At 59.3% G+C, this 56,074-nt stretch carries 55 protein-coding genes, 2 tRNA genes and 2 pseudogenes; 33 read left to right on the top strand and 26 right to left on the bottom strand.

What is annotated here, in order from left to right:
- Positions 1-1,423: 1,423 nt before the first annotated feature.
- The 4 genes and pseudogenes from IGX34_RS20860 (at position 1,424) to IGX34_RS20845 (ending at position 5,422) form a co-directional block, all read left to right on the top strand.
- A pseudogene (locus tag IGX34_RS20860) lies at positions 1,424-1,827 on the top strand (GFA family protein).
- A gap of 255 nt (positions 1,828-2,082) precedes the next feature.
- Entirely contained in the window at positions 2,083-2,805 is a 723-nt protein-coding gene (locus IGX34_RS20855) for an autoinducer binding domain-containing protein (protein WP_192557685.1), read from the top strand.
- A gap of 49 nt (positions 2,806-2,854) precedes the next feature.
- Positions 2,855-3,469, top strand: a pseudogene (locus IGX34_RS22540) (transposase); the annotation flags it as partial.
- 735 nt (positions 3,470-4,204) lie between these two features.
- Positions 4,205-5,422: a radical SAM protein gene (locus tag IGX34_RS20845; RefSeq protein ID WP_192557683.1), complete on the top strand. Its 1,218-nt coding sequence runs from the start codon at positions 4,205-4,207 to the stop codon at positions 5,420-5,422.
- A gap of 122 nt (positions 5,423-5,544) precedes the next feature.
- Here the strand turns inward: IGX34_RS20845 and IGX34_RS20840 are convergent, their stop codons facing one another.
- The 3 genes from IGX34_RS20840 to IGX34_RS20830 all read right to left on the bottom strand — a co-directional run bounded on the left by IGX34_RS20840 (position 5,545) and on the right by IGX34_RS20830 (position 6,453).
- Positions 5,545-5,913 carry a hypothetical protein gene (locus IGX34_RS20840; protein ID WP_192557682.1) on the bottom strand — a complete coding sequence of 123 codons (369 nt, stop codon included), beginning with the start codon at positions 5,911-5,913 and terminating at the stop codon, positions 5,545-5,547.
- Positions 5,914-6,031: 118 nt separating this feature from the next.
- Positions 6,032-6,118 (bottom strand) — tRNA-Leu (locus IGX34_RS20835).
- 95 nt (positions 6,119-6,213) lie between these two features.
- Entirely contained in the window at positions 6,214-6,453 is a 240-nt protein-coding gene (locus IGX34_RS20830; RefSeq protein WP_192557681.1) for a hypothetical protein, read from the bottom strand.
- Between the two features lie 244 nt (positions 6,454-6,697).
- On the opposite strand from IGX34_RS20830, the gene IGX34_RS20825 reads away from it, so the two are divergent.
- On the top strand, positions 6,698-7,348 hold the full coding sequence (locus IGX34_RS20825) for a response regulator (protein ID WP_192557680.1): 651 nt from the start codon (positions 6,698-6,700) through the stop codon (positions 7,346-7,348).
- A gap of 78 nt (positions 7,349-7,426) precedes the next feature.
- On the opposite strand, the gene rne is transcribed toward IGX34_RS20825, so the two are convergent.
- Complete coding sequence (gene rne / locus IGX34_RS20820; RefSeq protein ID WP_192557679.1) at positions 7,427-10,585, bottom strand: ribonuclease E; 3,159 nt, start codon at positions 10,583-10,585, stop codon at positions 7,427-7,429.
- 336 nt (positions 10,586-10,921) lie between these two features.
- Here rne and IGX34_RS20815 point away from each other — a divergent pair, with 336 nt between their 5' ends.
- Positions 10,922-11,896, top strand: coding sequence for an RluA family pseudouridine synthase (locus tag IGX34_RS20815; RefSeq protein WP_192557678.1), 975 nt, complete (start codon positions 10,922-10,924; stop codon positions 11,894-11,896).
- On the opposite strand, the gene IGX34_RS20810 is transcribed toward IGX34_RS20815, so the two are convergent.
- The gene (locus IGX34_RS20810) at positions 11,874-13,373 is read right to left on the bottom strand and encodes a CPBP family glutamic-type intramembrane protease (protein ID WP_192557677.1); all 1,500 of its coding nucleotides are present in this window, start codon (positions 13,371-13,373) and stop codon (positions 11,874-11,876) included. The genes IGX34_RS20815 and IGX34_RS20810 overlap by 23 nt on opposite strands.
- Before the next feature lie 9 nt (positions 13,374-13,382).
- Entirely contained in the window at positions 13,383-13,724 is a 342-nt protein-coding gene (locus IGX34_RS20805; RefSeq protein ID WP_192557676.1) for a 4a-hydroxytetrahydrobiopterin dehydratase, read from the bottom strand.
- Between the two features lie 140 nt (positions 13,725-13,864).
- Between IGX34_RS20805 and IGX34_RS20800 the strand changes: the two genes are divergently transcribed.
- Positions 13,865-14,473, top strand: a complete 609-nt coding sequence (locus IGX34_RS20800) for an NfuA family Fe-S biogenesis protein (RefSeq protein WP_192557675.1) — start codon at positions 13,865-13,867, stop codon at positions 14,471-14,473.
- Positions 14,474-14,480: 7 nt separating this feature from the next.
- Here IGX34_RS20800 and IGX34_RS20795 read toward each other — a convergent pair whose 3' ends face one another.
- The 7 genes from IGX34_RS20795 to IGX34_RS20765 form a co-directional block, all read right to left on the bottom strand.
- Entirely contained in the window at positions 14,481-14,639 is a 159-nt protein-coding gene (locus IGX34_RS20795; RefSeq protein ID WP_192557674.1) for a hypothetical protein, read from the bottom strand.
- 116 nt (positions 14,640-14,755) lie between these two features.
- Positions 14,756-15,106 carry a c-type cytochrome gene (locus IGX34_RS20790; RefSeq protein WP_192557673.1) on the bottom strand — a complete coding sequence of 117 codons (351 nt, stop codon included), beginning with the start codon at positions 15,104-15,106 and terminating at the stop codon, positions 14,756-14,758.
- Between the two features lie 21 nt (positions 15,107-15,127).
- Positions 15,128-15,454 carry a c-type cytochrome gene (locus IGX34_RS20785; protein WP_192557672.1) on the bottom strand — a complete coding sequence of 109 codons (327 nt, stop codon included), beginning with the start codon at positions 15,452-15,454 and terminating at the stop codon, positions 15,128-15,130.
- Between the two features lie 287 nt (positions 15,455-15,741).
- Positions 15,742-16,974, bottom strand: a complete 1,233-nt coding sequence (locus IGX34_RS20780; RefSeq protein ID WP_192557671.1) for a TraB/GumN family protein — start codon at positions 16,972-16,974, stop codon at positions 15,742-15,744.
- Between the two features lie 104 nt (positions 16,975-17,078).
- A complete protein-coding gene (locus tag IGX34_RS20775; RefSeq protein ID WP_192557670.1) occupies positions 17,079-17,969 on the bottom strand; it encodes a carbon-nitrogen hydrolase in 891 nt (296 codons plus the stop codon).
- A 100-nt stretch (positions 17,970-18,069) separates the two neighbouring features.
- Positions 18,070-19,107, bottom strand: coding sequence for an agmatine deiminase family protein (locus IGX34_RS20770; RefSeq protein ID WP_192557669.1), 1,038 nt, complete (start codon positions 19,105-19,107; stop codon positions 18,070-18,072).
- 226 nt (positions 19,108-19,333) lie between these two features.
- Positions 19,334-19,678, bottom strand: coding sequence for a hypothetical protein (locus IGX34_RS20765; protein WP_192557668.1), 345 nt, complete (start codon positions 19,676-19,678; stop codon positions 19,334-19,336).
- Between the two features lie 156 nt (positions 19,679-19,834).
- Between IGX34_RS20765 and abc-f the strand changes: the two genes are divergently transcribed.
- The 6 genes from abc-f to asnB all read left to right on the top strand — a co-directional run bounded on the left by abc-f (position 19,835) and on the right by asnB (position 27,121).
- Positions 19,835-21,841 carry a ribosomal protection-like ABC-F family protein gene (gene abc-f / locus IGX34_RS20760; protein ID WP_192557667.1) on the top strand — a complete coding sequence of 669 codons (2,007 nt, stop codon included), beginning with the start codon at positions 19,835-19,837 and terminating at the stop codon, positions 21,839-21,841.
- A 3-nt stretch (positions 21,842-21,844) separates the two neighbouring features.
- Entirely contained in the window at positions 21,845-22,762 is a 918-nt protein-coding gene (locus IGX34_RS20755; protein ID WP_192557666.1) for a phosphoglycerate mutase, read from the top strand.
- The gene (gene recJ / locus IGX34_RS20750; RefSeq protein WP_192557665.1) at positions 22,759-24,483 is read left to right on the top strand and encodes a single-stranded-DNA-specific exonuclease RecJ; all 1,725 of its coding nucleotides are present in this window, start codon (positions 22,759-22,761) and stop codon (positions 24,481-24,483) included. The genes IGX34_RS20755 and recJ overlap by 4 nt, the downstream gene beginning before the upstream one ends.
- A 94-nt stretch (positions 24,484-24,577) precedes the next feature.
- On the top strand, positions 24,578-24,943 hold the full coding sequence (locus IGX34_RS20745) for a SpoIIAA family protein (RefSeq protein ID WP_192557664.1): 366 nt from the start codon (positions 24,578-24,580) through the stop codon (positions 24,941-24,943).
- Positions 24,944-25,037: 94 nt separating this feature from the next.
- The gene (locus IGX34_RS20740) at positions 25,038-25,346 is read left to right on the top strand and encodes a hypothetical protein (RefSeq protein ID WP_192557663.1); all 309 of its coding nucleotides are present in this window, start codon (positions 25,038-25,040) and stop codon (positions 25,344-25,346) included.
- Between the two features lie 98 nt (positions 25,347-25,444).
- Positions 25,445-27,121, top strand: a complete 1,677-nt coding sequence (gene asnB / locus IGX34_RS20735) for an asparagine synthase B (protein ID WP_192557662.1) — start codon at positions 25,445-25,447, stop codon at positions 27,119-27,121.
- 47 nt (positions 27,122-27,168) lie between these two features.
- Here asnB and IGX34_RS20730 read toward each other — a convergent pair whose 3' ends face one another.
- Positions 27,169-28,488 (bottom strand): retroviral-like aspartic protease family protein, encoded by a 1,320-nt coding sequence (locus IGX34_RS20730; protein WP_192557661.1) that lies wholly within the window; start codon positions 28,486-28,488, stop codon positions 27,169-27,171.
- 282 nt (positions 28,489-28,770) lie between these two features.
- Between IGX34_RS20730 and prfB the strand changes: the two genes are divergently transcribed.
- The 3 genes from prfB (at position 28,771) to lysS (ending at position 31,887) form a co-directional block, all read left to right on the top strand.
- A protein-coding gene (prfB, locus tag IGX34_RS20725; RefSeq protein WP_192557660.1) for a peptide chain release factor 2 occupies positions 28,771-29,896 on the top strand; the annotation gives its coding sequence in 2 pieces (ribosomal slippage) (positions 28,771-28,845 and positions 28,847-29,896; 1,125 coding nt in all).
- 37 nt (positions 29,897-29,933) lie between these two features.
- Positions 29,934-30,260 (top strand): hypothetical protein, encoded by a 327-nt coding sequence (locus IGX34_RS20720; RefSeq protein ID WP_192557659.1) that lies wholly within the window; start codon positions 29,934-29,936, stop codon positions 30,258-30,260.
- Between the two features lie 109 nt (positions 30,261-30,369).
- A complete protein-coding gene (gene lysS, locus IGX34_RS20715; protein WP_192557658.1) occupies positions 30,370-31,887 on the top strand; it encodes a lysine--tRNA ligase in 1,518 nt (505 codons plus the stop codon).
- Positions 31,888-32,659: 772 nt separating this feature from the next.
- Here lysS and IGX34_RS20710 read toward each other — a convergent pair.
- Entirely contained in the window at positions 32,660-33,346 is a 687-nt protein-coding gene (locus IGX34_RS20710; RefSeq protein ID WP_192557690.1) for a DUF2461 domain-containing protein, read from the bottom strand.
- Positions 33,347-33,365: 19 nt separating this feature from the next.
- Entirely contained in the window at positions 33,366-34,811 is a 1,446-nt protein-coding gene (gene sbcB / locus IGX34_RS20705; protein WP_192557657.1) for an exodeoxyribonuclease I, read from the bottom strand.
- A 92-nt stretch (positions 34,812-34,903) separates the two neighbouring features.
- Between sbcB and orn the strand changes: the two genes are divergently transcribed.
- The 5 genes from orn to IGX34_RS20680 all read left to right on the top strand — a co-directional run bounded on the left by orn (position 34,904) and on the right by IGX34_RS20680 (position 40,061).
- Positions 34,904-35,464: an oligoribonuclease gene (gene orn, locus IGX34_RS20700; protein ID WP_192557656.1), complete on the top strand. Its 561-nt coding sequence runs from the start codon at positions 34,904-34,906 to the stop codon at positions 35,462-35,464.
- A 6-nt stretch (positions 35,465-35,470) separates the two neighbouring features.
- Positions 35,471-36,376, top strand: a complete 906-nt coding sequence (gene folP / locus IGX34_RS20695) for a dihydropteroate synthase (protein WP_192557655.1) — start codon at positions 35,471-35,473, stop codon at positions 36,374-36,376.
- 159 nt (positions 36,377-36,535) lie between these two features.
- Entirely contained in the window at positions 36,536-37,894 is a 1,359-nt protein-coding gene (gene glmM, locus IGX34_RS20690; RefSeq protein ID WP_192557654.1) for a phosphoglucosamine mutase, read from the top strand.
- Between the two features lie 179 nt (positions 37,895-38,073).
- On the top strand, positions 38,074-39,009 hold the full coding sequence (locus tag IGX34_RS20685) for an isopenicillin N synthase family oxygenase (RefSeq protein ID WP_192557689.1): 936 nt from the start codon (positions 38,074-38,076) through the stop codon (positions 39,007-39,009).
- Between the two features lie 350 nt (positions 39,010-39,359).
- The gene (locus IGX34_RS20680) at positions 39,360-40,061 is read left to right on the top strand and encodes a VIT1/CCC1 transporter family protein (RefSeq protein ID WP_192557653.1); all 702 of its coding nucleotides are present in this window, start codon (positions 39,360-39,362) and stop codon (positions 40,059-40,061) included.
- Between the two features lie 296 nt (positions 40,062-40,357).
- On the opposite strand, the gene IGX34_RS20675 is transcribed toward IGX34_RS20680, so the two are convergent.
- Complete coding sequence (locus IGX34_RS20675) at positions 40,358-41,170, bottom strand: SDR family NAD(P)-dependent oxidoreductase (protein WP_192557652.1); 813 nt, start codon at positions 41,168-41,170, stop codon at positions 40,358-40,360.
- A 108-nt stretch (positions 41,171-41,278) separates the two neighbouring features.
- Here IGX34_RS20675 and tpiA point away from each other — a divergent pair, with 108 nt between their 5' ends.
- The 6 genes from tpiA to IGX34_RS20645 all read left to right on the top strand — a co-directional run bounded on the left by tpiA (position 41,279) and on the right by IGX34_RS20645 (position 45,331).
- The gene (gene tpiA, locus IGX34_RS20670) at positions 41,279-42,028 is read left to right on the top strand and encodes a triose-phosphate isomerase (RefSeq protein WP_192557651.1); all 750 of its coding nucleotides are present in this window, start codon (positions 41,279-41,281) and stop codon (positions 42,026-42,028) included.
- A 27-nt stretch (positions 42,029-42,055) separates the two neighbouring features.
- Positions 42,056-42,532 carry a preprotein translocase subunit SecG gene (secG, locus tag IGX34_RS20665; protein WP_192557650.1) on the top strand — a complete coding sequence of 159 codons (477 nt, stop codon included), beginning with the start codon at positions 42,056-42,058 and terminating at the stop codon, positions 42,530-42,532.
- A gap of 15 nt (positions 42,533-42,547) precedes the next feature.
- A tRNA-Leu gene (locus IGX34_RS20660) sits at positions 42,548-42,632 on the top strand.
- A gap of 162 nt (positions 42,633-42,794) precedes the next feature.
- On the top strand, positions 42,795-44,096 hold the full coding sequence (locus tag IGX34_RS20655; protein WP_192557649.1) for a tyrosine-type recombinase/integrase: 1,302 nt from the start codon (positions 42,795-42,797) through the stop codon (positions 44,094-44,096).
- 142 nt (positions 44,097-44,238) lie between these two features.
- A complete protein-coding gene (locus IGX34_RS20650; RefSeq protein ID WP_192557648.1) occupies positions 44,239-44,493 on the top strand; it encodes a helix-turn-helix transcriptional regulator in 255 nt (84 codons plus the stop codon).
- Positions 44,494-44,710: 217 nt separating this feature from the next.
- Positions 44,711-45,331 (top strand): hypothetical protein, encoded by a 621-nt coding sequence (locus tag IGX34_RS20645; RefSeq protein ID WP_192557647.1) that lies wholly within the window; start codon positions 44,711-44,713, stop codon positions 45,329-45,331.
- A gap of 175 nt (positions 45,332-45,506) precedes the next feature.
- Here the strand turns inward: IGX34_RS20645 and IGX34_RS20640 are convergent, their stop codons facing one another.
- On the bottom strand, positions 45,507-45,794 hold the full coding sequence (locus IGX34_RS20640; RefSeq protein ID WP_225737664.1) for a helix-turn-helix domain-containing protein: 288 nt from the start codon (positions 45,792-45,794) through the stop codon (positions 45,507-45,509).
- A gap of 159 nt (positions 45,795-45,953) precedes the next feature.
- Here IGX34_RS20640 and IGX34_RS20635 point away from each other — a divergent pair, with 159 nt between their 5' ends.
- The 3 genes from IGX34_RS20635 to IGX34_RS20625 are packed head-to-tail and all read left to right on the top strand — an operon-like array spanning position 45,954 to position 47,260.
- The gene (locus tag IGX34_RS20635) at positions 45,954-46,196 is read left to right on the top strand and encodes a hypothetical protein (protein WP_192557646.1); all 243 of its coding nucleotides are present in this window, start codon (positions 45,954-45,956) and stop codon (positions 46,194-46,196) included.
- Between the two features lie 39 nt (positions 46,197-46,235).
- The gene (locus IGX34_RS20630; RefSeq protein WP_192557645.1) at positions 46,236-46,775 is read left to right on the top strand and encodes a hypothetical protein; all 540 of its coding nucleotides are present in this window, start codon (positions 46,236-46,238) and stop codon (positions 46,773-46,775) included.
- Positions 46,776-46,828: 53 nt separating this feature from the next.
- Positions 46,829-47,260 carry a hypothetical protein gene (locus IGX34_RS20625; RefSeq protein ID WP_192557644.1) on the top strand — a complete coding sequence of 144 codons (432 nt, stop codon included), beginning with the start codon at positions 46,829-46,831 and terminating at the stop codon, positions 47,258-47,260.
- A 213-nt stretch (positions 47,261-47,473) separates the two neighbouring features.
- On the opposite strand, the gene IGX34_RS20620 is transcribed toward IGX34_RS20625, so the two are convergent.
- From IGX34_RS20620 to IGX34_RS20610, 3 genes are all read right to left on the bottom strand, one after another.
- Entirely contained in the window at positions 47,474-47,977 is a 504-nt protein-coding gene (locus IGX34_RS20620) for a hypothetical protein (RefSeq protein ID WP_192557643.1), read from the bottom strand.
- 172 nt (positions 47,978-48,149) lie between these two features.
- Positions 48,150-48,881, bottom strand: coding sequence for an FRG domain-containing protein (locus tag IGX34_RS20615; protein ID WP_192557642.1), 732 nt, complete (start codon positions 48,879-48,881; stop codon positions 48,150-48,152).
- A 180-nt stretch (positions 48,882-49,061) separates the two neighbouring features.
- On the bottom strand, positions 49,062-49,628 hold the full coding sequence (locus IGX34_RS20610; RefSeq protein ID WP_192557641.1) for a recombinase family protein: 567 nt from the start codon (positions 49,626-49,628) through the stop codon (positions 49,062-49,064).
- Between the two features lie 143 nt (positions 49,629-49,771).
- On the opposite strand from IGX34_RS20610, the gene IGX34_RS20605 reads away from it, so the two are divergent.
- From IGX34_RS20605 to IGX34_RS20595, 3 genes are read left to right on the top strand one after another with little or no spacing between them, the layout of a single operon-like run.
- A complete protein-coding gene (locus IGX34_RS20605; RefSeq protein WP_192557640.1) occupies positions 49,772-50,458 on the top strand; it encodes a dual OB domain-containing protein in 687 nt (228 codons plus the stop codon).
- Positions 50,458-51,075: a DUF488 domain-containing protein gene (locus IGX34_RS20600; protein WP_192557639.1), complete on the top strand. Its 618-nt coding sequence runs from the start codon at positions 50,458-50,460 to the stop codon at positions 51,073-51,075. The genes IGX34_RS20605 and IGX34_RS20600 overlap by 1 nt, the downstream gene beginning before the upstream one ends.
- Positions 51,072-51,509, top strand: a complete 438-nt coding sequence (locus IGX34_RS20595; RefSeq protein WP_225737663.1) for a DUF488 domain-containing protein — start codon at positions 51,072-51,074, stop codon at positions 51,507-51,509. The genes IGX34_RS20600 and IGX34_RS20595 overlap by 4 nt, the downstream gene beginning before the upstream one ends.
- 108 nt (positions 51,510-51,617) lie before the next feature.
- Here IGX34_RS20595 and IGX34_RS22565 read toward each other — a convergent pair whose 3' ends face one another.
- From IGX34_RS22565 to IGX34_RS22220, 5 genes are all read right to left on the bottom strand, one after another.
- Positions 51,618-52,160, bottom strand: a complete 543-nt coding sequence (locus IGX34_RS22565) for a PIN domain-containing protein (protein WP_486599028.1) — start codon at positions 52,158-52,160, stop codon at positions 51,618-51,620.
- Positions 52,157-53,383 (bottom strand): helix-turn-helix domain-containing protein, encoded by a 1,227-nt coding sequence (locus IGX34_RS20590; RefSeq protein WP_192557638.1) that lies wholly within the window; start codon positions 53,381-53,383, stop codon positions 52,157-52,159. Before IGX34_RS20590 ends, IGX34_RS22565 begins: the two co-directional genes overlap by 4 nt.
- Complete coding sequence (locus tag IGX34_RS20585; RefSeq protein WP_192557637.1) at positions 53,380-54,729, bottom strand: 7-cyano-7-deazaguanine synthase; 1,350 nt, start codon at positions 54,727-54,729, stop codon at positions 53,380-53,382. Before IGX34_RS20585 ends, IGX34_RS20590 begins: the two co-directional genes overlap by 4 nt.
- Complete coding sequence (locus IGX34_RS20580) at positions 54,719-55,312, bottom strand: hypothetical protein (protein ID WP_192557636.1); 594 nt, start codon at positions 55,310-55,312, stop codon at positions 54,719-54,721. The genes IGX34_RS20585 and IGX34_RS20580 overlap by 11 nt, the downstream gene beginning before the upstream one ends.
- A 547-nt stretch (positions 55,313-55,859) precedes the next feature.
- On the bottom strand, positions 55,860-56,074 hold a 215-nt coding region (locus IGX34_RS22220), incomplete at its 5' end, for a hypothetical protein (RefSeq protein ID WP_225737662.1).

Below are 56,074 nucleotides of genomic sequence, written 5' to 3'. Positions count from 1 at the left end.
CGCTACATCCTGAAGCGAAGGAATGCGTTTCGCAGGAGAACGACTTGGCTACTTGCTGTTCCGCTTCTTTTCTTGTTTTGCCGCCTTCTTCTCTTTCATGGTCTTGGCCGGCTTTTTCTTATCGTTTTTCTTTGAATCCATGCCCTTGCTCATGTTGCACCCTCAATCGTGATTAGAAATCCATGAAACCCGCGGACGTTGCGCTCGAACGCCGTGCATACCGGCTCGATTGTCTCTCACTCATGGCTCCTTGTCTCGTTTGGCAGCGTTGCGGGCCCCGGCTGTCAGGGCAGCAGGCAGCGATGAGAGGGGGGTAGAGGGCGACACTGAGCCGCAGGTCATCGCCACCATGGGTCAGCCGTCCGATGATGAGCGGGCAGGGGGACGAAGTTTTCCTCAATACGGTGCTCCCGACTGCACGTCGCCGTGTGTGCGACGGCTTTGGTGTCTCAATCGCCTCAGCATCGTTGGTGAGGCGTGGATGATCGAGTTGGATGGGCAGGGGCGGGTGGTGCGGACTTCATACATCGAATCACCATGAGGGTGGATGCGCTCGTGTCGTGACGCTAAGGCCGCGAGGTTGTTTGCCCTGGATCGCACATCATCCTCAAAAAGTCACTACCGGATTGTCTGTCAAGCACAAACTTGCCCAAATACTTCCCGTTGAAGCCAGGGTTACGAGCAGAAACCGAGTGACTCGTGACGCCACACTGATCGTGCTTTCACAACAGCCGATCTGGTACCGGCATTTTTACAACGAGGAACAACATGGCTAACAATAGGAAAGCTCGCTCTGATCATCACCGGCCATCCTTAAAGCAGCGAGTGAAATGCCTGGAAGCGGCGGTAAGGGATGATCCGATGGGCACGGGACTCAGGGCAGCCCTGAGTTCTGCCATCACGACGATGGTTGTTCAACCCACTACCGCGCATTGGTGGGCCGCTGCTGTAGTTGCCGCACTGGCTTTGGCCTATAACGCAGGGCGCAAGGCCGATTGATGCTTGGTTGTGTCTTACCAATAAGGCTTGGCGCATGTCCTGGGTTTGACAGCTACATTCGCCGGCAAGACCCTCGTGGGAGCGAAGGCCATAGGAACTTCGCGTAGTAGCTCACATATGTAGCGCGTCGGCTACTGGATTTGATTTGATCGGGTTCCGGAAGTGCCGCCAGAGTAGTTACGTCATCAGGTAGCGGTCCAACTTAAATACAGGCCTGCCGCCCTGGGTCAGTGTCTGGGTGGCGTTCGGCTCTGCCTAGAATCAAACGTGCTCTGGCTGGAGTCCAGATTCTGGATGGAGGGGAGGGGATTTGCCTGTTCCCATTGCCCGTAGCGTACCGTAGGTTTGATCGAGTCTGCTCAAGGCTGGGCGATGGATTATATTCAACTGAATTGCACTTCATGGGTGGGTTGGGGTTGATGCGATGATCAAGATGGTTGGAGACACTGCGATACTGCCGAAGCACAAGGCAACCTGCCATTGTGGAGGAGTTGTTCTCGAGCTCGATCTGCCGGATGGGATCATGGATGCACGCTGATGCAATTGCGCCATGTGTCGACGAAAAGGAACGGCGATGGGCGCGGTGCCGCTTAAAGGGCTGCGAGTGCTGCAGGGGCAAGAGTTACTGTCAGTCTATCGTTTCAATACCAAGACTTGCGAGCACTACTTCTGTTCTTACTGCGGCATCTACACCCACCATCGTCGACGGTCGAAGACGGACCAGTACGGTTACAATATTGGATGTCTGGAGGGGGCGATCCGCATTTGCTCATCGATGTCCTCATCAAAGACGGTGTGAATCACCAGGCGGACAGATCGGCAACGTAGCCACAGCTTGCCTCAGATTTATTTTTATTGCGCGTTGCTCAGCTGCATGATTCTGGACGAGAAGTCGCACGAACAAAACCCATCTTTACATCAGCGGCGGATGGCTACCGGTAGACTATTACCCGGGAAAGTCTGCCTTTACCGATTTCTCAAATAGCCTAAGTTGAGATTTTCGGTATACTTTTTGACATATGCTGATGTAAGTTTTCTTTACTTAATCGGCGTAAAAGTCCGTTTTTCCGACCAACGGATGCGATGACTTATATGGCATGGCGTGAAGACTCTCTCCACCGACTTGCTGCTGCGGCAGCATCAATGGACGATGTCGTTATCGAGCTCGCTGGTATCGTCCATGACCTTGGGTTCGAATATTGCTCTTATGTTTTAAGGACCGGCACGCCTATCTGCCATCCGTCGGTCATCTGGTCTAGTACCTATCCTCAAAAATGGCTTGACCGATATTTCAGCAATCAGTATTTGGAGATTGACCCAGTCTTGCAGGGTGTCTCCCGAAGCGATGCTCCGCTGACTTGGTCAAATGCAACCACCGATGGCAATGAGCGATTTTGGGAAGAAGCTAAATCGCACGGCATAAAGCATGGCTGGGCGGTGGCGAGTTACGGGCGGTATACGACTATGGGGATTTTGTCTTTGGCAAGATCTACTTCGTTAATCACCAAATCAGAATTATCGAAGAATGAAATGAAAATGGTGTGGCTATCGCAAGTGGTTCATGGCTTGATAGCTGCTGCTGAACTTCCAAAAACGGCTTTTGCTTTTGTAGGAACATTGTCACATCGAGAGCGTGAAATTTTAAGATGGAGTGCGGCTGGAAAGACTGCCGATGAAATAGCCTCAATCTTGTCGATCACGGAGAGAACCGTCACGTTTCATATAACAAGTATCCTGGCAAAACTTAATGTCGTAAACAAAACTCAGGCAGTTGCAACGGCGCTCCTTTTAGGCATCCTCGGCTAACTAAGGGTTCTTCACCTCGTTTTCACGCCTGTCGATTTACTGGCATTGTTACGAGCGATCTGCGGATCGGGTGGATGGCAGAGCCGGCCAGTATGAACGCGAGCTCGAGAGCAAGGCCGGCGAGGTGAAGCTGCGGGTTCCGAAGCTGCGACGGCTGCCGTTTGAGACGGCCATTATCGAGCGGTATAAACGGCGTGAGGCCTCCGTCGAGGAGGCGTTGGTCGAGATGTATCTGGCGGGAGTATCGGTGCGCAGAGTCGAAGGCATCACCGAAGTATTGTGGGCACCCGAGTGAGCCCCGGCAGGGTCTCGCGGCTGAACCAGAAGATTTACCGGCATCTGGAAGCCTGGCGTAATCGGGAGATCAGCGGGCACTTCTATCGCAATGTGTTCAGCCACGTGCCCAACGGGAAGGTGGCCGAGGTCGCACGGATGCTCAAGGCGATCCGCTCTCAGGTGGCCCGATTAAAGGAAATGAGGCTGCGCGCACCCCTCAACCCACTGACGACGGTTGCGGACGAATAATCCGCTCGACCGGATTATTCGTGAGATCAGAATACGCACGAGAGTCGTTGGAACCTTCCCGGAAGGACACTCGGCATTGATGTTGGTTGCGGCGAGACTCGGACACATCGCCTTGACCAAATGGGGTAAGCGGCCCTATAACCTTGAGAAAATTCGCTCCAGAAACTTCTTGGATAACAACTGTAACTTTTTACAGTGTGCTCTTTTGAGAGCTACTCAGACAATGGGGTCGATGGGTGGCAATTTGGTGTCGAGAAATTCTATGGACGGTGACTAACACTATCCTCGCCATTTTTACGAAATACCATGAACGAATATAAGGCTCTCAGAAGTCTTGCGCCCCCACGGTCTTGGTTTAGAAATTTTTGAGTCCAAGAAATTGTTTTGTACGAGGCAACAAAAGGTCGCTCTAAAGCAGCATCCGCAGTGAATGAGCTGCGAACAGCGCGATGGCGCGACTGGTACCCCCCCCCCAGGTATTCTGGGCGCAGGGCTTAAGCTTCGCGCACTGAGTGTGCTGGGAATTTCGATGCAAGTAAGGCAATTCAATACTTCATGAGGATAAATGAAATGGACTATACCGTGAGTTCGACTGAAGCTTTTGAAGAAAACGTATCCAATAAGATTGGTTGCGGTGCCCACGAAACCAGGAAAGAGGAAATGAGCAGGCTCGTCATCGCTCACTCCAATGAGACCGCGGGTGATCTCGCTGCGTACAGTACTTGGTTCAGTATTTTCTAGGTGATGGTTTCTCTATAGAGCCTACTGAGATGGCCGCGCACGATTTCGCTTGGGCGACGCATCTCACTGAGGGAGTCGACGATGTTGTCGACTCCCGTTTTGAGCCTGGCGTTGGCCTGACTTGGAGATAGTTATGCGCTTGATGACCACGCGAATGGAAAGTAGAAAGCTATTTGTAAGCTTCAAGATGTCAGAAGTGTGTAACCTTGAATGTCCTTATTGCTACTTCTTCTTCAATGGTGACGAAAGCCACAAGAGCAATCCAGCTAGCATGTCCGTGGCCACCGCAGAGCGCGCTGGAAAATTTCTAGCGGAAGGCGCGCGCGCACTTGAAATACCCACCGTTTCCGTTGCGCTCCATGGTGGAGAGCCACTCATGGTTGGCAAGAAAAGGTTCAGGGAAATTGCTGAAACACTGATTCGTACTATTACCCCTCATGCGACTCTTCAAATGGGTGTGCAAACAAACGGGGTATTACTTGATGAAGAGTGGATCAAGTTGTTTTCTGAGTTGAACATCAGTGTCGGGATAAGCATTGATGGGCCGAAACATGTCAATGATTCGGTAAGAATCGACAAGAAGAAGCGCGGCAGTTACGACCGCATCGTTAAAGCCATAGCGCTTCTTCAAAAAAGTCATAAAGAAGGGCTTATTGGCGAGCCGGGTGCGTTGGCGGTTATTTTGCCAGGGACATCAGCCAAGGAAATTTACAATCACATTGTGCATGATCTTGGCCTATGGAAGTTTGATTTCATGCTTCCAAAAGACAGCTGGGAAAACTATTCTCCCGATATGACTGATTTCATTGAGGGCTTTTCATTGGAATTATTGGAGTGCTGGCTAGAGGACGACAATCCTCAAATCAACATCCGCACAATGAAGAATTTCTTTGCGCCATTTTTGACGGACTTTGGTGTAGACATGCGAATTAACTACATCGTTGACTTGATTGAGACAATCACCATTCGGAGTAACGGGGACGTATCCCCTGATGATTCACTGCCATCCATCAGTGAAGAATATCGCCACACGGGATGCAACGTCGCAACGTCTACTTTGAAAGAATTCTATTCAAATCCGCTATGGACGGATCTACGCCGCACCGTTTCAACGCCACCCGAAGCATGCGCCAAATGCGAATGGGTTGGATATTGCGGAGGTGGCGAGCTGATAACCCGGTACTCAAAAAGTAAAAAATTTAACAATCCGACCATCTATTGCAGTAGGAATAAGGCGCTTTACAGTCGTATCAGACAATACCTCTCGACCTACATTGATTTGAAGGAAGTCGACGAACGGACACGTCGTAGCAACGAACTAGCCTTAAATGAACTGGTGTTAGATTCCTAATTGGTGCTACTTGCGACGTCCCTCTGGTTCTGAGTGGTGCGGCGATTTGAAATCTAATCCAGCGATTGACCTGGATGTCTCCGGTGATTCGGTTCGACAGCTCACACAGGGCGACACGCTACTCAAAATCGGTGGGACGTCGGGCCGACCAAGGTGATGGGCCACAGCTCATCGGGTGTTCCGGTGTTGATCCATGCCGAGAACGATCGGTGCTTCATGGCGATCGCGCGATCTATCTCGGCGGTCTCGGCGCGCTCGCGCAAAAACCGTCTGATTTCACCGAGGGAATACCAGATGGCGGTGTGCGCCTTCTCTCGTGGCATTGGGTGAGGGGGCTGAGGTGGCCGCGTACGCATGCGTTCTTTCAGCATGCCCAACGACAGGCCGGTCAGGATGAAAACCTGCTGAGGTAACAGCAACACGCTGTCGTCGAGGTGGCCCACCTCGCGCATCAGGAACTCTGTTGAGACCGCAGCGACGCGTTTTGGCATGCCCACATCATGCGGGGCAAGCGCAAAACTTTTCAATCGAGGGGAGCCTTGGGGGAGCCTCAGCGATTCGGAGAGGCAGGGGCTTAAATATGAGCGGAGTGCAAGTATTTGATTAACTTGGTGCCCGGAGCCGGGATCGAACCGGCATGACCTTGCGGTCGAGAGATTTTAAGTCTCTTGCGTCTACCTGTTTCGCCATCCGGGCAGGAGGCAGCTAACGGGGTGACGAGAGCTGCAGGCGCGCGGATCGTAACATGCGCCTACCTTGGGACGGAGCGGGCGCTCCGTTTGTCGATAACGTCAGGCTACTGCGCTTTCGATAGGAACATCGGGGCGGGCATACTGTGCCAGCCGGATGGTGGAAGCGGGACCGGGCATTTCCACGCAGGTGCTGCGACCGGAACGGTTGTGTTCGTCGCGGGCGGCTTCGCGTGCAAGCTGGATGGCGGGGCCCAGCCGTAATTGGCTGAACAGGGTCGCCGTCTCCCGGCGAATGCTCCAATCCCCGTCGAGGGATTGCCTGAGCGAGTAGATCACCATCGGTACCTCCATCGGTTAGTGGAAACTAGCCTTGCTGGGGACTGCGACATGCGTGACTTACGACTTCCTATACGGCAAATAATGACATTTAAACTGCGGTACGTATGTAGGCAAATTCCTACGCGTTACGTGAGGGTTGGCGCAATGTGGAAAGTCCTTGCCCGGCCGGAAGTTACGGGCTTGCAATGTCCCCACCAGCCACCTACTTTGCCGAAGCACATGACCTAACCAGGGAGGGCGCCTGATGATTGATGTGGTACTCGTGGATGACCACGAGCTGGTTCGAACCGGCTTCAGAATGATCCTGCAGCAGCCGGATATTCGCATTTGCGGCGAAGCAGGAACCGCCGAAGAGGGGCTGCGGCTGATCCGCTCGAATCGACCTCATATTGCCCTGGTCGACGTGCATATGCCGGGAATGAGCGGCATTGAGCTGACCGAGCGCGTGGCGCGCGCCAATCTTCCCACCCACGTGATCGTGGTTACCGTGGTGGACGACGCACGCTTCCCCAAGCGGCTGCTGGATGCCGGTGCCTACGGCTACCTGACCAAGAGCTGCGCCGCCGAGGAGTTGCTCAACGCGGTGCGCCAGGTGGCGGACGGTCGGCGTTATCTGGCGCCCTCCGTGGCGCAGCAGCTGGCGCTGGCTACGTTGGACGGCGAAGCCTCTCCGTTCGATGCGCTTTCCAGCCGCGAGCTGGAGGTGGCGATGATGCTGGTGCGTGGCAAGCCGCTGACGGCCATCGGCGAACAGCTCAATTTGAGCCCCAAGACGGTCTCCACCTACAAACAGCGGCTGATGGAAAAGCTGCAGGTGGAACATCTCATCAGCCTGGCGCACCTGATGACCGTCCACGGCCTGTTGGATACGCACAACAACCAGGTCGGCAATTAGGCACGCACCGTCTGGCGGACAAAAAGAAAGGGCCGGAGTGATCCGGCCCTTTCTTTTTTGGAACGATGCGCTGGCCGATCAGGAAAGTCGGTGATCGTGCTGCTCGTGCTGCACCGGGTTTGTTTCCTCGTCAGCAGGTTCTTCCTTGGCCGGCTCGTGATCGTGCTGCGGCTCGGCCGCGGCGTGCTGGCGCAGCGGCTGCGACAGCAGGTCACCCTGCTCGGGCTGATGGAACAGCGGGGCGGGCGTGGCCGGTGCCGGCACCACGATTTCCTCGGCAGGCGCCTGGGCTTCCGGGGCGGCTACGGCGACGGGCTCGACCACGGAGGCGATCTCGCTGGTCACGATCGGGGCGGCAGGCGAAGCCACGTTTGCTTCGTTGGCAGCCGGCACGGCGTCATGCGGAATGCTCACAGTTACGACTTCGGCCGCAACGATGGCGGGTTCCGCCTTGGTCTCGGCAACGACTTCGTCGGCGACCGGAGGCTCAGCCGCTTCGCGCACCGGAATCGGCGGCAGGGCGGGCAGGTTGAACGATGCCGCCACCGGCGCAGAGGCGACGATCAGCGGCACCGCCGCGTGCTCATCGCTCACCGGGGTGTGCACAGCCTCGGCTTCCACCGTGTGCGCTTCCGGCGTTGCCGGAGCAGGGGTGTGGACGACGGCCGCAGGCGTTTCCGCAACGGTGGCTTCCGTGGCCGGAGCCTGCACCGAGGCCTCGGCCGGAACATGCTCCGGCTTGGGCGAGATCACCGGCTGCTCGGATCTGGTTTCCTGCGCATGGGCGATTTCCGGCGCATCGGTGTCCATCTCGGCATCGTCGCGATCTTCGTCATCCAGTGCTTCGTCGCCTTGCTCGTTCGGCGCGGTTCCGGTGGCACCGTCGTGACGACGGCGGCGGCGGCCACCGCGGCGACCGCGGCGGCGGCGCGACTGGCCGCCCTCGGCGGTATCGGCCGCAACGGCCGGTACGCCTTCGGTTACGGCCACGGCCGTGATCTCGGCTTCGGTTGCCGGCTTCGGCGCTTCCTCGGCCAGCTGGGTCTGGACTGCCGGCGGATTGGCCGGCTGCTGCACGCGTTCGGCCTGCGGCGGACGCTCCGCCTGAGCCGGGCGCTCGGCCTGCGGCTGGCGCGGCTGACGTTCCTGCTGCGCCTGCTTGTTGGCCTGCTGCGCGGCTTGCTGTTTGTTGCGCTGCTCGGCGGCGGCCTCGCCACTGGCTTGCGCCGGCTTGGGCTGACGCGGCTCCTGCTTGTTGCCGCCTTGCTGCTGCGATTGCTGGCGACCCTGTGCCTGCTGTTCGCCGCGCTGGCGCTGGCCCTTGCCCTGCTGCTGGGCACTGCGGCTGCCGCTCTGGGCGTCGCGCTGCTGGTTCTGGCGTTGCTGGCCACCGTCGCGACCGCGCTGCTCGTTGCGACGCTGATCCTGCTGCTTGCCGCGCGAGGTTTCCTGGCGCGCTGCGGGGGCAGGGGCCGGTGCCGGTGCGGCGGTTTCGTTGCCGCTACGCAGGAAGCCGAACAGGCGCGAGAAGAAGCCGCCGCTGCTGGCCGGTGCCGGGGCGGGCGCCGCTGCCGGCTGGCGCTTTGCGACCGGGGCCGGGGCGGCAGCCTGCACGGAGGGTTCTTCTTCGCGCAGCGGGGCCGGGCTGGCCGGCACGATGCCGCTGACGGCGGGCTGCTCGCTGCTGCCCAGCATCTGGCCCATCTTGCGCACGGTATCGGGTTCTACGGCGGTGAGGCGCTCGTAGCTGGGCTTGCTGTGCTCGCCCATGTCCGCTTCGCGGATGCGCTGGATCTCGATATGCGGCGTCTCGAGCTTGTCGTCGGCCACGATTACCACGTGCACCTTGTTGCGCAGCTCGATCTCGACCACGCTGGCGCGCTTCTCGTTGAGCATGAAGTTGGCCACGGTCGGCGGGGCCTGCACCAGCACCTGGCCGGTGTTGTCCTTCATGGCGTGCTCTTCGATCAGGCGCAGGGTCGACAGCGAGAGCGATTCCACGCTGCGGATATGGCCGTGGCCTTCGCAGCGCGGACAGACGATCTGGGTGGCCTCGCCCAGCGACGGGCGCAGGCGCTGGCGCGACATCTCCATCAGGCCGAAGCGCGAGATGCGGCCGATCTGGATGCGGGCGCGATCCAGCTTGAAGGCGTCCTTCAGGCGCTCCTCGACTTCCCGCTGGTGCTTGGGGCTGTCCATGTCGATGAAGTCGATCACGATCAGGCCGCCGGCATCGCGGATGCGCAGCTGGCGGGCGATCTCGGTGGCCGCTTCCAGGTTGGTGTTGAAGGCGGTTTCCTCGATATCGCCGCCCTTGGTGGCCTTGGACGAGTTGATATCGATGGCGGTGAGCGCTTCGGTCTGGTCGATCACGATCGAGCCGCCGGAGGGCAGGCGCACGCTGCGGTCGAAGGCGCTCTCGATCTGGGTTTCGATCTGGTAGCGCGAGAACAGCGGGGTGTCGTCTTTATAGAGCTTGAGCTTGCGCAGGGCGTTGGGCATCACCTGCTGCATGAACTCGCGCGCGTCGTGATAGAGCGATTCCTCGTCGATCAGGATCTCGCCGATGTCGCTGCGCAGGTAGTCGCGCAGAGCGCGGATGAACAGCTTCGATTCCTGGTAGATCAGGAACGGTGCCTTCTGCTGGGCGGCGCCGGAGATCGCCTTCCACAGCTGGATCAGGTAGTCGAGGTCCCACTGCAGCTCTTCGGCGTCGCGGCCCATGCCGGCGGTACGCACGATCAGGCCCATGTCGTCCGGTACGGTGAGGTGTTCCAGCGCTTCCTTCAGCGCCTGCCGGTCTTCGCCCTCGATGCGACGGGACACGCCGCCGGCCTTCGGGTTGTTCGGCATCAGCACCATGTAGCGGCCGGCCAAACTAATGAAGGTGGTGAGGGCGGCGCCCTTGTTGCCGCGCTCTTCCTTCTCGACCTGGACAACGACTTCCTGGCCTTCCTTGAGCAGTTCGCGGATGTTGGACTTGTAAGGATCCAGGCCCTGCGTGAAGTACTCGCGGGCGATTTCCTTCAGCGGGAGGAAGCCATGGCGCTCGGCGCCGTAGTCGACAAAGCAGGCTTCGAGGGATTGTTCAACGCGAGTGATGCGGCCTTTGTAAATATTGGCCTTTTTCTGTTCGCGGGAGGGGATTTCGATATCAAGGTCGTAAAGGGTCTGGCCATCGACGATGGCCACACGCAACTCTTCACGCTGAGTTGCGTTGATCAACATTCTCTTCATTGTGATTCCTCGGCTTGGCCGCGCGTCGCGCGCCGCGGTGGCGCCTGGTGTGGCGGCCTGTCCGGGGATCGCGCCGCTGCGGTAAAGCGGCAAATAAACGGTAACGTTCCCGATACCGGGCGATTCTTGGGCACGCATGCCGCGTTGTCTGCCTGCAGATGAGACCGGACAAGCGGCTGCCCGAACCGTTACGATTACAGGGTGTTTGCAACGGACTGCCGTGATGGCGACCGAGCCAAACTTCACCAGCGTTACGGGCGGGCACCCGGCCTTCACAAACGTCGGCCGACCGGGTTAAGCGCCGGACGAGTATCCTCTCTACCCAGGTTTTTTTCAATGCAGACGGCAACTTCCCCTGATGCACCTCAAGGGGTGCGTCAACTCGAAATCGGTCCTGAGCGGGACGGCCAGCGCATCGACAATGCGCTGATGACCGTGCTTAAGGGGGTGCCCAAGAGCATGATTTACCGCCTGCTGCGCACCGGCCAGGTGCGGGTGAACGGCAAGCGCGCCAAGCCCGATACCCGTCTCGCCCTGGGTGACATGCTGCGTATTCCGCCTGTGCGGGTGGCCGAGCGGCCGCCTGAACAGGTGGCCGCCCAGGGGGCGATCGAAGCCGCCGCCAATGCGGTGATCTTCGAGGACAAGCACTTCTTGGTGATCGACAAGCCCTCCGGCATGGCCAGCCATGGCGGCAGCGGGGTCAGCCACGGCGCGATCGAGTTGCTGCGCCAGGCCCGGCCCAAGGAGCACCTGGAGCTGGTCCATCGCCTGGACCGGGATACCAGCGGCGTACTGGTGTTCGCCCGTACCCGCGCCGGCCTCACCGGCCTGCAGGCGGCGATCCGTGCCGGTGAGGTCACCAAGCAATATCTATGTCTGATGGTGGGGCACCCTTCCAAGGCCCGCTTCGACGTCAATGCGCCGCTGCAGAAGTCGATCCTGCAGGGCGGCGAGCGGATGGTGAAGGTATCGGAAGGCGGCAAGCCCTCACTGACTTTCTTCCGCGAGATGGAGCAATACCCCGGCGCGCGCCTGATGCAGGCCACCCTGGGCACCGGCCGCACGCACCAGATCCGCGTGCATGCCGCGCATATCGGCCATCCGCTGGCCGGGGACGCCAAGTACGGCGATCGCGAGGCCAACAAGCGTTTCAAGAACAAGGGCCTGGATCGACTGTTCCTGCACGCCTCGAATATGTCCTTCGAGCTGGACGGGCGCTCCTACGGTTTCTCGGCGCCGCTGCCGGATGACCTGAAGACCTTCCTCGACAAGCTGCTGCCGAGAGTTAGAGGAAGAAGCGGGCGCTGACTTCCAGCGAACGCACCAGGCTGCCGACCAGCCCGGATTCCACCAGCAGGGCGCAGGCGGCGTGGGCCACGGCGATCGGCAGCACGCTGCGTGCGCGCAGGAAGCACCAGGCCCACCACAGCTCGGCCACGAAGCACAGCTGCATCAGCATGCCGTTGGGGGTGTGCAGCAGGGCGAAGATCAGGGCGATCGCGATAATCGACGGCGCGGCACGGTGCTGGGCGATCTGCTCCAACCGGCGCAGCAGCACCACCAGCATCAGCCACTGCTGCAGCCAGGCCCAGGCGAAGTACGCCAGCACGTGCGCCAGCGGCAGCCGGTGCAAGCCATGGCCATCGGCCAGGATCAGTAGCAAGGCCACCGGCACCGTGGCCAGCGGCCACAGCCAGTTCCGTCCGTAGCCGGGCCAGCGCCACAGGCGCGGCAGATGGCGGCGTTCGATATAGAGCGCGAACAACAGCCCACTGGCGAACGCCACCACACCCAAGGCCGTCGGCCGCAACCCCCAATGCAGGCCAGCAACCAGCCATAGCGGCCCCAGCAGGCAGCCGCCGATTTCCAGCCAGGGGCGCAGCGGGCCGTGCACCGGCTTCAGCGCCAGCCAGAGCAGTGCGACCAGATACAGCGCGCAGACCGCCCATGCGAGCACGGCATGCGCTGCCGGCTGCACGGCCTGGGGCCGGGCGCCGGGCGGCAGGATCAAGGCGCCCGGCCAACGGCCGAGCAACTGATCGCGTAGCGACAACAAGGCTTCCGCACTGAGCCCGCCGGGCAACTGGAACCACGGCATCGCCTGATCGCCGGCGCGCGTGATGGCCGAGGCGAGCTCGTTGTCGCTGAGCGCGACGACGGCGCCTTGCGCATGCGTCACCGGTTCGGTCGTGAGCAGCGCCAGCGATGACAGCCGCAAGCTGGCATGCGCCGGCAGCTGGATACGCAAGCGCAGCATTCGCACCGATTGTGGCGATGGGCAGCCCTGTGCACCGACCGCCTGCCAGCGCACACCGCGCAGATCGATCCGCAGGCTGCGTACCGCGGGCGCAAGGGTCGCCGCCACGTTGGCCTGGCATGCCGGCGTCAGGCCCGCACCCCATGCAAGGCCGAGCGTGCCCTGCGCATCGCTTTGCATGCGCAGCTGCAGGATCGGCCAATGCACCAGATCGAGCGCGTCATCCACCGGCAGGCCGAGTTCGAACGGCGTGCCGTCGTCGCTGGTGACGCTCAGCGCATCGTCGTCGTGCGCAAGTGTGGCGTTGCCGAAGGCGCGCGCGGCGATGACGTCATGCGCTTGGCGCAGATGCCATTGCCACAGCGGTTGCCCTGCTTCGACCAGCGCCAGCCGCTGATTGGCGGCATCGAGCAAGTGCCGCGCGGTGATGCGTGCCGCCAGCCAGCTCAGCGCCAGGCACAGCACCACCGCCGCCAGCGCGTAGCCGCTGAAGATACCTAAGTTGCGCAGGCGCTGCGGCGAGGCCAACGGCGCTGCTCAGCGGGTGAGCAGGGCGTCGACGCGCGCAGCGCAGATGAAATCGTTCAACGACAGGCCGCCTACATCGTGCGTGGACCAGTGCAGCTTGCAATGTCCGTAGCCGGCCTCGATATCCGGATGATGGTCCTCGTGATTGGCCATGAAGCCCACCGCATTGATAAAGCCCAGCGTGTGGTGGAAGTTCTCGAAGCGGTAATCCTTCACCAGCGCATCACCTTGCTGGTTGAGCTTCCAGCCCGGCACCATCGGCAGCAAGGCGGCGATCGCCGCTTCGTCCAACGCAAATTCCTTGCCCTTGCGGGGCTGGCAGTGTTGAGTGGCGAGCGGAAGATTGGTCATGGCGAGCTCCATAGTCATTCGCTAAAGCGCCGAAACTGTACGCGAAAACGCCACGTTCGGACATTCACGGCGAAACAGGACTAAAATGGTGCGGTATACGCCCGGCCAGGATCGGGCATGGCAGTGATTCCGGAGCAGGCATGATCGAGATTTCCGAACGCGCGCAGCAGCACTTTCTGCGCCTACTCTCGCTACAAGGCATCGATGGCTTGGGCATACGCCTGCGCGTGACCTCGCCGGGTACGGCGGCCGCCGATTGCGAGCTGGAGTTCTGCGAGCCGCACGAACTGAGCGGCGGCGAGTGGACGGTGGAATGCCGCGGCTTCAACTTCCATATCGACGGCGACAGCGCACCCTGGCTGGAAGGCGCCACCATCGACTTCGAACCGAACCAGACCGGCGGCCAGTTGAATATTCGCGCGCCGCGCATCAAGGGCGAATTGCCGAGCATGGAAGCGGGCCTGGTCGAGCGCGTGCGCTATGTGCTGGAGGCCGAAGTGAATCCGCGCATCGCCGCGCACGGCGGCCGCGTGAGTCTGCTGGAGATCGATGCCAACGGCGTGGTGCTGCTGCAGTTTGGCGGCGGCTGCCACGGTTGCGGCATGGTCGATGTGACGCTCAAGCATGGCGTGGAGAAAACTCTGCGCGAACGCGTGCCGGAAATTACCGAAGTACGCGATGCCACCGATCACAAGGGCGGCAGCAATCCGTACTACCGCAAGCAGGAAGGCCAGTCGGCGATGGGCTGAGCGGCGGCTATTTGCCGTTGCGCAACAGCCACACAAACACGGCGGTGGACAGCAGGCCCAGCAACAGCCCGATGCCGCTGCCCCACAACATGCCGGTATCGCCCCAGAAGATGCGGCCCACAAAAGTGCCTAGAAGGAACAGCAGCAGCAAGGGCAGGCAGCCCACGGCGTCTCTCCAAAGAATCCGACCTGGCCCGATCTTCATGCAGAAACGCAAAAGCCCGCAACCGAAGTTGCGGGCTTTTTGATGTTTACGATACGCAATGCCGCGATGGCATCCGCTCAATCGCCCTGGACGTGGCCCTTCAGCGTATCGAGCTTGGTCGGCATGGAAGAGAAGAACGCCGCCACATCTTCGATGTCCTGATCGGACAACTGGCTGGCGAAGCCCTTCATGATGGCGTTGTTGCGACGGCCATCCTTGTATTCGTGCAGAGCCTGCTGGATGTATTCGTTGTACTGGCCGGCCAGGCGCGGATATTGCGGATCCACCGAGTTGCCGTCCTTGCCGTGGCAGGCCACGCAGGCCGCGGCACGGGCCTGGCCGTTCTGGATGTTGCCGCCGGCAAGCAGCGGGGCCGAGGTCAGCGCAAGGGCAATACCGAACGAGAGCAGTGTAAGCGCGCGTTTCATGCAGGTGGAGTCCTTGGCCGATTACTTCGGAGAGATGCTGGAAAGATAGGCGGCGATGTCCTCGATCTCCTGGTCGGAGAGGCTCTGCGCCTGCGCCATCATGGTCGGATGGGTGCGCTCGCCCGACTTGTACGCATGCAAGGCATTGATGAGGTATTGCTGGTTCTGCCCGGCGATCTTGGGCACGGGATACTGGGGATAGGCATTGGTGGTGCCCGGCACGCCGTGGCAGCCATTGCAGGTGTAGACCAAGGTACGGCCGTTGGCCTTGTCGCCGGTGGCGTGGGCACTGCTTGCGGCAAGAACGGCAACACCAGCGGCCAGGGCGAACAGTTGCATTCGAAGCATCGAGAGAATCCCCAGGGTTCCAACGGATACAAGCAACGTATCGGTCGAGTATAGGGGCAGGTCCGGAGCGGTCACAACATTGCGACATGAGGTCGCAGGTACGTTGCCAAATCGCGGGCGCTGTGGATGCGTTGCAGTGCAAAACAAAGGGGATTGGGTGCTGCGTTGCATCGCGCGCCAGGCGGCGCGCCGAGCGGAACAATGGATTGAAGTCCGATCAGCACAAGCTGATCAGCGCTGCGCGATCAGATCACTCCGATCAGAACGCCCTGATCAGAACACCCTGATTAGAACAGGCTCTTCAGAATATGGATGCCGGCGGCGTACTCGCCGACCATGGTGCCCAGGCACACCAGGAAGAAATTCAGCAGCGTGCGCGCTACGCGGTTGGTCCACCAGCCGCTCCAGTGCACGATATCGTCGCGCAGCGTTTCGAAATCGGCCACGCGCGGACGGCGCACCCACGCCTCCACCATCGCGCTGATGCCGCCGGCCGGAATACCGGGGCGAAACGGCTTGATCGGTGCGGCGATGAATGCCGACACGATGCTCAGCGGATGCGCACGTGCAATCAGCGCACCGAGCGCGGCAAAGCCGCCGGTGAACAGCACCCAGTCGCGCAGCGCTTGCGCACCCAGGGCGGTGTTGCGATGGAAGGCCCAGCCGATCGCCGCAAACACCAGCAGCACCAGGCCGATCGCCAGCCATTTCGGCCAGCGCGCCTTCGGCGGCGACTGCGCCAGCTCGGCGGCGGTGGTGGCCGGATCGCCCTGTTGCAGGCGCAGGTGTTCGCACATGCCCTTGAGGTGTCCCGCGCCGATTACCACCAGCACCTTGCACGGATTGGCGGTGACCGAACGGCCCGCCTCTTCGCGCAGGCGTGCAGACATATAGGCATCGCGCTCGGCGATCAGGCTGCGATACAGCGGCGCCGATTCGCTGGCGAATTCGCTGAAAGCGCTTTCCAGCATGTCGCCTTGCTTGAGCTTTTCGATTTCTTTCTCGTCGATGGTCTCGCGCTCGAACACGCTGGCGAGCAGGCCGCCGAGCAGGCCGAAGCGCTGCCAGAAGCCCACGCTATGCCAGGCGCGCTTGAGCGTGGTGCCCACTTCGCGATCGATCAGCCACAACGGCAGCTTGCGTTCCTCGGCGCCGTCCATCGCTGCCTTCATTTCCGCGCCGGGCTGGATGCCGTACTGGTCGGCCAGGCGTTTCTGGAACGTGGACAGCACCAGGCTGGCGGCCACCATGCCGGCCTTGCCCTGGCGGATTACCCGGAACAGGTCCATCTGCTTGAACGTTTCCGGATCGCGCATGCCCTGGGCGCGGCTGTCGCACAGCTCCACCGCGATGGCATCGAAGGATTCGCTGGCCAGCAGAGCCTGCACTGCCTCCACGCTACTGCGCGAGACGTGCGCCGTGCCGAGCACGACATATTCCACGCCGTCGCGCTGCACACGCTCGATCGGCTGGCCGTGCAGGGCGGAGGCGGAAAGCGCGTCGGTCTCGGTGGCACTCATGCGGTCGATACAGCCTATAGGGGAGGGCCAAGGATGGAGAGGCGGGAAAGGGTGTGCAAGTCAGCAATGTCCGGACTTGCCCAGCCTAGCCGCAGCAAACGTAATTAATCGCGAAAACGGCGCAACAGGTCGCTGTAGGCGTCGATGCGGCGATCGCGCAGGAACGGCCAGATGCGGCGCACGTGCTCGCTGCGCGCCATGTCGACCTCGGCGAGCAGCAGCTGGCGCTGGTCGGTGCCGGCCTGGGCCAGGAATTCCCCCTGCGGGCCGGCCACGAAGCTGTTGCCCCAGAACTGGATGCCGGCGCCGACCTTGGCCGGATCGGCTTCATAGCCGGTGCGGTTGCAGGCCAGCAGGGGCAGGCCATTGGCCACGGCGTGGCCGCGCTGCACGGTGATCCAGGCCTCGCGCTGGCGATCCTTCTCGGCCTGCTCGTCGTTCGGATCCCAACCGATGGCGGTGGGGTAGAGCAGCAGTTCCGCGCCGGCCAGCGCCATCAGGCGCGCGGCTTCCGGATACCACTGATCCCAGCACACCAGCACGCCCAGGCGGCCCACCGAGGTGTCGATCGGCTCGAAGCCCAGGTCGCCCGGCGTGAAGTAGAACTTCTCGTAGAACGCCGGATCGTCCGGAATGTGCATCTTGCGGTACTTGCCGGCGATCGCCGCGGAGCGATCAAAGACCACCGCAGTGTTGTGATACAGCCCGGCCGCGCGCTTCTCGAACAGCGACGCCACCACCACCAGCTTCAACTCCTCCGCCAGCTTGCCGATGCGCGCGGTGCTGTGGCCGGGAATGCTTTCGGCCTGGTCGAACTCGTCCACCGACTCGTGCTGGCAGAAATACGGGCCGTTGTGCAGTTCCTGCAGCAGCACCAGTTCGGCGCCGGCCGCGGCGGCTTCGCGCAGGCCGGATTCGATGGCGTCGAGATTGGCGTCGCGGCTGCCGCGGTGGGTTTCCTGCAGCAGGGCGACCTTGAGCGTCTTGCGGGTCATGCCGGGCATTCCTGTCTGTCGCTGGTAAGGGCGGACCTATATGGGGCCGCTTAGTGTAAGGGGAAGCGCGTGGCAGGCGATTGACCGCCGCCGGCCGCGCTCAGGCGTCGATCAACCCTGCTGGCAGCTGCATGGTGATGCAGTGCAGGCTGCCGTTTTGCCAGATCAGCGGGCGGCAGGGCACCTGCACCACGCTGCGGCCGGGGTGGGCCTGGCCGATGATGCGCGCGGCTTCGTCGTCGGCGGCGTCGCCATAGGCCGGCACCAGCACGGCGCCGTTGACGATCAGGTAATTGGCGTAAGAGGCGGCCAGGCGGCGCCCTTGGTCGAGAATCGGCTTGGCCCAGGGCAGCGGATACAGCTTGTAGGGCTTGCCGTCGACGGTGCGCAGCGAGGCCAGTTCCTCGCCCATGCGCTGCAGTTCGTCATGATGCACGTCGCCGGCATCGTCGCAGGCCTGGTACACGATGCGCTCGCCCGGCGCGAAGCGCGCCAGCGTATCGATATGCGCGTCGGTGTCGTCGCCTTCCAGATAGCCGTAGTCCAGCCACAGTACGCGCTGGGCATGCAGGCCTTCGCGCAGGATCGCGGTCATTTCCTCGCGCGATTGCTCCGGATGGCGCTGCACCAGGCAGCGCCAGGTAGTGAGAATGGTGCCGGCGCCGTCGCTCTCGATGCCGCCGCCTTCCAGCGCCCAGTCGATGCGCTTGTGCGCGGCATAGCCGAACACGCCGGCTTCGACCAGGCCGGCGATCAGCGCATCGTCCTGCTCGGCGCCGAACTTGCCGCCCCAGCCGGTGAAACGGAAATCGGTGAGCTGGAAGCGGGCGCCGTCGCGCAAGGTGATCGGGCCGGAATCGCGCAGCCAGGTGTCGTCATACGGCACTTCCACCAGACGCACACGCGCCATGTCGGCCTGCGCAGCTTGCAGTTTCGCCGTGACATGCGCGCGCAGCGCGGCATCGGCCACCACGATGATCAGCGGCTGGAAGCGGGTGACGGCTGCGGCCAGCGCCACATACGTGGACTCGACGGCCTCGAGCCGTTCGGCCCAGTCGGTGCCGGCATGTGGCCAGGCAATCAGGACGGCGGCCTGCGGCTCCCATTCGGCCGGCAGGCGCAAGGTGGAATCGGTCATGGGGACAACACTCGCGCGAAAATGAAGGCCGGCATGGAGCCGGACGGCAAGTGTGCAAGTTTAGCGTGAGCGGATGACGCTTTGCCCTCTCCGTACCGGGCACGGAGCAGGATGAGCAAGCATTCTCGCGAAAGAACAGCGATCGAAGCGTCGCTTGGATGAGGCTCGAGGCAAGCCTTGGCCCCTCACCCCAACCCTCTCCCCGCTGGGGAGAGGGCGCAGGACGTCAGTTGACCGCCGTCGGATTCTGGTTATTGCCCGCCGGCGTATTGAGCACGGAATGAATCACGTGGCTCTGTTCGAAATACACGATGAAGCTGGTGTATTCCCAGCGGTTGATGGTCGGATGCTTGGACGAATCGCCGCCGCGCGGCGACAGCTTGCGCAAGGGCTCGCCATACTGCTTCTCGACCTGGCCCATGCTCATGCCGCGGGTCGGCAGGTTCATGCCTTTTTCGTCCTGCACGCGCTGGGTCAGCGTCTCCTGCGCGTGCGCCGCCTGCATGCTGGCCAGGCCGGTGCCGAAGGCGATCGCTGCCAGCAAGGGCAGGTGGTAACGGTGCTTGAACATGGTCCCCTCTCCGCGTGAAGCGTTATCCGCGTCGTTTTAGCAGAAGTGTCGAAACGGTGCCACGAGCAAAACGGGCAGATGTGACCTAGGCATGATCTGCACCCGTTATCATGGTCGGCCACGGGCACCGATGCCCGGCCCCTGAGCCCGTTCCAGATGATTGCTTTTCGCCACTTCGCCCTGCGCCGCGGCAGCCGCCTGCTGCTTTCCGATATCGACCTGGTGATCCAGAGCGGCTGGCGCCTGGGCGTGGTCGGCCGCAATGGCTGCGGCAAGTCGAGCCTGTTCGCCGCCCTGCAGGGACAACTGGAAGCCGACCACGGTGAACTGGACATGCCGGCCCGGCTGCGGCTGGCCTCGGTGGCGCAGGAAACGCCCGCCTTGCCCGATCCGGCGATCGAATATGTGATGGGCGGCGACGTGGAACTGGCCGCCGCTCTGCGCGATGAGTTCGATGCTCAGGCGCGTGGCGATACCGAAGCGATGGCGCGTGCGCATCACCGCATCGAAGAGCTGCACGGCTACGACGCCCGCGCCCGCGCCGGGCGCCTGCTGCACGGACTCGGCTTCAGTCCCGAAACACACGAACGCGCGGTATGCGAATTCTCCGGTGGCTGGCGCGTGCGCCTGAACCTGGCGCGCGCGCTGATGGCGCCGTCCGATCTGCTGCTGCTCGACGAGCCCACCAACCACTTGGACCTCGACGCCGTGCTGTGGCTGGAAGAATGGCTGCGCCGCTACCAGGGCACCTTGCTGGTGATCTCGCACGACCGCGAATTCCTCGACGGCGTGATCACCCACACGCTGCATCTCAACGAGGGCCGGGGCAAGCTCTACACCGGCAACTACAGCTCGTTCGAACTGCAGCGCGCCGAGCAATTGCGCCTGCAGCAGATTGCGCACGAGCGCGAACAGGTCGAGCGCGCGCACCTGCAGTCCTTTATCGATCGCTTCAAGGCCAAGGCCAGCAAGGCCAAGCAGGCGCAGTCGCGCATGAAGCGGCTGGAGAAAATGGCCGGTACCGAAGCGGTGCGCGCAGAGCGTGCATTCCGCTTTCAGTTCGCGGTGCCCGATCGCGTGCCCGATTCCATGCTGCAGTTGGAAGAAATTGCCGCAGGCTACGACGCTCCTCTCCCTCTCACCTCCGGGGAGAGGGAGCACGCTGGCGATGGATCAGTATCGGAGCGACGCACTGATACGCATCACCGCGAGGTTGCCCCCTCATCCCAACCTTCTGCCCGGCGGGGAGAAGGGGCGATCGTCATCCTGGCGGATGTGCGTTTTCGTTTGGAAGCGGGGGAGCGCATCGGCCTGCTCGGCCCCAACGGCGCCGGTAAATCGACCATGGTGAAAACCCTGGTCGGCGAACTGCCTCCGCTGGCGGGCGAGCGCAAGGCGCACAAGGATCTGAAAATCGGCTACTTCGCCCAGCACACGGTGGAAAGCCTGCGCGAAGGCGCCAGCCCGTTCGATCATCTGCAGGACAAGGCGCCCGGCGTATCGGCGCAGGTACTGCGCGATTTTCTCGGCAACTGGAATTTCGCCGGCGATCGCGCCTTCGAATCGGTGGATGGCTTCTCCGGCGGCGAGCGCGCACGCCTGGCGCTGGCTCTGATCGCCTGGGACAAACCCAATCTGCTGCTGCTCGACGAACCCACCAACCATCTCGACCTGGATATGCGCGAAGCCCTGGCCGACGCCCTGGCCGACTTCGATGGTGCGCTGGTGCTGGTGTCGCACGATCGTCATCTGCTCGGCATGGTCTGCGACAGTTTCTGGCGCGTGGCCGATGGCAAGGTCGAACCCTTCGATGGCGATCTGGACGATTACGCGCGCTGGTTGCGCGCACGCAGCGGAGCGCCGAAGAAAACCGCCGAGACCGATGCAAAGCCGCTGGAATCGGCGGCCGATCGCCGCCGTGCGGCCGCCGCGCAGCGCGAGAACGAAAAAGCCACGCGCCAGCGCGTAAAGAAAATCGAGACCCGCGTGGCCGCCATCGAAGTCGACCTGACTGCGCTGGAGCAGAAGCTCGCCGATCCGCAGACCTACAACGGTCCCACCGCCGAGCTGATGAAACTGGGCCAGCGCCAGTCCGAGCTGCGCAAGGAAAAAGAAACGCTCGAAGCCGAATGGCTGGAGCTGTACGAACTGCTCGAAGCCTGAGCCATGCCTGCCACGTCGAACGCTCCGCTGAAATGCTGGCTGCCGGATCTGCCGCGCTTCGGTTCCGCCCATCCACTGCGCCGACTGCTGCTGCGCGCCGATCGCCTGGACGACGGCGCCAAGGGTTATCTCAGCGGCCTGGCCGGCTATTTTCCGTGCGGCGAACGCATGCCGGCGGCGGCGCTGACGCGCGAACACCTGGCCCATGATGCCGGCGATGCGCTGTGGCTGAGTGCCGATCCCGCCTGGGTGCAGCCCGATCTCACCGGTGCGCGGCTGCTGGCCTGCGGGCAATTGCAGTTGAGCATGGGCGAGGCGCAGGCCCTGGCCGAACCCTTGCAGCCGGTGTTCGCCGAAGCCGGCATCACGCTGGAAGTCACCGCGCCCGATCGCTGGCATCTGCGCTTGCCGCCGCAGACCGCGCTGCCGGATTTTGCCGCACCGGAACAGGCGCTGGGCGAAGATCTCTACCAACATCTGCCGCAGGGTGAGGAAGGCCGCCGCTGGCGCCTGCTGTTGAACGAAGTGCAGGTGCTGCTGCATCAGCATGCGGTGAATGCCGAGCGGCGCGCGCGCGGTTTGCCGCCGGTGAACAGTGTGTGGCTATGGGGCGGCGGCAGCTTGCCGGCGCAACTGCGCGCCGCACTGGCCGGCGTGATCAGTGAAGACTTGTTGTTGCAGGCACTGGCCGCGCGCGCAGGCATAGCGCTGCAAGCGCGCAGCGATGAATCCTTGCATGCCGCACGCGCCGGCTGGCTGATCGATCTGCAGGACCTGAGCGCGGATGACATTGCCGGCCGCTGCTGGCCGGCGCTGCAAAGCCTGGCCCGGCGTCAGCCGCTGGTGTTCGCCTTTGCCAGCGGCGAGCGCTGGCTGCATCGGCCCTGGCATCGCCTGCGCTTCTGGCGCCGCACCGCATGACCGGCAAGCTGCAATTGCGCCGCCGTCCGCTGCTGGGCGAGCCGGCGGGGTGGGGCGATCAACTGCATCCGGTGCTGCAACGTATCTATGCCGCGCGTGGCGTGCTCGGTCCCGATCAGGCCGAGCATCGCCTGAATCGCCTGCTGTCGCCGCAGCAACTGGGCGGCATGCCGCAGGCCGTGGCGTTGCTGGCGCAGGCGATCCGCGACGATGCCTCGATCATGATCGCCGGCGATTACGACTGCGATGGCGCCACCGGCACTGCCGTCGCGGTGCGCGGCCTGCGCCTGCTGGGTGCGCGGCGCGTGGATTACGCGGTGCCCAATCGCTTCGTGCACGGCTACGGTCTTACGCCGGAACTGGTCGCCTCGCTGCCGGACCACGTGCAGTTGGTGGTAACGGTGGACAACGGCGTGGCCAGCGTGCCCGGCGTGGCGGCCGCCAAATCGCGCGGCATGCGCGTGATCGTCACCGATCACCATCTGCCGGGCGAATACCTGCCGGCGGCCGATGCCATCGTCAATCCGAACCTGCACGGCGACGACTTCCCCAGCAAGGCCCTGGCGGGCGTCGGCGTGATGTTCTACGTACTGCTGGCCTTGCGCGCGCAGCTGCGTGAGCAAGGTCATTTCAGCGCGCATGCCGAGCCGGATCTGTCGGTGCTGCTGGATCTGGTCGCGCTGGGCACGGTGGCCGACCTGGTGCCGCTGGATTTCAACAATCGCGTGCTGGTCGAAGCCGGCATGAAGCGCCTGCGCAGCCGCCGCGGTTGCGCCGGCATCACCGCCCTGGTCGAAGCCAGCAAGCGCGACGTTGCCAGCCTGTGCACCAGTGATCTGGGTTATGCCGTCGGCCCGCGCTTGAACGCTGCCGGCCGCCTGGAAGACATGCGCCTGGGCGTGGAATGCCTGCTTACCGACGATGCGCGCCAGGCACGCCACTACGCCGAACTGCTCAGCTCGATCAACCAGGAGCGCCGCGACTTGCAGGCGGCGATGGTGGCGGAGGCGGAGTTGATGGTGGCCCATGCCGGCACCGTCGACGACGGCACCGTTGGCGTCAGCCTGTTCGAGCCGAGCTGGCATGCCGGCGTGGTTGGCCTGGTCGCTTCCAAGTTGAAAGAACGGCTGCATCGTCCGGTGATCGCCTTTGCGCCGGCCGGTGAAGACAGTCCCGATCATCTGCGCGGTTCGGCGCGTTCGATTGCCGGCTTCCATATCCGCGACGCACTGGCGGCCGTCGATGCACGCCATCCCGGCCTGATCGAACGCTTCGGCGGCCATGCCATGGCCGCCGGCCTGAGTTTGCATGCGCGCGACTATCCGCGCTTCGCCGCCGCCTTCGACGCCGTGGCACGCGAATGGCTGAGCGAGGAACAACTGCAGGCGGTGCTGTTGACCGACGGCGAAATGCCCGTCGGCTTCTGCACACTGGAGATGGCGCGCTTGCTGCGCTACGCAGGCCCATGGGGGCAGGCGTTCCCGGAGCCGGTGTTCGAAAACCGCTTCGAATGCTTCAGCTGGCGCAGCATGGGCGAAAAACATCTGCGTATGAGCCTGCGCGATCCGCGCGACGATGCGCTCTACGATGCCGTGATGTTCAACGTCTACGACGGTACGCCGCCGCCCACCGTGCTGCGCGCCGCGTATGAACTCACCATCAACGACTGGCAGGGACGCGAATCCGCACGCGTGCTGCTGCGGCATATCGAGCCGGCCTGACACTGCTGTGCACGCATTTTTTACACGGCGCCACTTGTAATACGGGTGCGAATCGCGTTTGGATAAACGCACCCTGCATCAAGGAGTGCTCGTCATGATCGAACAGCTCCCCAATCTGCCGGCCGGCATCCTGGGTTTCCGCATGCGCGGCACCGTCACCGCCGACGACTACGAAAGCGTGATGGTGCCGGATATCGAAGCGGCCTTTGCGCTCAATCGCAAAGTGCGCTCGATCATCATCGTCGGCGAGGACTTCGTCGGCTTCGCGCCGGGTGCGATGTGGGATGACATGAAACTCGGCTTCCGCCACATCAGCGGTTGGGAACGTACTGCGCTGGTCACCGACGTGGGCTGGATGCGCGTGATGTCCAATGTGTTCGGCTTTGCCATGCCCAGCCACTTCAAGCTGTTCAGCAACGCCCAGATGGACGAAGCCGTGCGCTGGATCACGGAGCCTTGAATGGCGTTGGGCACGAAGCGTCTGCTTGCCGGGCTGGCATTTCATTGAGGCCCCATTGCCGAGCCGTCATTTCCGCTTTTGCGGGAATGACGGCATGACGGTATCTGTGTATTTGCACGAAAAATGTGGGGCCATCGGCACGATAGTTCATGGCATGACCACAAGCAGTGTTTCCCAATCGGTAACACATGCAACAAATTCAGGGGAAAGAGATCCGATTATTCCGATCGCTGGCCGCTTGCGCATCGATGCGGGCTGTGGTCTATTCGACCTTATGAACCTGTCCCGCGCCAGCCATCTGCTCAACAACGCCGCCATTCCGGCGCGTGTGTGCGTGGCTGCGGTCGGCCTGAATAACAACGCCAATAATAATACCCGTCATCACGGGTGGGCCGGCGTGTAGAACAGGGTAACAACCATACACACGCAAAAGGGCCCGCCAAGTGCGGGCCCTTTTGTTTTTATCGCTTCAACCCACCACTCGAGCAAAAGGAACCTGTCATGTGTGCCATCTTCGGAATGTTCGACCTGCAACCGGGCGATGACCTGGCTGCGTTACGCCTGCTGGCGCTGGAGCTGTCGCAGCGCCAGCGCCACCGCGGGCCGGATTGGAGCGGCGTGTACGTGGATGCGGGGGTAATCCTGGTGCACGAGCGCCTGGCCATCGTCGATCCGGCCAGCGGCGCGCAGCCGCTGCGTTCGCGTGATGGAAAGCTGGCGCTGGCGGTGAATGGCGAGATCTACAACCACCGCGAATTGCGCGCGCGCAGCGGCTACGACTTCACCACCGGCTCCGATTGCGAAGTGATCAACGCGCTGTACCAGGAACATGGCGCGGACTTCCTCGGCCAACTCAACGGCATCTTCGCCTTCGCACTGTGGGATGGCGAGGCCAAGCGTTACCTGATCGCACGCGATCCGATCGGCGTCTGCCCGCTGTATTGGGGTCACGATGCGCAGGGACGCCTGTGCGTCGCTTCCGAAATGAAGGCGTTGGCCGGCGTCTGCGCCGACGTGGCGCCGTTTCCGCCCGGCCATGTCTACGACAGCGCCAGCGGCCAATTGCAGCGTTATTACCAGCGCCCCTGGCGCGATTACGCGGCCACCAAAGGCCACGCGCCGGGCGAGGGCGAATTGCGCCAGGCATTCGAGCAGGCTGTGCATCGCCAGCTGATGACCGACGTGCCCTATGGCGTATTGCTTTCTGGCGGCCTGGATTCCTCGCTGGTCGCCGCCTGCGCCGCGCGCTTCGCCCGCGAACGCATCGAAGACGAAGACCGCAGCGAAGCCTGGTGGCCGCGCCTGCATTCCTTCGCCATCGGCCTGGAAGGTTCACCCGACCTGGCCGCGGCAAAAGTAGTGGCCGATGCGCTGGGCACCGTGCATCACGGCTTTATCTATTCGTTCTGGGAAGGCCTGGATGCATTGCCGGAAGTGATCCGCCATATCGAAACCTACGATGTCACCACCATCCGTGCTTCCACCCCGATGTACCTGCTGGCTCGCCGCATCAAGGCGATGGGCGTGAAGATGGTGCTGTCCGGCGAAGGTGCGGACGAAATCTTCGGCGGCTATCTGTATTTCCATAAGGCGCCCTCGGCCGAAGCCTTCCACGAAGAAACCGTGCGCAAGCTCGATGCCTTGCACAGCTACGACTGCCTGCGCGCCAACAAGTCGATGATGGCCTGGGGCGTGGAAGCGCGCGTGCCCTTCCTCGATCTGGACTTCATGGAAGTGGCGATGAGCATGGATGCCACGCACAAGATGGCGGGCAAGGGCAGGATCGAGAAAGCGGTGCTGCGCGAAGCCTTCGACGGCGCCTTGCCGGAAGCGATTCTGTGGCGCCAGAAAGAGCAGTTCAGCGATGGCGTGGGCTACGGCTGGATCGATGGCCTGAAGGCGCACGCCGAACAAGCAATCAGCGATCGCGAATTCGCCGCTGCCGCCGCGCGCTATCCGTTCAACACGCCGGCCACCAAGGAGGCGTATCTGTATCGGCGTATCTTCGAAAAGCATTTTCCGGGCGAGGCCTGTGCGGCGACGGTGCCGGGCGGCAAATCCATTGCCTGCTCCTCGCCAGCCGCGCTGGCCTGGGATCCGTCGTTTGCTGCGGCAGCCGATCCGTCCGGCCGCGCGGTGCGCGGCGTGCATGCGCATGCGCTGGAAGCTACTGCCTGAGTCAAGCCGGGCGCACGATGCGAGTGGTCATCGCGCGCCCGGTTCGCTTACTTGATATCCGCCTTGGGAATCAGTGCCAGCTGGCGGTTGGCAAAGTCGACGTAGATATCCATGTCCTGCAGCGCACTGAGCCCGAGCTGGTATTTCCAGTTCATCTCGGCCTCGGCGTACACCCCAAACTTCAGCTTCATCGGCTGCCCGCCGATCACCACGTCGGCGATGGTGCGGTTGAACACAGTCCGATGCACCATCGGGCCGGCGTCGCGCATCCGGGTCTGGCCGGCGAAGCGGGTATCGAGTTCGGCCAGCGCATCCTTGTCGCCGGTCAGATAGAACGGGTTGCCGGTATTGAGCACCGCCAGTTCCGTGCTGCCATTGATGCTCAGCGGCGCCACCAGCCGCAGGCTGCGGCCGTCGACCGCGGTGCCGACCAGCATCGGCTGCGCCGCGGCCGGCGGCGTATTGCCGTTGGTGGCATATACCTGGATCGCGTCCTTGGTCATGCGGAACGCGCCCAGGTATTTGAGGATGCCCATGCCGAGCACCGTGCGGTCATTGCCCGGATCGACCATCACCGGCGCGTTGCTTACGGTCACACCGGCAAAGCTGAGCTTGTCGATGATGCCGAACTGCACCGGCACATGCTTCGACAGCGGCCCATTGGCGATGGCGTTGGCATCGGTGATGCGCACGCCCAGCTCCCGCGCCGTGCTCGGATCGAGGATCACGTAAGCGGCGGCGGTATTCACATCCAGCACCGCCTCATGGCCATTGACGGTGACAGCGATGTCCCGATTGTTGCTCTGATGCAGGTCGCCGTTCTGCTTGCGGAAATTATGCGGCTGCAGCGGGATAGTGAATGCGCCTGCCGGCCGCTGCACGTCCAGCGCCGGCTGCTTGTCATACAGCGCGGCGTGCGCCTGCATGCCCTGCAGCGCATCGGGCGACAGCTTGCTGGCGTAGCGCTGCACCATGTCCAGGTCGGCCTGCTCGGCCTGCGCTTCCTGTCCGGCCAGGCGCAGGTCGCCGATGCCGAAGCGGGCGCAGAAAATCGCCACCCCGGGATTGCTGCTGAGGAACTGCTGCTCGCAGGCTTTGGCCTGCTGGCCCGATTGCTGGAAATCGGCGTGGATGCGCGAACGGGCCATGGCAGTGAGTGCATGGGTGGCCGGATCCGTCGACTGCGTATCGAGCTGATCCAGCGCAGGCAGGTCCGCCTTGCGCACCGCTTCGATCACCGCGCGGATCAGCGTGGCCGAGGGATTTTCTTGAATGGTCGAGGCGGTGCTGGCGGGTGTCTGTGCCAGCAGCGGGAAGGACAGGGCGAGAGCAAGCGAGAGGGCAGCCAGGGGCAGGGGCAAGCGCATAACCAACTCCTATGGTTCACAACGTGGGGCGGGGACGTCCAGGCCGCGGCTATTGAATCCTTATTCACATATGACAGCAACGAGCAAATTGTTGCGGTTTTGGCGCTGTTTCTTGTGTGCTGCGTTGGTTGGAAAAAAAAGCTGCAATCTCACCCGCCCGTCATTCCGGCGCAGGCAGGCCTCCCCACAGCCCGGCCCGCTAGGCGCCTCAACAGCCGATTTGCTAGCATTACCGTTTGATTCGCGCCCGCCCGGGCGCCGCCACATCAGGTTCATCCCACCATGATCGAAACCAATCCGATCCTCGCGCAGATCGCGGACCTCACCGGCCGCATCGAGTCGCTTAGGGGGTATCTTTGACTACGCCACCAAGCGTGAGCGTCTGGAAGAAGTAAGCCGCGAACTGGAAAACCCCAACGTCTGGGACGATCCGCCCCGCGCACAGGAACTGGGCCGCGAACGCGCCCGCCTCGACACCATCGTCAGCGGCATCGACCGCATCAGCTCAGGCCTGGCCGACGCCGGCGAACTGCTGGAAATGGCCGCCGCCGACGGCGACGGGGACACCGTGCAATCGGTGGTCGTGGACGTCAACAAGATCGACGGCGAAGTCGGCAAGCTGGAATTCCAGCGCATGTTCTCCGGCAAGATGGATTCGTCCAACGCCTTCGTGGACATCCAGGCTGGCGCCGGCGGCACCGAGGCGCAGGACTGGGCCGAAATACTGCTGCGCATGTACCTGCGCTGGTGCGAAGCGCGCGGCTGGAAGGTCGAGCTGATGGAAGCCAGCGCGGGCGAAGTGGCCGGCATCAAGTCCGCTACCTTCCGCGTGGAAGGCGACTACGCCTACGGCTGGCTGAAAACCGAAATCGGCGTGCACCGCCTGGTGCGCAAGAGCCCGTTCGATTCCGACAACCGCCGCCACACCAGCTTCACCTCGGTGTTCGTGTCGCCGGAAGTGGATGACGACATCGACATCGAGATCAACCCGGCGGACCTCAAAACCGACGTGTACCGTTCTTCCGGTGCCGGCGGCCAGCACGTCAACAAGACCGAATCGGCCGTGCGTATCACCCACGTGCCCAGCGGCGTAGTGGTGGCCTGCCAGACCGAGCGCAGCCAGCACGCCAACCGCGACCGCGCCATGAAAATGCTCAAAGCCAAGCTGTACGAGCTTGAGGTGCAAAAGCGCAATGCCGAGAAGGATGCGCTGGAAGCCACCAAGTCCGACATCGGCTGGGGCAGCCAGATCCGCAACTACGTGCTCGACCAGAGCCGCATCAAGGATCTGCGCACCGGCATCGAGCGCACCGATACGCAAAAGGTGCTGGACGGCGACCTGGACGAGTTCGTGGAAGCCAGCCTCAAGTCCGGCCTGGATGCCGGCGCCAGGCGCCTCGATGCCTGACCTCGGGTAACCTCGGACGCGAATACGGAGACATGGCATGAACCGCAAGCAGATCTGCGCAATCCTGCTACTGTGCTTTGCCTTCGCGTGCTGCGCCGACGCAGCCGGCCAGACCGTAAAGCAGGATGCCAAGGATGCCGGTCATGCGATCGGCAATGGCGCCCGCGACGTGGGGCACGGCACCGCCGACGCCGCCAGGACGGTCGGTCACGGTACGGCCGATGCCGCCAGGACAGTCGGCCACGGCACCGCCAATGCCGCCAGAACGGTGGGGCATGGCGCTGCCAACGTCGGCCGCGATATCGGACACGGTGCCGCGCAGGGGTGGCATGCGGTCAAGCAGGTGTTCCACAAGGGTGATTGACGGGGGGCTGTTCTGCCAAGAATCGCCACCCGCATTGTTTTCACAATCAAGCGATGCATAACAAGGCGTTCGGCCATTGGCACGAGCGTCGGCTGCAACTGGGATCTCCATGACTGACTCCACCGACAACCTGCCCATCGACGAGAACAAGCTGATCGCCGAGCGCCGCGAAAAACTCAGCGCGTTGCGCGAGCAGGGCATCGCGTTCCCGAATGATTTCAAGGTGGATGCCTTTGCCGGCGATCTGCAAAACGAATTCGCCGACAAAGACGCGCACACCGCCGAAGCGATCGAAGCCGCCGCGCGCCGCGTCAAAGTGGCCGGTCGCATCGTGCTCAAGCGCGTGCAGGGCAAGGTCAGCTTCGTGCAGATGCAGGATTTCACCGGCCGCATCCAGCTGTTTATCCACGCCGGCACGGTGGGCGACGCCTACGAAGCCTTCAAGAGCTGGGACGTGGGCGACATCGTCGGCGCCGAAGGCGTGCTGATGCGCACCAAGACCGGCGAGCTGTCGGTGAAGGTGGATCAGCTGCGCCTGCTCACCAAGAGCCTGCGCCCGCTGCCGGACAAGTGGCACGGCCTGGCCGACGTGGAGCAGCGCTATCGCCAGCGCTACGTCGACCTGATCGTTACCGAAGAAGCACGCCGCACCTTCGCGCTGCGCTCGCGCATCATCGGCTACATGCGCAAGTGGCTGGAGGCCGAGCCGCGCCGCTTTATGGAAGTGGAAACGCCGATGATGCACATCATCCCCGGTGGTGCCACTGCGCGTCCGTTCATCACCCACCATAATGCGCTGGATATCGACCTGTTCCTGCGCGTGGCGCCGGAGCTGTATCTGAAGCGCCTGGTAGTGGGCGGTTTCGACCGCGTCTACGAGATCAACCGCAACTTCCGCAACGAGGGCGTGTCCACCCGGCACAACCCCGAATTCACCATGCTGGAGCTGTACCAGGCCTACGCCACCTATCACGAAATCATGGACCTCACCGAGGCCGTGATCCGCGATACCGCCACGCAGGTACTGGGCACCACCGAACTGCATTGGGATGGCGCCAGCATCGATGTTGGCCCGGCCTTCCGCCGCTGGCGCATGGAAGATGCGGTGCTGGAACTCAACCCCGAGATCAAGCGCGAAGAACTGCGCGACCGCGCGGCGATGGCTGCGCATGCGCAGCGACTGGGCATCCATGTGAAGCCCGGCTACGGCTGGGGCAAGCTGCTGCTGGAGATCTTCGAGAAGACGGTGGAACACACCCTGGTGCAGCCCACCTTCATCATCGATCACCCGGTGGAAGTGTCGCCGCTGGCGCGCGAGAACGATGTCGACAAGGGCATCACCGACCGCTTCGAGCTGTTCGTCAACGGCAAGGAACTGGCCAACGGCTTCTCCGAGTTGAACGATCCCGAAGACCAGGCTGCGCGTTTCCAGGCCCAGGTGGATGCGAAGGAATCCGGCGACGACGAAGCCATGCACTTCGACGCCGACTACATCCGCGCCCTGGAAGTAGGCCTGCCGCCCACCGGCGGCCTGGGCATCGGCATCGACCGCCTGGTGATGCTGCTGACCAACTCCGCGTCCATCCGCGACGTACTGCTATTCCCCTACATGCGCCCCGAAGCCTGAAGGCGCGCACCGCCCCTGTAGGTTGGGTTAGCGCAGCGTAACCCAACGATCTTTCTTCGTAGCAACATCGTTGGGTTACCCCCGGATCAAGTCCGGAATAACCCAACCTACGCGGCCGCCTCACGAGCGCGCGGAAAAAACGCCGACCTACTCCCTCTCCCCTTCGGGGAGAGGGCTGGGGTGAGGGGCCAACCTCGCGAAGATGTGCATTCAAAGCATCGCTCTAATCTAGATCACCGCGAGCGTGTCCCCCTCACCTCGATCCTCTCCCCGCAGGGGAGAGGAGGAAGAGCGGAGAGCTGTGCTCCCTTTGCCATCCGGAGAGAGGAGGAAGAGCGTGGAACTGCGCCCATCTCATCACGAGAAAGAGGATAACGAGCAGGAAGCCCTGCTCCCTCTCCCCTCCGGGGAGAGGGCTGGGGTGAGGGGCCAACCTCGCGAAGATGTGCATTCAAAGCATCGCTCTAATCTCGATCACCGCGAGCGTGTCCCCCTCACCTCGATCCTCTCCCCAAAGGGGAGAGGAGGAAGAGCGTGGAACTGCGCCTATCCCATCACGAGAAAGAGGATAACGAGCAGGAAGCTCTGCCCCCTCTCCCCTCCGGGGAGAGGGCTGGGGTGAGGGGTCAACCTCGCGAAGATGTGCATTCAAAGCAGCGCTCTGATCTCGATCACCGCGAGCGTGCCCCCTCACCTCGATCCTCTCCCCAAAGGGGAGAGGAGGAAGAGCGGAGAGCTGTGCTCCCTCTCCACCTGTGGGGCACAGAAAAAGCTAAAAATCCAACTCCTGCGCCGCACACAAATAATCAATCATCGGCGCAACCTTCTTGTACCGATCGACCATAAACGGCAACAACTCCGCCGAACACGCCAGCGATTCCTCAAACCCTTCCCCCGCCGCAAAATCCTTGCGCTTCAAATCCCCGATCAACTCATGCTCCGGATCGTAACCACGCGGCGGCCGCGACAGCGATTCCCCCCAAAACTCAAAATGCTCGCCGAATGACTTGCTCTGCGTGGCCCGCTTCCACGCCGCCGGATTATCGGCAAGAAACGCGCGAATCCGCTTCAGCGCATCCGCCTCCGGATGCCACATCCCGCCGCCAATAAAACAATCCCCCGGCTGGACATGCAGATAAAACGACGGCGCCGGAATCTCATGCCGCCGTTCGTGAAAGAAGCGCGCACTGGCCCAGGGCTTGTACGGATCCTTATCCCCCGAAAAACGCGTATCGCGATAAATGCGAAACAGCGAACCGCCGTTCTTGCGCGGATCGGCGCGAAAGTGCTTGCTGATCTTCGCCAGCGGCGCCTGCACATCGGTAATCAGCTGCAGGAACGGATCGCGTACATCGCGCTCGTATTCGGCCTTGTGCTTGAGAAACCATTCGCGATTGTTATTGCGCGCCAGGGCGCGCAGAAACTTGAAGGTGGCAGGGGTGAAGTACGTGCTTGGCATGCGATGTCGATTCCGTGGTTCAGGCGGCAATACCGGTTTCGGCGGCGAGCTGTTCGCCCCAGGCCTGCAAGTGATCCAGCAGGGCGAGCTTGTCAGTGTGGGCAGGATCCTGGCGCAGCGCCTTGAGCTCTTCGAAGTAATCGCCCAGCGTCTGCACCGTGAGTGGCGTGGGGCGGCTAAGCCGCGCGCTGCGGAAGTTTTCCCAGCGCTCGCGTTCCTCGGCCGACAAGCTTTCCGGCCAGTTGCGTGCGCGATAGCGGAACAGCAATTCCGCATAGCGGGAATCGCGGAACGTAAACGCGTTTTGCCCCAGCTGTGCGGCTGGCGTTGCGCGTACCTCGCGCAGCAGGCGCTTGTCGCTGTCGGGCAGAAAGCCGCTATACAAGGCCAGCTCCGGATCTTCCGGCGGCGGCAGGTCGGCCGCGTGCTTGAAGACCTTGCGCAGCTTGTCGGCCAGGCCGGTTGCCGCGCGCAGCGTTTGCGCATGCGCCAGGCACTGGTCCAGATCCAGCTGCAGGCGCTGCATGTCCACACCCTTCAGCGCCGACAGCGGCGCCAGGGCCGGCGAGCGGTTGGCATGCACGGTGCGCAGCGGAATCCGCTCCACCCCTTCGGGCAGGTCGGCGCGCGGGGTGAACATGCGGTCGGCGATTTCCGCGGGCTCCAGGCTGAGCAGGTCGCTCGGGTCCTGGGCCAGGTCGTACACAATAATTTCACCGGAGCGGGCAGGGTGCACCGCCAGCGGCACGATCACCGCCAGGCAATGGCGGCTGGACGGATAGCGCGACGACACATGCACCAGCGGCGTCATGCTGGTCACATCCAGCAGCTCGAACACGCGCTGCTTGCGGCGCAGTGCGTAATGCCACTCCCACAGGCGCGGCTGGCGCGCACGGATCAGCCGGGCCAGGCCGATCAGCGCATGCACGTCCGACAAGGCATCGTGCGCGCGCTCCTGCTGCAGATGGTTGGCGGTGGCCAGATGCTCCAGCCGGAAGCTCGGTACCCCATCCTCATAGGTGGGCCACACGATGCCTTCCGGGCGCAGCGCCGCGCACATGCGCACCAGATCGATCAAATCCCAGCGCGAATTGCCGTTTTCCCATTCGCGCGCATACGGCTCGAAGAAATTGCGGTAGAACAGCTGGCGCGAAAATTCGTCGTCGAAACGCAGCGAGTTATAGCCCACCCCGCAGGTGCCCGGCGCCGCCAGCTGCTCGTGCACGCGTGCGGCAAATTCGGCTTCGATCACGCCTTCCTGCTCGGCCTTTTGCGGCGTGATGCCGGTGATCAGGCAGGACATCGGGCTGGGCGGCATCTCCCGCGGCGGCTTGCCGTAGAACATCACCGGCTCCTCGACAATCTCCAGCTCCAGGTTGGTGCGGATACCGGCGAATTGCACCGGCCGGTCCCGCCGCGAATCCGTGCCGAAGGTCTCGTAGTCGTGCCAGAACAGGGTATGCATGCCGGGCATGATCGCATGAAGCGGACAGCGGCAATGGCCATCCCTATACCGGCTGGGCCGCTTTGCTAGACTGCGCGCTTCCGGGAGGAAGCATGAGCCAAGCCAACGAAGACAACCTTATCTGGATCGACCTGGAAATGACCGGTCTGGATACCGACAACGATTCCATCTTGGAAATCGCCACCATCGTCACCGACAAGGATCTGGTCATTCTGGCCGAGGGCCCTGTCTTCGCCATCCGCCACGAGGAAGAGCGCCTGGAGCGGATGGATACCTGGAACCGCAACCAGCACCGCCGCTCCGGCCTGTGGGACCAGGTGGTTACCTCCAGCGTCACCCATGCCGAAGCCGAGCGGGCCACCCTGGAATTCCTGCGCCAGTGGATCCCCACCGGCAAGTCGCCGATGTGCGGCAACTCCATCTGCCAGGATCGCCGCTTCATGCATCGGCAGATGCCCTTGCTGGAACGCTACTTCCATTACCGCAATCTCGACGTGTCCACCCTGAAGGAACTGGCGCGCCGCTGGGCCCCGGCGATCTGCCGCGGCTTTGCCAAGGAATCGGCGCACACCGCGCTCTCCGACATCCGCGATTCGATCGACGAGCTGCGCTACTACCGCCAATTCATGGGACCGCTTAGCGGCGCGGAGTAAGCCAGCATGTCGACGGACCTGTTCGCCACCGTGCTCGATTGCAACGGCCGCGCGCTGACGCTGGATCGCCCGCGCGTGGTCGGCATCATCAATGTCACGCCGGATTCGTTTTCCGACGGCGGCCAGTTTGCCGATACCGAGGCCGCCGTGGCGCATGGTTTGCGCATGGCGGAAGAGGGCGCGGACATGCTCGATATCGGCGGCGAATCCACCCGCCCCGGTGCGGCCGATGTCTCCGTTGCCGATGAATTGCAGCGGGTGCTGCCGGTGATCGAACAGCTCATCGCCCGCACCAGCCTGCCGATCGCCATCGACACCTCCAAGCCCGAAGTGATGCGCGCGGCCGTGGCCGCCGGTGCGGGCATGATCAACGACATCTACGCCCTGCGCCGCGAAGGCGCGCTGGATGCCGCCGCCGAACTGCGCGTGCCGGTATGCCTGATGCACATGCAGGGCGAGCCGCGCAGCATGCAGGATGCGCCGCATTACGACGACGTTGTGGGCGAAGTGCACCGCTTCCTCACCGACCGCCTGTTCGCCTGCGAACTGGCCGGCATCGACCGGCGCAAAGTGATGGTCGACCCCGGCTTCGGCTTCGGCAAAGACCTGGAACACAACCTGGCCCTGCTGCGCCGGCTGGAGCGCTTCGGCGATCTGGGCAGCGGGGTCTATGTGGGGCTGTCGCGCAAATCCATGATCGGCACGCTTACCGGTCGCGAGCAGGCGGCCGACCGCGCCGCCGGCTCGGTAGCTGCGGCGCTGATCGCCGTGCAGCGCGGTGCGCGCATGGTGCGGGTACACGATGTGGCCGCCAGCGTGGATGCGCTGAAGGTGTGGCATGCCGTGCAGTCGGGCGACCAGCCGGAACGGCGGGATACGCCGACAATGCCGCGCTGGCCGGACGACGATTAAGTATTGGGTAGCGGGTTAAAGGGTAGTTCACCGGTAAAACGTCACTCTCGCCCGATGTCATTCCCGCCTTCGCGGGAATGACGTCTAAAGTAGGTGAATATCGCCGCGCCCCTCGCCATTGAGGATGGCAAAACAAAAACAGCAAAAAGGCAGGACCCCATGAGTCAGCGCAAATACTTCGGTACCGATGGCATCCGCGGGCGCGTCGGCCAATGGCCCATCAGCGCCGACTTCATGCTGCGCCTCGGCCGCGCCCTCGGCGTGGTGCTGCACTCGCAGCGCAAAAGACCGGGCCGCCCGATGGTGCTGATCGGCAAGGACACCCGCGTCTCCGGCTACATGTTCGAATCCGCCCTGGAAGCCGGCCTGGCCGCCGCCGGTGCGGACGTGCGCCTGTTCGGCCCCATGCCCACGCCCGCCGTCGCCTACCTCACGCGCAGCCTGCGCGCCGACGCCGGCATTGTGATCAGCGCTTCACATAACCCGCACTACGACAACGGCATCAAGTTCTTCTCCACCCACGGCGAAAAACTCTCCGATGAGGTCGAAGAAGCGATCGAGCGCGAAGTGGAAGCCGAATTCGCCACCGTCGATTCCGAACACCTGGGCAAGGTGGTGCGCGTAACCGACGCCATCACCCGCTACGCCGAATTCTGCAAATCCACCGTGCCGGAAGATTTCAGCCTGGCCGGCATGAAAATCGTGCTGGACTGCGCGCACGGCGCCACCTACCAAGTCGCGCCCAAAGTGTTTGCCGAACTCGGCGCCGAATTGCACGTGATCGGCGATCGCCCCGACGGCTTCAACATCAACGACAAAGTCGGCTCCATGCACCCGCACGCCGTACAGCAGGCGGTGCTGGCGCATAACGCGGATATCGGCTTCGCTTTCGATGGCGATGGCGACCGCGTGCAGATGGTGGATCGCAACGGCGTGCTCGGCGACGGCGACGACATGCTCTACGTGCTGGCCCACAGCTGGCATAGGCGCGGCATGCTGCAGGGCCCGGTAGTGGGCACCCTGATGAGCAACTACGGCCTGCAACTCGCGCTGGCCGAGATCAACGTGGACCTGATCCGCGCCAACGTCGGCGACCGCTTCGTGCTGCAAAAGCTGAAAGAACACGGCGGCGTGCTGGGCGGCGAAACCTCCGGCCACTTGCTGTGCCTGGATCGCGCCACCACCGGCGACGGCATCGTTGCCGCGCTGGCCGTGCTCGAAGCGCTGAAGGGCGAAGACCTGGATCTGGCCGACGCCCGCCAGGGCCTGCACAAACTGCCGCAAGTGATGATCAACGTGCGCGCCGAGGGCGCCCGCGAGGCCCTCGGCAGCAAGGCCGTGCAGGATGCGCTGGCGCAGACCGAGCAGGTGCTCAAGGGCCGCGGCCGCGTGGTGCTGCGCGCCTCCGGCACCGAACCGATGGTGCGCGTCACCATCGAGGCCTCCGACGGGGCCGAAGTGCAGAAATTGGCAGAACAGCTGGCCGCCGTCGTAAAATCCGCAGCCGAACGCTCGTGAACCAGTAGCGCCCGCCCGAAACGGGCCGGCGCTACAGCCAGAACCCAGGTCGCCAAGGAGGGGAGCCTGTCCAGCCATTACCCGGACAGATTCCTAAGGCCCGACGTGCACCGCCCCTGCGGTGGCGGAACAACCAATTGACCGCACGCTCACCTGTGGAAGCACTTATGGACACGCCCATCAAAAAGGTTCCGACCCTCGACATCCGTCGTTTCGACACCGACCGCGAGGCCTTCGTGGCCGAGCTCGGCGCCGCCTACCGTGAATTCGGTTTCTGCGGCATCAGCGGCCATGGCATTACCGCGCAGCAGATCGACGGCGCCTACGACGCCTTCCAGCGCTTCTTCGCGCTGCCCAGCGAAACCAAGATGAAATACCACGTGCCCGGCACCGGCGGCGCACGCGGCTACACCCCCTTCAAGATCGAAACCGCCAAAGACAGCCGCTATCCGGACCTGAAAGAGTTCTGGCATATCGGGCGCGAGATCGAGCGCGATTCCCAATTCGCCGACGTGATGCCACCCAATATCTGGCCAGCCGAAGTGCCCGGTTTCCACGAACACGGCTACGAACTGTTCCAGGCGCTGGACCTGCTCGGCAGCCGCGTGCTGCGTGCATTGGCCCTGCATATCGAGCTGCCGGAAGACTACTTCGAAGACAAGATCGACCAGGGCAACTCCATCCTGCGCCCGATCCATTACCCGCCGATTGTCGAAGAAAACATCCCCAACGTGCGCGCGGGCGCCCACGAAGACATCAACTTCATCACCCTGCTGGTAGGCGCCAGCGCCGAAGGGCTGGAAGTGCTCACCCGCGAAGGCAACTGGCTGCCCATCACCACCGAAGGCGACGCCATCGTGGTGAACATCGGCGACATGCTGCAGCGCCTGACCAACCACGTGTATCCGTCCACCACCCACCGCGTGGTGAACCCGCAGAACAACAACGCCCGCAAACCGCGCTATTCGGTGCCGTACTTCCTGCATCCGAATCCGGACGTGATGCTCGACCCGCTGCCCCAGTGCATTACGCCGGATAACCCGCGCCGCTACGAAGGTGCCATCAGCTCGCACGATTACCTGATGCAGCGGCTGCGCGAGATCAAGCTGATCTAAACCGCGCACGCATGTACCCGTAGGTTGGGTTACCCCGGACTTGATCCGGGGTAACCCAACGATCTGTCTTCGTAGCGACATCGTTGGGTTACGCTCCGCTTAACCCAACCTACGCAGCTGTTTTCTTGAACCCTCAACCCCGTCATCCCGGCGAAGGCCGGGACCCAGTGTCTTTTGGGGTGTTTCAAGTCGCTGGGTCCCGGCCTTCGCCGGGATGACGGTTGGGGTGATCTTTGGCTCAGCGGCAAGCAGCGCACGCCCGCACTGCAAACAACAATGCGTGCGCTTCTCATTGCCTACACGCATCAACATCACCCGCTAAATTAGCGCGGTTCCCCGGAGCCTCGCCCATGGCCAAACACCGCCACACCGAAAAACACTTCACCGCCTCCGACGTTGTCCGCGACCTCGTCATCGGCATGGCCGACGGCCTCACCGTTCCCTTCGCACTCGCCGCCGGCCTCTCCGGCGCTGCCGTAGCCAGCAAAGTGGTAGTCGTAGCCGGCGTAGCGGAAATTGCCGCTGGCGCCATCGCCATGGGCTTGGGCGGCTACCTCGCCGCACGCGGCGACGCCGATCACTACGACGCCGAACGCCGCCGCGAGCTACGCGAAGTGCGCGAACTCGCCCGCGAAGAAGAACAGGAAATCGTGCAGATCTTCGGCCAATACGGCCTCACCCGCGAAGCCTGCAAACCCGTGCTCGAACACTTCCATCAAGACCACGATGCCTGGGTCGATTTCATGATGCGCTACGAACTAGGCCTGGATAAACCAGAGCCCGGCCGCGCCCTGCGCAGCGCACTCACCATCGGCGGCGCCTACATCATCGGCGGCCTGGTGCCGCTCACCCCATACATGCTGATCGACGGCCTGCAGCCCGCACTGCGCGTATCCGTCATCTGCACACTGCTGGCCCTGGCCTTATTCGGTGCCGCCAAAAGCCGCTTCACTGGCATCAGCATGCTGCGCGGCGCATTGCAGACCGTATTCGTCGGCGGCCTGGCATCCGCCGCCGCCTTCATGCTCGCCCGTTGGATCGGCGGCCCGTAATTCGACGGGAGCTTCATGGCGTAAAAATCAAAACCCATCACTGACCATCAACGCCACCACCGCCACCACTTGCCAGCCCCCCATCGCCGTCATTCCCGCGAAAGCGGGAATCCATTTGGCTCTGATGCAAAAGCAACGATGGATTCCCACTTTCGCGGGAATAACGCCAACACAAGCAACACCCGTAGGTTGGGTTAGCGCAGCGTAACCCAACGATGTTTCGCTTCGGCCGACATCTGTTGGGTTACGCTGCGCTAACCCAACCTACGAACCACCGGCCAGGGCAGGGCCCCCAATCACTCCGCCAACTGCGCCCGATACCGCTTCGACTGCTTCGCCGACATCCGCATCGCCACCCGATCCGGCAGCAACTTGAACAACCCCTTCACCACGCGATTGAAACGCCCGGTCACAAACACCGCATCACCACGCTCCACCGCAGCAATCCCTTCCTGCACCACTTGCTCCGACGTCTGCCACATGTAATCGGGCAGCTTGTTCATCATCTGCCGCGTACCGGTCACATCATGAAACTCCGATTTCGTGAACCCCGGGCACAGCGCACACGCATGCACCCCAATCGCCTGGTTCTCCAACGCCAGCGACTGCGAAAACTTGATCATGTACGCCTTGCTCGCCGCATACAGCGTATGCCCGGCCGTACCCGGCACATGCCCCGCCAGCGATGCCACATTCACGATGCGCCCATAACCCCGCGCCCGCATGCCGCGCACCAGCCGCCACGCCAACTCGGTCGGCGCCGTCATCAGCACGCGCATGAAATCCGCATGCACCGCCCAATCCACCTGATCGAAGGGCCCCGGCACGCCATAGCCCGCGTTATTGATCAACCAATCCACCTGCAAGCCACGCTCATCCAGCGCGTTGCACAGCTGCTCCACCGCATGCGGTTCGGCCAGATCGTTGGTGATTACCGTAACGTTGGTGCCATGTGCCTGGCGCAACTCCGCCGCCAGCGTTTCCAGGCGATCGGTACGCCGTGCCGTTAACACCACATCATGGCCGCGTGCTGCAAGCGCACGCGCAAACGCCGCGCCAATGCCGGCGGAAGCACCCGTAATCAGGCTAAGCGGACGTGCCTGGCTCATTTAAACGTTCCTTAGATCGAGTGAAATGAATAATCACAGCAAATCGCATTGCTGAGCGCAGCACGCGATAGGTAAGCTTGCCAGCTTTCATTTGGGGCGGATGCACGCATGCGCAAAAAACTCGTCGCCGGTAACTGGAAAATGCATGGCAGCCGCTCGATGGCCGAGGGCCTGGTGCACGAGCTTGCCCAGGCTAAGCCAGCCGATGTCGATGTATTGGTATGCCCGCCGTTTCCCTACCTGGCCAGCCTCGCCGCCGCGCACGCCGGCTCCGGCATCGGCTTTGGCGCGCAGGATGTGAGCGAGCACGAGGGGCAGGGCGCCTATACCGGCGAAGTGGCTGCCGCCATGGTCGCCGACGTGGGTGCCCAGTGGACCCTGGTAGGCCACTCCGAGCGTCGCCAATACCACGCCGAAAGCAGCGAGCAGGTGGCCCGCAAGTTCGCCGCCGCCCGCGCCGCCGGCCTCACCCCCATCCTGTGCGTGGGCGAAACCCTGGCTCAGCGCGAAGCCGGCGACACCGAGGCGGTAATCGCCCGCCAGCTGCAGGCCGTGGTGGCCCTCAACGGTATCGCCAGCTTCGACACCGCCGTGGTGGCCTACGAGCCCGTCTGGGCCATTGGCACGGGCCGCACCGCCAGCCCCCAGCAGGCGCAGGAGGTGCACGCATTCATCCGTAGCCAACTCGCGCAAGGGGATGCTATGATTGCCCGTCTGACCCGGCTGCTTTATGGCGGCAGCGTCAAGCCGTCCAACGCTGCGGAGCTGTTCGCCCAGCCGGACGTGGATGGAGGTCTGATCGGGGGCGCGGCGCTCGTCGCAGCCGACTTCCTGGCCATCTGCAACGCCGCTCACTGAGCGATACCGAATCCTACGCGAGACACCATGTTCGTCATCTTCAGCGTGTTCTACATCCTGATCGCTGCGGCCATGATCGTGCTGATCCTGATGCAGCGCGGCGCTGGCGCCGACGCAGGCTCCGGTTTTGGCGCAGGCGCTTCCGCCACGGTTTTCGGCGCGCGCGGTTCGGCCAACTTCCTGTCCCGTTCCACCGCCGTGCTCGCTGCGCTGTTCTTCGTGCTCAGCCTCGGCATGGGCATGTACCTGAAGGCCAATGGCGGCGCCATTCGCCAGCAGCAGGCCACCAAGGACCTGGGCGTGATGGGGGATCTTGGCAGCAAGCCTGCAAGCCCGCAGAATGCGCAGCCCGCCGCCCCGGCCAAGCCGCAGGCAGCGGTGCCGGTACCCACCGCACCGACCGGCAATGGCGACGTACCCGCCGCCCAGCCGGCCCCGGCCAAGGCACAACAGGGTGACGTACCGGCCGCCACGGCGCCGGCAGCGGCATCCAGCAAGCACTAAACAGCAACAACACCTGCCCAGGTGGCGGAATTGGTAGACGCACTACCTTGAGGTGGTAGCGACGCAAGTCGTGGGGGTTCGAGTCCCCCCTTGGGCACCAACACTATGCTTCAGGATGTTTCTTATCGTCCCAGAAGCTCAATGAAACCCGCTACTTAGCGGGTTTTTTTGTGTCAGGGTGTTTCAGGCTGTTTCACTGAAGCCCAAGATTTTGAGTATGCTTTTGTGTATCTTGAAATAAATTCATACTCAAAAAGGTCTCATGCCTCCACTAGCTAAACCACTCACAGATACGGAAGTAGATAAAAAGTCCGGCCCTAAGAAAGGGACCTACCGGAAGGCGGACGGAAACGGGCTGTATCTCGAAATAAGGCCTAGTGGTTTGAAGACTTGGCTAGTAAGAGCGCGTCTACCAAATGGCAAGCAAACCGCCGCCATAACCATTGGGCATTACCCTGAAGAAGTGCCGATCACGGGTATGTCATTGGCACAAGCTCGTGTAAGGGCTCTTGAGATTCATAGGGCTGCCAAACTGGGCTTGCCGATCAAAGGACTTAATGCACAAAAGCAGGAAAGTAGACGACTGGTTGCGGAACAGCAAGCAGATGCTATGCAGAGCGCATCCGACGCAGAGCGCCATACCTTGAAGGTGGTGTCAACTAAATGGCTCGCTGAAAAAAGACCAACTTGGCAGCCAGAGACGTACCGGAAGGCCAGGCTTATCGTTGAAACTTACCTGATACCACAGTTGGGCGCTTTGGACATGCGCACCCTTACTACAAAGGACGTCAAGCCGGCACTACTCGAGATGGCAAAGAAAGTGCCTGTTCTTGCGAGGAAAGCGAAGCAACATGTCGGCAGTATTGTTGGTTACGCCATAGACGAGGGTATGCGTAGCGACGATGCCGTATTGCGCCTAAACAATCTGCTCCCAAAACATGAAGGTGGTCATATCCCAGCAATTACGGAAAGCGAGAGGGAATTAGAGAGCCTTCTGAAAGCAATTGAACATTACGATAATCGGGTAGTACGTGCCGCGTTGAAACTGGCGATGTTAACCGCTCAGCGTCCCGGAATTGTAGCCAGTGCGCGTTGGTCTGAAATGAACTTAGCTGCGGCAGAGTGGAACGTTCCCGGCAAGAATCCAGATGGAAGTAATAGGATGAAGACTGGAAAGGATTTCAGTACGTCCTTGCCTACCCAGGCATTACACGTGCTTGAAGAAATGCGTCTTCTGACAGGAGGAATGGAGTATGTCTTTCCGCCGCTTGCCCAACAAAGAACTCCACATCTGCATCGTGATTCTTTAGGTGCGGCTCTACGTAATATGGGGTTTCGCGGCAAGCATAGTACCCATGGATTTCGCGCAACTCTCCGCACAGTAGGAAGAGAACGTTTGAACTTCGACATTGACGTGTTAGAACAACAACTAGCTCATGCGCCAAAGGATCAAGTGGAAGCAGCTTACGCAAGAGTAAAGTTCAAACAGCAACGACGTGAGAAGATGCAGGAGTGGGCGGACTATCTGGATAGCTTAAGGACAGTAACTATTTCCGAAGAATGACTTTGTAGTTTTAAATTTTCGAAAATAAATGAATATTGAACAGCTATTATAATAATAACTTTAGTATCTTAAATTAACAAATGCTATTGCGTGAGTAATTAGGCAGGGCGAAAATGATCCCACTTTTTAGGAGATCATTATCATGTCGAAAATCGAAGATTCAAATTCAGTAAGTTTGCTGCGAATGGCAGACGTCGTTAAGAAGACTGGTCTTTCTCGCTCAACCGTCGGGCGACTAATAGCTAAAGGGCAATTTCCCAGCCCTATTAAGATTTCAGGGTTAATGACGCGCTGGTTAAGTCGCGACGTCGATACATGGATATTTGATCTTGCTGAGGCCAGCAGCGCGATCAGATGGAAGAGAGGTGCGACGATCGAAAAGCAATCGATCAGCTAAATGGATGTATGGCTACTAAATTTACGCAATTACCATTGGTGTGAATACACTTTACTTTAGCGCTGCTAAATATAGATCGCAGAAGCAATGAGCCAGTGGTCCCACTGACGCAGAGTTGAGCGTCGAAAACATTAGATTTCTGGACTGGCAGAGGCAAGTTCTCTGGATCAGATTGGAGAATTTTTAATAAAAAATACCGACAAGGAATAATAAATATATGAATAGTACGAAATTAGAATATTATAATGATGCGCATTTTTATGACCATGACTACGGGGAAATCAATAGATATAAGAATTTTATACAGGTCAATCCAAATATTATAAAAGTTCAAGAAAAGTTAGCTAGGATTAAGCCTGTTCCATACTCATACTTCGGAACTCTATCTTTTCAATATGATCTTAGGCCTGATGAGGCTACGAAAGTTGCATCCACACATTGGAGAAAGGTGCAGAAGCATAGTTTAGGAAGAAATTGGATCAAGAAGGGGATGGAGCCTTTAACCGGCCTAATAGTGATGGAGAGGCATCCTATCTACAACAAGAAGACTACCCAGATCTTTAGCACTTGCCACTTTCACCACCTTATTTATGACCATCCAGCGCTAGGAAAAAATAAGTTGGCGGCTGCTTATGAACTAGACAGCGCTTTTGCAGAAGCCGCTTGTGGACTTACCCATAAGAACAAGAGATGGCAACTTGTAAGTAGATATGGAACGCGAGTTCTTCCCGTATACGACACTATGCAGATTTGCGGTTACGTAGCCAAAGAAGCATGGCACTACACGTGGGAGTGGAGTGATCGAATCGGTTATTTATGCAAAGACGGCGTAGTTTAGTGTTGTCTTACCCAGCCTTTGATTGATGAAAATACATGTGTGGGTATGTTTAAAAACGTACCCTGTAATTTGAGGATATAAAAGTCTTGTATCCGTTATGCATTAACGGCTTCAAGATGCTCTTTGAAAATATATTTCTATAGATACGGCTCAATTTGAGGGTGCCATCCGTCCATCACATAGCTAATTTTTTGGTCACTGGCTTATTTTTGTGTTCACGATGCCGTTGTGCCACATAGTCTTTAAGCCAATCCTCAGGCTTGATAGCGAGTGCTTCTAGCATTTCGACTAGCTCAACTATATCCAATCTACGCTCGCCTCTCTCGACCTTAGAGATGAAGGTCTGAGTTGTATCCAATCTGTTGGCAAGCTCTGTCTGGGGAACCTTGCAGGATTCCCGTGTGGTCTTAAGCATTTTCAGCAGAAGCTGATAGTCAGGATGGTGAGTAGAGCCGGCCATCATGCGTACCCGAGGTGAACTCGGATGGCATGCTGAAGACCGTTTTGGTATAGTCCAAAATAGACTAGTCCATAATAAGCTTATGATGAGCTTAATGAGGGTTCATAAGATGGAACGCAGTTCGCGTCGGCCGCGATTTCAGTCAAACCGGGAGAGGCAGGCATGAGCTCGCTTTTTGGTCGGCTGATGACGCTGTGGGCTCTTTACAGACTGAGTGGTCCAGGCATCGCGGTGATCCTGCTGGCTGGCATCGGCTGGATCGTGGAGGGCTATTTAGGTTGGCTTGCCTTGATCCTGTACATCGCGCTGCTGATCGCCCTCGCGTTCATTGCAATGCATGCCGTGATCGAGCTGATCAACAGAAATTCAAAATTCTTTGGTCGCAAGCTGCTTGACTCGGATTGAGTCGAACTAGCCACATGAATATAAACAGGGGATTCCGAAATGCGTAAGCCGTTCAAAATCATGCTGGGCATCATTGTAACGTTTATGTGCTTTGGTGCTGTCCTAAGTTTTAACCAAGGCAAGTCAAGTACAGGGAATGATTCCTCCACAGCACAATCGCGTAGCGAATCTATGTCTGACTCAACCGCGAGTGTCGAAGCGTCCTTCCCCGCTGATGAGAAGGAATTTTCTCACCGTTACAACAGCATCGCCGATCAGGCTTGGAAAATTACCGACATTCAACCAAACCAAGGCTTTGACACACTTCAAATGCCGGATGGTTCGTACATCGAAGCTAAGGATAGTGAGTATTTGTTCTTTCCAAGCGGTTCGATATCAAGGCCATCGATCATCGCTATTTGCACATGGATGGTTAGAGCGGCAAGTCCTTCCACGCCCGCATCGGATGCGGAAGGTGCCGCTACGAAGGCTGCAACAAATCCTTCATCGACTCATAACCTGAAAATTATCGTTGGTAATGTTGTAGTGATCGGAAGTACGTATCCAGCGCCCTGTGCCGTTAGCTCTACTGGGCTGTGAAGGAGGGGACCATAGTCAGACAGTAATATTCACCGCTAAAGTCTGAGGGGAAAATGGCAACGTTCGAAGTCCTGCAAAAGTGCTGCCTAAAAAAGACAGACGTCTCACAAATAGTAATCGTCGAGATAATCAAAAAAAGTCTGTGCAAACATTACGCCGGTAGACATATTAATCCGACGTCTGATGGACTGATTGTTCAGGGTGATCTTCAAGCCTTCGGCGCCAGAGCAATCACAGCGGCGGAAGTGAAATTCCGAATTGAAGATGGTGAACTGACCTATCGAGTGGTGGGTTCCGTATCTTTTGGAAAATGGCCTTGGGCTTGGCTTGCGCTATTCTTCGTCGTCAATGTGATATGGGGATACGAGAGCTTATTCATCCTTGGCCTGTTCTCTGCAGATGCGATCAGCTACTTCTTAAGTCGAGATAAGCCGAAGCAATACTTTGAGAATGCCTTCAAAGCGATCCAGTTTGAAATTGGATGACTAGGGCAGACAATACCGGACCGCCTATTGGAAAACCCTTTCTCCAATAGCAAGTTTGGCTTTTCCCACGACCACTTTTTGTAAAGCTTGCGCCAACACCATGCAAGGCTTCGTTTGGCCGGGTGAGTGCATAACCGAAAATGGTGTCCATGCAGATAAGTTGTTCGCCGCTGGTCACCCGATAACCGCTGCCCTAACCCACTAGTTGCTGGATCACTCTGCGCTCTTATCGCGAGGCTTACGTTCCTGCACCTCAATTTTCGTAATATTCCCACCGAGTTCCTGTTGCTCTGGAACATAGCGTTCCGCCCAGTTGTTTATACGCTCCAAGATGCGCCCCATTACGTTGCCGACCAGACGCCCAGAGCGCTGTATCTCTTTCGCAAGTAGGCTCTCGTCAACACCTTTCTTGAATCGCTTTCCGACATAGCCAACTACTGCGCCGCCAACAAACACGCCAAGCGTAATGGACCCTGATTCAACCGAAGTGATACCAAGGTATGAAAAGACGGGTGCGTCTCGATTTAGGTAGGGGGGGAATGAATAACGGCGGCGCCGAAAGAAAAAGAAATCGGGCCCAAAGAAGTCAAAAAGTTCTTCTTCTATAAGACCATCAATTGATGCCAGAATTTCGTCGAGATCAAAGCGAGTGATAAAATCATTAAACTCGATAGTGATCGAGTACTCAGCTGCGTCATCGCTATTTGTGCGTGGCATTTCTGTGATCCGTTAATAGATGGACATGCACGAGACCAAACATGTCGGCGAAACCATGCTTTGTCGGTGCGAGTAGAACGACGTTCCTGCATCAACTTGCGAGAACCGCCAACGGGTGTCGGCGTCAGGTGACAATGGAATTCATGACACACCTGCATCAATGATAAGGCCCTTAGAAGTCGTTCAATCGTTCTTGTAGGTCTTTGGCGATACTGTCCAAACCTGGGTATATGAAGCTATGCGCGATACCCAAAAGCGCCAGATGCTGCTTCAAATCTTCTCGCGCAAAAAATGGAATCGAATGCTTCACGATATTTCCCCATCGGAAAGGGCTATGAGGATCTTTCTGTATAGAGAAAAGACCGCCCTGTGACGTAATCCTTGGCGAAACATGCGTGGCATTGAAAAGCCCGTCGGATTGGAAGGGATCGCTATTATTCGTATCCAGCGGCTTTTGCTTGACTCGCATGATGTAAAATGCGGCGGAGCCATCGTACTTCGCGCTGCCTACCTGTTCGCGCTGAAGCCAGTTCGCGTCTACGGACTCTCCGATCGCAAAATAAAGAGCGACGAGCGGATTCGAAGTCCAGTCGAGAAGCCTCGTCGGTAATCCATGATGCTGGGCGAGTGCGAGCCAATCCCAGTCATTGTCGGGAGGCGTAGTGAGGAAGGGGCGCGCCGCTTGTTTGAAGCGGTCAAAAATGTCCTTCTCCCCTAGTTTCTCTGCTGGATAGCCCTTGAGGCTGATCACTTTGGAAGGCGCTTTGGTGAGTCGTCCAATTTTTGGAAGTAATTCGAAATCGGAGCGGCGTTCGCCGCGGAAAAAATATCTTTGGTTGGGTTTACAGTTCCCAATTAAATTCAGAAATTCCGACAGGGCCGTGATTTCACTACTGAGTTCCATTCGCGTAAGCCCTTTTTTTGTTCTGGCCAATTTTCGTCAGGAGTTCAAAGAAGTTTGGGTTTCGCCTAGAAAATTAATAGACCATGTCCCGCTCTGTGTCCATCTAGGCGCTTTCACTTAGCACTCTTTATCCCAATCCTTCCGCCTTAGATTGGGAGCGGACCTTTGGCGATGTGAGGTTCAGTCAGATTTTTGAAGCGATCGGTAGATTGTGGCTACCCCTACCTTAAATCGCTCAGCCAACTGAGGCACCGAGTATTTATCCTCTTCGCGCAGAAGCCTGATCTTCTCACGGTCGGCTAGAGTCAACGCCCGCTTGCGCCCAAAGGTGACACCCCTTTCCTTGGCCTTCGCAATCCCGTCTAGCTGACGCTCTGCTCGGATATCGTTTTCAAACTCAGCAAAACTTGCGAGCAGGCTAAACATTAGCCTGCCCTCAGACGTGGCGGTATCGATCGCTTGATCCAACACCTTCAGTGACACGCCCTTCTTCTTCAGCTGATCAGCAATCTTGGTTAGGTCAAGAATGGAGCGGGCCATACGGTCCAACCGCGATATCACAAGCGTATCGCCCTCCCGAACGAACTGGAGGCATGCCTGAAGCTCCGGGCGGCTGTCGGCCTGCCTACCGGACCGCTTCTCTGCAAAGACCTTAGTGCAGCCATAAGCTTTCAGCTTATCGAGCTGGATGTCGAGCGATTGGCCCGTGGTGCTAACTCGCGCGTACCCTACAATGGTGGCCGACATTATCAAATCTCCTTAGAGATTATAATAATATCGTTCTGAAAGGACTTTTGATAGACCTTTTTTAAGGTTCCGGAAGGTATACATTTAGCGACGTGGTCCCAGCATGTGGGCCACGTGCCCAAGGACGAAGGAGGGGGCGGGCTATGGGGAAGAAGCGAATTTTGTGCTTGGCAAACTCAAAGAAGATGGCTGGCCGCTGCATTGCAGGTCGAGAAGTAATAGGTGGTGCACCCGGGCCTTGGGTTAGGCCGGTTAGCGAGCGACCGACCGAGGAAATATCGGAATACGAGCGTCAGTATCCAGACGGAAGTGATCCTCGTGTACTTGATATCATAGACGTACCGCTAGAGAGGCATCATCCACATGCTTGCCAAACCGAGAACTGGCTTATTCAAGCTGAAGAGTATTGGGCAAAAGTAGGGCAAGCTGGGTGGCGCGACGCCGTGGCTTTTGTGGAAACTCCGCAGACGCTATGGCACAACGGAGAAAGCAGTTATCACGGGCTGAACGATAGAGTAGAAGTTTCCGTTGCTGATCGCTTGCCTCATTCGCTACATCTGATTCATGTGAATAGAATCGAACTCAAGATCTTCGCACCCGGAGCAAACTTCGGTAACCCTAAGCGTAGGGTGCAAGCTAAGTTTGAATATCGCGGTGTTCAATATTGGATCTGGGTGACAGATCCGTACATTGAGCGCGAATATCTAGCTCGTGAGAATGGGGTCTACACGTTGGGCGATAGCTTGATCTGCGTCAGCTTAGGAGAACCATTCGAAGGATTTAGGTACAAGTTGGCCGCTACAATAATTCAAAGAGCGTTGGTGCAGTGATGAGTGAAAAAAAAGAGGCGACCGTCTTAACGATTGGTCACTCGAGTCATCCCATCGAGCGGTTCGTGGCTCTACTGAAACAGAACGGTGTGACTGCCGTGGCCGACGTCCGCTCAAGTCCATTCAGCAGACACAATCCCCAGTACAACAGAGAGTCTTTGTTGGAAGCATTGTCAGGCGCGGGCATAGTCTATGTCTTTGTTGGGAAAGAGCTTGGCGCACGCTCAAGTGACCCCTCCTGCTATGAAAACGGCCGAGTGCAATACGCTCGACTGGCGAAGACCTCTCTTTTTGAATCTGGTATCGACAGAGTGCTGCAAGGTGTAAAGAAATATCGAATTGCACTCATGTGTGCAGAAAAGGAGCCGTTAGATTGTCACCGAACCCTGCTCGTAAGTCGGGCTCTTGAGTCTAGAGAGGTCTCTATTCTGCATATCTTGTCTAATGGGGAGGCTGAGCCTCAGTCCAAGACTATGTCGAGATTGTTAGATATGGTGGGTTTGCCACAGGAAGACATGTTCCGTACACGAGAACAGCTTATCGAAGAGGCCTGCAAGTTGAGAGAGCAAAAGGTTGCGTATGTTGATGCTTCACAAGTCGAGCAGGTGAATCCTTGAACATCTTCACCATTGGGTTCACAAAAAAAACTGCTGAAACTTTTTTTGGGAAGCTTAAACGATCTGGTGCCAAGCGCATTGTCGATGTGCGTCTCAATAACGTCTCTCAGCTGGCCGGCTTCGCAAAGCGAAACGATTTGGAGTTTTTTCTGAGAGAAGTTTGCGATATGGGATATGTGCATATCCCTGAGCTTGCCCCGACGCAGGACATTTTAGACGAATACAAAAAAAATAAGGGTGATTGGATGGTGTATGAGCGAAAATTTCTCGACCTTATGCGCAAGAGAGAAATTGAGAAACGCGTAGATCCAAACACCTTGGAGGATGGATGCCTCCTGTGCAGCGAAGACAAGCCCCACCATTGTCACCGTAGGCTCGTGGCTGAGTATTTAAAAGAGCATTGGGGAAATATCGACATCAAGCATATCGTATGAGTTGATGTTAGTAGACTGCTCTAGTTGGTAGTTAAGCAACACATAAGTGGGTGCTACGTTGCAGTGGCGCCAACTTTAAGACAAATGCCCCGTGTCGGTGGTTTCAAGCTAACTAGATAAAAGATTCGACCACCAAGCGGCGTTGGATGAGCTTGGGTGTGGCATGTGACGTGCAAGGATTTTGATTCTTTCCAAAATCCTCTTGGCTTCAGCATTTCCAATAGATGAGGTTTGAATCCATTGGTGAAGGACGTCCGCGGTGGACATTATCTTTATCCCAACATCAGATCTAGATGCTACAAGGACTGCTTTCCTGTCATCGGTTACCACAGTAAATCCACGACTCTTGGCTATGGCGAAGGTTTGCGCTTCTCCATCGTCAAGTTCCATTGCAAAATCGACATACAATTGCGATTCCAGTGGTGACTCAGGATGTATGAGAGTCACGATTCCGTTGTTAAATAACAACCTTGGATCTATAGGGATCTGAGTGACTGTTCCATCTTGATCAAAGTCACGGGTGTAGGCTAGCTCATTGACGACGGTGGAACATAAATGCCAGCTATGAGGCAATGTAGCTAGTTCTTTAAGTCCGCCCCACCCAGTGTATAGATTTAGTGCCGAGCAACAATCAAGGACGCAGCGACTCATTCGTTGTCACCGCGTGCGTTCGAAATCAAAGAGTGTCCAAGCGAAAGTGGAACGATGGAAGTCGATCCATTCGCATCATCTTGGGTTAAAGAACACGACTCCACAATTTCTCGCGCCTTGATTCGATCGCAGCGAAGGAACTTAGACAATTGCCCTTCCGTGATCTTGCCAGAAACAAAGAGCTGTACAGCTAGCTGTCTATACCTCTCGGGGTAAGGTTCTATAGGGTCTCCATCACCAATCTTCTCGGTAATTCCAGCTTGCTGCTTCAAGGTGCCAACAGGGACTTTTTCCTCACTAATTTGGTCCCACGTACCTTTAGGGATTAACTTAAGACTTTCGAGCCGAAGGCACGATGCCATTACCGACACCATAAAATAGTCGGCCAGCCTGCATAGATCTCCAACATTAAAGTCACCAGAACGCTCGATGTCTTCGTAGAAGCGCTTCTTAATGCCAACTTCTGGCATAAGAAATTCTGCAGCGAATGCATCAGCAAAACGTTCGTTCAATGGCTTTCGCCCCGAGGAGGTGATGAAGTCGACACCGGGGCGATCTCTATCGGTCAGAAAGTGGGCATATTCGTGAGCGATGGTCCACCGTCGTCTTTCTAACGGATGAAGTCTATTGATTAGTATGCAGTATCCGAAATCAGGTGCAAATGCGTAGAGTCCAGCTAGTTTTGAGTCCACGGCGTCTAAAAAAACATGAATGCCAACTTTCTCGAGTAGCCTACGCAATGCGTTGACAGGTAGATAGGAGCCTAGATTGAGGCGTTCACGCTCTTCTTTAGCGCATTGTTCTGCAAAGCGCTCTACTTGACTTGCTGCAAGGCGAATGGGTGGAGGAAATTCGCCTGATAGCCTAACGTTGGCCTGTTCCTCTAGGAGTTGGTAGTCCTCTATAAAGTTCGTGAGCTTTGATATGGCGGCGTCTAGACCTTCTTGTCCATGTGCTGATGGATCGAGTACGGAGCGTAGGTGTGGGGCAAGCTTTGGCGTAGCTTGTCTGCGGAGTAGCTGATTTAGTGGTTCTCTATAAAGCTCTGAGAGTTGAACGAGCTCCTCAGGCTTTGGCTTTCTTGCCCCTTTTTCAATCGCGATGAAAGTAGGCCTGCTAACATTTAGATGACGCGCAGCCACGTCTTGCGTGATATTGGCGGACTTTCGCGCGGCCACTAGGCGCTGAGCTAGAGAATTTATATCAACGTTGTTGTAGCTCATTTCACACCTTCCGTACCTCGTGAAGGATGGGTTTTTGATGATTCAAAGGTCTGCATAATCTCTTCGGAGTGCCTCAAGTAGAGGCGGATGATCGCGTCATCTTCATTCGTGGATATCCCAGTCGATCGAAGATGATTGATAAGTCGTCGCTGTACAGCGGGGTCAGATTTCAGCCAGCGCTTGGCATCTGCTTTGTAGAAAGTAAAGTAATCAGCATTATTTGGCTCTAGGTCTCGTGTGGAGAAAATATCTGTGCCGTAACCGGTGGAGTCGTCAGCTATTCCTGAAACACTGAAAGCCTGCCGCCGTTCTATGCAAGCTGGACACTGGCCGCAATGTGAAAGGCCAGTCATTCTTAAAGAGCTGTGAACGCATGACCTTGAAGATTTTATCCAATCATCCAGTCCCCAAGGAGCCAAGCTTTTAAGCATTTCACCCTTCGTCTTCTCTATGTTAGGTAGATGGAAGGTGAGTTGATCGCCCATGACTGTGGTGCAAAGTTCAGATACCAAGCGTATAAATGTTGGATGTGCACCTCTCGTCGCTAAACTGCTACCAAGCATTCCACCCATAAGCGGAAGATTGATAGCGCCGACGCCGTTCTCATACATCTCTACACTTTTTAGGCTGTATGCATGTGCAGCTATTGCAGAGGTGACGCAGAAGAAGAATGCGCGAGTTCTCTGGGTTTTCTCTTGATCGCGCATGCGCACTGCCTTCCCTCCAATCAAGGACGTGGATAGCGTTGAGTGGTGAAGAGCAGGCTTTTTACCCGTGAGGCGGCATATTTCATCGCTAAGGCATTCGATTTGCCGTTGAGCCATGCCACGTATATTGGCTTGATGCGCAACAGTTATGAGCATGATGCTGTCTGCGCCTTCTAAAACTCGTTGGGCGAGTCCCGCAGCGGAATCTAGGCCGCCACTATAGAGCGCAACATGCTTGGGTGGCGGGGCGATGGATAAGTAACTTTGGTGACCGAGATCATCTGCGCAATGTACTCGCTGGACGAAGGAAAACTCCCAAGCATCTTCGGTCAAAATTTTGATGTTATTCCAAAGAAGCTTGGTGACTTCATCCGATTGCCAAAATGATAAGTCATCTACGGCAAAGCATACGCGTATCCTTCTCATTCCAAGCTCGTTATCCGCAGTGCGCCGGCGCTTGGTGATACGGTCGATCGTATAAATTCCAGCGGCGATGCGCAGGAGATCCAAGCACCGCGGTGGTGGCAGGACAAGAAGGGCGTGGAAGAATCCATCCGCATTTAACCGAAGATTTTGACAGACGTCTCCAGTGATCGTTATACGATTGAAGATACCGTCAACGTGATAGCTATCGAACATGATTGGATATCTTCGATTGCGGATTGGCAATGGGATTGAGCGAACGACTAATCAAGGGTTCCTTTCGCTGTTGCTCACGAGACACACTGCGTTTGCGTTGCGGTATGCCGTTCCGTAAGGAATGTTCTAGAACCTCGACAATTTGATCTCTCGCAGCTAGCAGGGAAGTGGAGGTTGCTAGTTCGAGCTCGTCCCGTCGATTTTGATCAATAGATAAATCGTTTCGCATAGTGAAACGAGTGGCCTGCGATTGAACGCCATCGATGAGTAGCTCAGCGACCTTTCTGGCGATAACGGATGGTTCCGTAGATTGAGTGATCCTGTAAGCCGTCTCCACCCATCTAGCCAGCGAAGCATCTTTAAAAGTCGCTACCGCGCTCTGGAGGGCGATTTGATCTACACCGCAGGCTTTGAGCACCAAGTAAAGAGGTTGAGCGCGCAGTTTTCGGAGTAGCGTTGCGAGGCAGTCTTCTGCAAGCCTGTCTGCTGCCACGCTTGCACTAACGCCGGAATCGGCAACCACAGCAAGCCAGCGCTTGTAGTTGCGACGACTGCCTACATCCAAGACTTCGTTCTCAGCCATGACGCTGGTCCTGCACACTTGGTTGAGCAAATTATGACCAGATGAATTTTACAAAGTCAAATAACTTTAAGAAAAAAGTTTTACATTTGACCACCTTGGTAACAAGAAGGTGGCTTGATTCCGACATGCTGCCGCATGAATTTTATAAGAAAGATGTTTATTATCAATTATTTACTTTCATGTTTAGCAAATTTCGCTGCGGGACGATTGAAGATGTACCATCATTGCGACAGTTCGAGTCCCCACTGGGGACTCGAACCGCTTCAAAAATTAGTACGGGGAAGTTGAGCTTTGCTCTTCAAGCACGATCTACGAGCGCTGTTGTGTATGCTGTTGAGTATGAATTTTAAGGTGTATTGAAAATAATTTTGATAAATCAATGACTTGATGTAAGTATATGGTCTCCCCTTGGCACCAATCGAAGGCTTCGCTGCCCCAAACGGGAAACAGCCGAAGCAAAGAAAAACCCGCCAAACGGCGGGTTTTTTTATGGCTGAAATAACCGCCGCACCTTCACGCCGCGGCACTGGACTCCACATCGCGACGATCAGGCACTGGCCCGCGCATCGTCGTCATGCGCCGCTGCGCCTCCTGCGTATTGCGCTTGCCCATCTCGATCAACACCGCTGAGCTGACCTGAAATTTCTGGTCCAGATCCAAAGTTCATAGACTTATGACGAGGAGACTGGACGATGCCCAAGAAACGCTTTAGTTCCGAAGAGATCATCCACAAGCTGCGCGAGGCCGAGGTGCTTTCCTCGC

It is taken from the genome of Dyella acidiphila, assembly GCF_014863405.1.
GTDB lineage: Bacteria > Pseudomonadota > Gammaproteobacteria > Xanthomonadales > Rhodanobacteraceae > Dyella_B > Dyella_B acidiphila.
This window is presented reverse-complemented; position numbering and strand designations above follow the sequence as displayed.

Excerpts from the sequence above, each read along its gene's own strand:
- IGX34_RS20600 (WP_192557639.1), top strand. The coding sequence starts at position 50,458 with ATGAGTGAAAAAAAAGAGGCGACCGTCTTAACGATTGGTCACTCGAGT.
- sbcB (WP_192557657.1), bottom strand. The coding sequence starts at position 34,811 with ATGCATACCCTGTTCTGGCACGACTACGAGACCTTCGGCACGGATTCG.
- IGX34_RS20855 (WP_192557685.1), top strand. The coding sequence starts at position 2,083 with ATGACTTATATGGCATGGCGTGAAGACTCTCTCCACCGACTTGCTGCT.
- orn (WP_192557656.1), top strand. The coding sequence starts at position 34,904 with ATGAGCCAAGCCAACGAAGACAACCTTATCTGGATCGACCTGGAAATG.
- IGX34_RS20755 (WP_192557666.1), top strand. The coding sequence starts at position 21,845 with ATGCCTGCCACGTCGAACGCTCCGCTGAAATGCTGGCTGCCGGATCTG.
- IGX34_RS20815 (WP_192557678.1), top strand. The coding sequence starts at position 10,922 with ATGCAGACGGCAACTTCCCCTGATGCACCTCAAGGGGTGCGTCAACTC.
- IGX34_RS20645 (WP_192557647.1), top strand. The coding sequence starts at position 44,711 with ATGAATAGTACGAAATTAGAATATTATAATGATGCGCATTTTTATGAC.
- IGX34_RS20745 (WP_192557664.1), top strand. The coding sequence starts at position 24,578 with ATGATCGAACAGCTCCCCAATCTGCCGGCCGGCATCCTGGGTTTCCGC.
- tpiA (WP_192557651.1), top strand. The coding sequence starts at position 41,279 with ATGCGCAAAAAACTCGTCGCCGGTAACTGGAAAATGCATGGCAGCCGC.
- IGX34_RS20585 (WP_192557637.1), bottom strand. The coding sequence starts at position 54,729 with ATGTTCGATAGCTATCACGTTGACGGTATCTTCAATCGTATAACGATC.
- IGX34_RS20785 (WP_192557672.1), bottom strand. The coding sequence starts at position 15,454 with ATGCTTCGAATGCAACTGTTCGCCCTGGCCGCTGGTGTTGCCGTTCTT.
- IGX34_RS20775 (WP_192557670.1), bottom strand. The coding sequence starts at position 17,969 with ATGACCCGCAAGACGCTCAAGGTCGCCCTGCTGCAGGAAACCCACCGC.
- IGX34_RS20770 (WP_192557669.1), bottom strand. The coding sequence starts at position 19,107 with ATGACCGATTCCACCTTGCGCCTGCCGGCCGAATGGGAGCCGCAGGCC.
- IGX34_RS20590 (WP_192557638.1), bottom strand. The coding sequence starts at position 53,383 with ATGAGCTACAACAACGTTGATATAAATTCTCTAGCTCAGCGCCTAGTG.
- IGX34_RS22565 (WP_486599028.1), bottom strand. The coding sequence starts at position 52,160 with ATGAGTCGCTGCGTCCTTGATTGTTGCTCGGCACTAAATCTATACACT.
- secG (WP_192557650.1), top strand. The coding sequence starts at position 42,056 with ATGTTCGTCATCTTCAGCGTGTTCTACATCCTGATCGCTGCGGCCATG.
- asnB (WP_192557662.1), top strand. The coding sequence starts at position 25,445 with ATGTGTGCCATCTTCGGAATGTTCGACCTGCAACCGGGCGATGACCTG.
- rne (WP_192557679.1), bottom strand. The coding sequence starts at position 10,585 with ATGAAGAGAATGTTGATCAACGCAACTCAGCGTGAAGAGTTGCGTGTG.
- IGX34_RS20605 (WP_192557640.1), top strand. The coding sequence starts at position 49,772 with ATGGGGAAGAAGCGAATTTTGTGCTTGGCAAACTCAAAGAAGATGGCT.
- IGX34_RS20830 (WP_192557681.1), bottom strand. The coding sequence starts at position 6,453 with ATGGTGATCTACTCGCTCAGGCAATCCCTCGACGGGGATTGGAGCATT.
- IGX34_RS20620 (WP_192557643.1), bottom strand. The coding sequence starts at position 47,977 with ATGCCACGCACAAATAGCGATGACGCAGCTGAGTACTCGATCACTATC.
- IGX34_RS20740 (WP_192557663.1), top strand. The coding sequence starts at position 25,038 with ATGACGGTATCTGTGTATTTGCACGAAAAATGTGGGGCCATCGGCACG.
- recJ (WP_192557665.1), top strand. The coding sequence starts at position 22,759 with ATGACCGGCAAGCTGCAATTGCGCCGCCGTCCGCTGCTGGGCGAGCCG.
- IGX34_RS20765 (WP_192557668.1), bottom strand. The coding sequence starts at position 19,678 with ATGTTCAAGCACCGTTACCACCTGCCCTTGCTGGCAGCGATCGCCTTC.
- IGX34_RS20615 (WP_192557642.1), bottom strand. The coding sequence starts at position 48,881 with ATGGAACTCAGTAGTGAAATCACGGCCCTGTCGGAATTTCTGAATTTA.
- IGX34_RS20800 (WP_192557675.1), top strand. The coding sequence starts at position 13,865 with ATGATCGAGATTTCCGAACGCGCGCAGCAGCACTTTCTGCGCCTACTC.
- IGX34_RS20625 (WP_192557644.1), top strand. The coding sequence starts at position 46,829 with ATGGCAACGTTCGAAGTCCTGCAAAAGTGCTGCCTAAAAAAGACAGAC.
- IGX34_RS20790 (WP_192557673.1), bottom strand. The coding sequence starts at position 15,106 with ATGAAACGCGCGCTTACACTGCTCTCGTTCGGTATTGCCCTTGCGCTG.
- IGX34_RS20845 (WP_192557683.1), top strand. The coding sequence starts at position 4,205 with ATGCGCTTGATGACCACGCGAATGGAAAGTAGAAAGCTATTTGTAAGC.
- IGX34_RS20780 (WP_192557671.1), bottom strand. The coding sequence starts at position 16,974 with ATGAGTGCCACCGAGACCGACGCGCTTTCCGCCTCCGCCCTGCACGGC.
- IGX34_RS20680 (WP_192557653.1), top strand. The coding sequence starts at position 39,360 with ATGGCCAAACACCGCCACACCGAAAAACACTTCACCGCCTCCGACGTT.
- IGX34_RS20630 (WP_192557645.1), top strand. The coding sequence starts at position 46,236 with ATGCGTAAGCCGTTCAAAATCATGCTGGGCATCATTGTAACGTTTATG.
- IGX34_RS20655 (WP_192557649.1), top strand. The coding sequence starts at position 42,795 with ATGCCTCCACTAGCTAAACCACTCACAGATACGGAAGTAGATAAAAAG.
- IGX34_RS20635 (WP_192557646.1), top strand. The coding sequence starts at position 45,954 with ATGAGCTCGCTTTTTGGTCGGCTGATGACGCTGTGGGCTCTTTACAGA.
- IGX34_RS20805 (WP_192557676.1), bottom strand. The coding sequence starts at position 13,724 with ATGACCAATCTTCCGCTCGCCACTCAACACTGCCAGCCCCGCAAGGGC.
- IGX34_RS20580 (WP_192557636.1), bottom strand. The coding sequence starts at position 55,312 with ATGGCTGAGAACGAAGTCTTGGATGTAGGCAGTCGTCGCAACTACAAG.
- abc-f (WP_192557667.1), top strand. The coding sequence starts at position 19,835 with ATGATTGCTTTTCGCCACTTCGCCCTGCGCCGCGGCAGCCGCCTGCTG.
- IGX34_RS20710 (WP_192557690.1), bottom strand. The coding sequence starts at position 33,346 with ATGCCAAGCACGTACTTCACCCCTGCCACCTTCAAGTTTCTGCGCGCC.
- folP (WP_192557655.1), top strand. The coding sequence starts at position 35,471 with ATGTCGACGGACCTGTTCGCCACCGTGCTCGATTGCAACGGCCGCGCG.
- IGX34_RS20840 (WP_192557682.1), bottom strand. The coding sequence starts at position 5,913 with ATGCCAAAACGCGTCGCTGCGGTCTCAACAGAGTTCCTGATGCGCGAG.
- glmM (WP_192557654.1), top strand. The coding sequence starts at position 36,536 with ATGAGTCAGCGCAAATACTTCGGTACCGATGGCATCCGCGGGCGCGTC.
- IGX34_RS20825 (WP_192557680.1), top strand. The coding sequence starts at position 6,698 with ATGATTGATGTGGTACTCGTGGATGACCACGAGCTGGTTCGAACCGGC.
- lysS (WP_192557658.1), top strand. The coding sequence starts at position 30,370 with ATGACTGACTCCACCGACAACCTGCCCATCGACGAGAACAAGCTGATC.
- IGX34_RS20640 (WP_225737664.1), bottom strand. The coding sequence starts at position 45,794 with ATGATGGCCGGCTCTACTCACCATCCTGACTATCAGCTTCTGCTGAAA.
- IGX34_RS20720 (WP_192557659.1), top strand. The coding sequence starts at position 29,934 with ATGAACCGCAAGCAGATCTGCGCAATCCTGCTACTGTGCTTTGCCTTC.
- IGX34_RS20650 (WP_192557648.1), top strand. The coding sequence starts at position 44,239 with ATGTCGAAAATCGAAGATTCAAATTCAGTAAGTTTGCTGCGAATGGCA.
- IGX34_RS20610 (WP_192557641.1), bottom strand. The coding sequence starts at position 49,628 with ATGTCGGCCACCATTGTAGGGTACGCGCGAGTTAGCACCACGGGCCAA.
- IGX34_RS20730 (WP_192557661.1), bottom strand. The coding sequence starts at position 28,488 with ATGCGCTTGCCCCTGCCCCTGGCTGCCCTCTCGCTTGCTCTCGCCCTG.
- IGX34_RS20675 (WP_192557652.1), bottom strand. The coding sequence starts at position 41,170 with ATGAGCCAGGCACGTCCGCTTAGCCTGATTACGGGTGCTTCCGCCGGC.